Here is a 57,671-nt window from a genome sequence, read left to right on the forward strand (position 1 = left end):
ATTGCAACATTAAGATTGTATAAAGATTTTATGTAAATAAATAATACTCATAATAACTACTCCGTGCTCCGTCGCATACGCTCCAAGTCGCCTTTCGCAGTTATTATGAGTATTATTTTTATAAAACATATTAGGATTATAGGGATACTGAAGGAAAAAATCCAGACGAGCTGGATTTAGGTGTGTTATATAACTTTATTATTTCATTTTAATTGGCTCCAAGTCGCTATTCACATATAATTATGACTATTCTCTATATCTACATATTTGAACTTTGTGGGTACTGAAGGAATAAATCCAAGCGAGTTGGATTTAGATGTGTTATATAACTTTATTATTTCATTTTGATTATCTCCAAGTCGTCTTTCACACGTTATGATTATAGTCATTATGTGTAACATATTTTACTTATGTGGGTACTGAAGGAATAAATCCAGGCGAGCTGGATTTAGGTTTATCATATAACTTTATTATTTCTTATAAATTGGCTCCAAGTGATCTTTCACATGATATTAGTATCATCATTATATATTGCACTTTAAATTGTATTTGTATTTAAATTGGAAATTTAGTAATAAAAAATCCTACAACCAATAAGATTGTAGGATCTTTTTTATATTCTTTTCAATGTAAATAAGTAATTAAAAAAGAATTTTCCAGTTATATTTTACTATTTTTTTAATATTTATAACTATGTGCTTTTTTAATTCTTATATTAAAACTAGGGGGATTCATATATGTTTCTAAATTTATTTTCTGTTGTTATGGAATTTATGACTTCAATTCTTATTCTTTACGTTCTTTTTTTAATAATAAATGCATTAAAATTATATATCAAAAATAATTCAAAATAGAAATAGAAGTTTAAAAGGAACATCCAAAAATCGATGTTCCTTTTAAATTAATTAACATAATATTAAAATTGTTCTATTATCTTTCCTATAAATTGAAATTTGTCATCAGCAATATTTTCATTACTTACTACAATATTCTTTAATAGTCTCTATAATTAGGTATGTACAAAAGAACATACCAGCTAATATAGCTATCCCAACGACGACAATATCTGAAATAGTAAATGAACTAAATATATACACCCCTAATAAAATTGTAATAGAATAAAACAATAATGCCATCAAAAACGATTTTATACCCATCTTAAGAAATTTATCCACTATTTTTCTCCTTTTTTAATCTTCTATTAATACTACTTTACAATTACTAGTCGCTTAATTAATAATATATTAACACTAATTTCAAATATATTCCATAAACCTTTTATTTACAAGATTCTTCATATGAAAAATCATATACCATTTCGCATATATATTCACACTAATAATATATTTATTATTTTTCTAAAACACCTGTGATTCAATATGTGATTTAGTATGTGATTTCCGATATTATTTTTAAGATTTTGTACCTTAATGTTCTTATTTAAGCCATTTAAAAAGAAAATCACATGCATGAATCTTGGTATGATTCCACATGTGATTTTGATTGATTTTTTATCTTTTTAGGTCATTTTGCACCTAGAAGTGGAACCCATTAGTATAAAACCCCTTTTTTTATTTTAATACCAAGATGACCAATAACTACCGTTTTTATCACAGAAAACTGTTCCATTTATAGTTGCTGAATAGAAAGTATGACTAGCCCATTGAGTATTTACTGAAAACTCTAAATCAAATGTTCCTCTTACTTGAGCTGTTGGCACTGCTGAACTACTAAATTTGGTAGTTGTTGATTTTTTACTCCATACATAGGTTATAGCGGAGCTTGCACCATCATAAGCAGTTGATGTTTGTCCATTATAACGGAAATATCCTGCAACAGTTAAATCTGCAACTGTATATCCTGCAACAGCTTTTAATTTTACTGTAGATCTAACTTCTCTGTATGTTGTACTTGCTCTAGATAAACTATTTATATCTTGTACCTTTATCTCTTCTTCTAATATAAGATTTTCTGTATATTTAACTTGTCTTATATCTCCACTTACTCCTCTTGTCTTTTGAGAATCCTTTAAACTATTTAATGCGTTTTTTAGATTACCCTCATCTAATGCAAATTCTAATTCTTCTTTTGAAATATCTAGTTGGTCAGATATAGTTGTTATTAATTTTTCCTTCTGTTGATTTTGATCATTTGTAGATGCATTTGCAGTAATTGTACTACCTAATGTAATTATAGTAGATAACAATAATGCACAAGAAGTTTTAATAAGCTTGTTCATATTATATCCTCCTAACATTTATTTCATTATATGTATACTCTATTTTTCATTGAATAATTCGTAATTCACATTTAAAATTTACGTTATTAATTAAAACTTCTAAATATTTACTTTCTTATTAAGTAATAAGAATTTTTATTTGTATAGGCTGATATATAAAAAGCTGTAGTATTATAAATAAAAAGATATCTACTAATTATTACGTACTTCTACTTAATAAAAGAGATATCTTTCATATTTATGCTTATAAATCTTCTTTAATAGCTATCTTACTTTCATCATTCATGAATAAACCTGCACCACTAACTCTAATATTTTTAGCTATTATATTCCCAATTAAATAGGTTCCTGAACCTTCAATTTTCACTGTTCCATTTGGTGCATAAATAGTCCCAACAATAACAGGATTCCCACGAATAATAATATCTTTATTAGATGCTATCATTACAGGTCTTATATTAGAAATATCTTGTTTATTGTCCTCTTTTCCTATAAAGTTATTCAAATCAATATTTATATTTCCTTCTGCTATTAAATAACTATTTAAATTTTTATTTGTATTTGAGTTTGTCATTGATACCGTTATATTTCCACTAGCAATATAGTCTTTTCCTAAGGCTATTTCTGATGGACTTAGTTTACTAAAATCCAAATCACCAGTAACTTCACTATAATTGTTTTCACTTTTAACCATCTCTTTAATATTATCCATCATTTGAATCATATCTTTTCGAGCTGTTATTATGTGGGCTTTATCTCCTATATTTAGTCCTGAATTTTGCCAAACCGCATTTGAAGAATCTGTATAAGATCCTGCTTCCCTAATATTATTACTACTCCACGTATCTCCTCTAACCACAAATCCAACTCCATAAAACCCTAAGAAATTGTTAGCCCATATGTCTGCTTTTATGTCACCACCAGAACCGCCCATTTCAATATTTTCACTAGCAAATAGTCCATAGTCTAAAGGAGTTTTTTTATCCTGGTTATCTCCTGCTGCAAATGCTATATATGAAACTAAACTTATAATTAATAAGGATGATACTAGTATAATTATACTTTTCTTTTTCTTCACCTAAAACCCTCCTTTACTTTTAATTAGCTAAAACCCCTAAAATAAATCCGGGAGTTTAGGTTCATCTTTGATTGAAGGTGTTGTCATATATACTTTCTTAGAACTTTTACTAATTGTAATATTATTAGTTAGCGAAATCTTAGCATTTATATCACTCTTTACTACACCTTTATAAACTATTAGTATTTCAGTTGTATTAGTAATACCATCTTTATCGCCATTCAATTTAATATTATAGCTATTAGTACCTGATGTAACTTTAGAAACTTCAGTAGAAGTTAATTTCACTAACTTCCCATTTTCCACCTTATAAGCTTCTATATCATCTTTATTTACTATTATATTTTCATCTATATCAAGTACAACATCTATATTTTTTACATTTAGTATAAAGCTTGAACCAAAGTTATATGTTGCACCTGGAGTTACATTAAATTCTTTACCACCATTTTCATCAATGATCGGGTGTCCATTTTCAAAACCATTATATAATCCATGAGTCAACCTTTGAGCTTCTGTACTTAAATTTACTAAAATATACTTATCTAAATCAGCAGTTTTATTTCCACTATTCCACTTGTAATTAATATTAATAGATTTATATAAAGCTTCATTAACTAAAACTTTATCACTATTTATTGTATAAGAAAATGTTACAGGCTTCTCTAGGCTATATATAATCTTTGTAGCAGTCTTCTCTTTAATAATGTACTTTAATCCTGATAGATTAATTTTATGATCTAAAATGCTCAATGTAAAAATACTATCCTCTATACCTGTCATTTCTAACTTACTATCCATAAGATTATATTCTTTTACTAAGTCATCAGCTATTTTTTTAAATACATCATATATAGCATAATTCTTTCCATTTCCACTGCTGTCAATTTTATCATTAGCCTTATAATATCCAAAACTCTCATCATTGTTATTATTATCAGGCATTGGTGTTTGAAGCATTTCACTATGAAGTGATCTTAGATTTTTATTTCCTGAATCATTAAGCCCATAACCAATAGAATAAACCTTATAATTATTTTCTTTTACAATTTTAGCCATTTCTTTTGCGTAGCCTAAATCAAAGCCATAGACATCACTTAAACCACTACCAGAATTCCATATCACTCCAGCTTTTTCAGTTGTAATATCCTTATAGTAATTAGGGACTTTCTTTCCATCCTTGTCAATAAGGTTAGTATCTACTACTGTACAATAAGTTGGAAGTCCATCTGACATCAATACTATTGACTTGTTAGCCTTAGTATTATCTTTATTTAAAAGATATAAAGCTTTTCTTAATCCTTCACCAGTATTTGTCCCATTTTTAACATTTTTGTCTTTACTTACTTCTAACTTATTTATTGCCGTATTTAATTCAGTTGCATTACTTGAATCTATAAATCCATTTGTTAATACTGAGCTTCCATTACTATTATAGGAAACCATAGCTATTTTTAATTTCTTAACACTTTGAATTCCGTCCTTACCATTGTTAAGAGTATTTATAAATTCCTTAGCAGCATCTTTCAATTTGTTTATTTTAGTGTTTTCGTATTTTGCAGGATGATTTGCAGCTCCCTTACTAGGATCATTAGCATCCTTATGGGTTTTACAAAGGCCTTTAGAATCAAGCTTACAGTTATCACTGCTTCCCTTTACACTTTCATTCATACTTTCAGAAACATCTAATACTAAAACAAGCTCCTTTTCTGGATAGTCTAATTGAAAATCGCGCCCTGTTATTTCTCCTGATATTGTAATATCATTATTTACTATTCCACTTACCATCTTAGTATTAGGTGATCCCTCCACATCTTGCCCAACAGTATATCTTAACTCAAAGCTTGGCTCTGTTCTTACAACATCATCAGCTTCAACTTTAGAGGTTTTAATGGATATTAAAGATACTATAAAAAGAAAGCAAATCAGAAAGCTTATTATTTTATTTTTTTTATTTTTAAACATCTCATCACCTCTCTTTATTTATTTCTAAACTTAACTATTAAGCTAGCTGGAGTAGTTACATCTGAATAACCCTTTTTAACATTTAACATAAAAGAAATTTCTAATCCATTAACATTATTGAAATTACCTCCTGGATTAGATCTATAATCTAAAGGTCTTACTTTAAACTCAGTTACCTTATTAGATAACTGAACATCAGATTCCAAATTCTTTTTTAGCGCTAACACTCTAGTTGAACTATTAAATGTAAATTTATATTTATCATTATCCACCTTAAATGATATTTCAGTTACATCTAATTTTCCTGTGGATTCAGTTATTATACTAGAATATTTAATTTCGTCTGGATTAGATGGTATCGTAGGGTCTAACACCTTTACTTCCATTCCATTAATACTTGCTAATCCTCTAGCTTCTGATCCATATTTTGAAAGTTCCTTTTGAATCTTCTCTATTTCCATTTGAAGATCAGAATTAACTTCTGAAGTTATTATAGTTTTATTAGTATTTAAGAAAAAAGTATATATTGTCCCAAGGACTACAACAGTTATACTTAAGGTTATTATTAATTCAAGTAAGGTAAAACCTTTCTTTTTCTTCTTCATATCTATATTACCTTACAATCTTCCATCTAGATTTTTCTAGGAATCTTTCTGTGGAAAGAAGCTCTGAAGATGAATTAATTTTAACCTCGCTACCCTTTTTAGAACTTGCACTTCCTTTGAATATATCCTTAATTTTATCGTAGTTTGATGCAATTACTTCTCTTACTACTTGTGGGGAATAATTAATAACCTTTTGTCCTTGTCCCTTAAATGTGATATTTCCTGAAGTTATTATAGTTCCAGTAAAATTAAAATCCCCTTCTATATTAATATCTCCATTTGAAATAATTAAACCTTTATTTATTTCCTCGCCATCAAGTCTTCCATTTGTTATATTTATCGCTTCATTATTTCCCTTTAATACTAATAAACCCTTGTCTTTATTAAATCTATCATTTTGAATTTCTTTTACCTTATTAAAATCAATTTGATTTTCAACAGTTTTTCTAACTGTTTGTCCATTATATATATTTCCTAAGCTATCGCTTATCCCTGTAGTATCCCCCATAGAAAATACATTCCTAGCATATTCTTCTCTTTCAGCAGTTACTACTTTATTTGTCTCAACAGTTATTCCACCTTTTAATATTTCTCCAGCACTATTTTTAAGACTAGTACCTACCGAATGTATATTACCATTTAGCGTAACTCCACCATCATTAAACTTATATTTACTGTTTTCATTTTTAAAGTAATTAACAAAGTAATCAGATTTCATATTTGCATCACTTACCCCATTTATACTTTCAAGAAGTTGAAGTGGACTATAATATTTTAATGTAGCATTACTATTTGGTTCTAAAATTCCATGCACATCTGTATAAGCTAAATAGTTTCCCTTAACTGCAACAGATTCACCAGTTTGATATTTATTTCCATCTTTATCTGTAGCATTTAAGTAAGCGACCCCCATAATATAAGCATCCTTATCTATAGTCAAATTTGAAGGATTACTAACTTCATTAATTATAATACTACTTGAATTTAAAGCCTTGTTAGCACTAGTTACTTCTGTTGTCTTATCATTTATTCCATAGAAATTATTCTTTAAGTTAATTACGCTATTAGTTGAATTTATAGCTAAATCGTTATTAACTGTTACATCTTTATTAAAATCAATTTTATTATTAGCGGACACTGAAGAATAATCTCCCTTTCCTATATATACATTTTTCGCAAAGACCTCACCATTTACTAATGCAGTAGGTCCTGAAGTCCCCTTTATATTATTTCCTAAATTTAAAGTATTAGCTGTATAAATATTACCTGTAATATCAAAACCTGTATCTTCTAGATATATACCACCTTTATACTTATCAAAAGCAATACTACCATTATTTATTTCTTCCTCTATCCCTTTAACCCAAATATCTCCTGTTATTTCTAAATTACTATTTGTTGTACCTACAACGCTCATATTCCCATCAACAGTAATAGATTTTCCATCAAATACTGGATAAATATCTACTATATTAATTTCTGAATTATATTCAGGTGCCTTCACTTTAAAGTTAACTGAAACAGTTCTTCTTTGTTTAAGTTCTGAGCCTTGAGTTTCAAAGTTAGAATTAACATCTATATTAATCCACTTATCTCCAGCTGCATTACTTTCCATCTTATATCCCTCTTCTGGTATTTCAATAATGTAATCTTTACCTAGTGATGCATCTATGGCACTTTTTGTAACAATTCTATTTTCTTCAACTGAATCTATTGTCTGTAGCTCAGAAACTAAGTATAGTAATAAATCTATATCACTTCCATCTACCTGAACTTTATTATCAGTTAAAAAGCTGTAGAAACTACTTTTAAATAACTCATTAGCAACTTCTTTTTCTGTTTTGTCTCCATTAGCAGTAATAGTATTTTGGGCGAATCCTTCTTTAACTTTTGTATCTGCGTACTTTATGGCTTCCTGAGAGGCTTTAATAATAATATTTTCTACAACATCTAAACCTGAATCTGCTTCATAAAGATTTTGCATTCTTTTGCTTTCATTTACCTTCATCTTATATGTGCTAGATGTAAATGATAAAATAGTTGTTCCAACCAAAAATATTATAGCCATACTAATAACTACAATTACTAAGGTAGAACCTCTCTTTTTCTTTTTCAAATGAATTCACCACCTTACTTTATTATTATATTGCTACTTGAAGCACCTTCAAATAGAATGTTATCCTTCTTATCTCTAACTACAACATCATAATTATACATATCTGCAATAGTAGCTTCCTTAGCCTGATCTATTTCTGTAAACATAATGCTTCCTTTTGTTGAGAATACATTCACCATCCTTTTATTTCCAGTAATATTATCTACATTTGTAGTGCTATTAGTTACTAAATTAAAATCAACCGAAGTTGATAAGTGATTTATTACCTCAATGTTTTCAGTATCTCTATCAAAAGTTTCATCATGATTGATAAATAGAATATTTTTCGCTCCTGATATTATTGGAATCACTAACTTATTACTACTATCATTGACATTATATATTTCTAAATTTTTATCAACTTTTACTTCTATAACTAGATCATCTTTCACTATTATTTCTTTTAATGGATTATTCTCATCAATCAGCTTATTAACCCCGTCTTTCTTTACGAGCTTAAGCTTATATCCTGCCTTTGAATAATCTATAGAATTCACATTATCATAATCAAACTTAGTATTCTTGCTTATTGTTAGCTCTACATTAAAAACAGGTTCATTAGCTCTTGGCGCCTCTGATGGAAGTCCATATATACTTCTTTGAAATGAAGATTTATATGAATCAGCAGTTACCTGCTTAACTTCATCTCCATTTAAAAGTTCAAAATATTTATAGCTAGGAGAGGCTATAGTATTCTCTTTAAGATTTATCTTGTCATAAGCCTTTAATTCTTCTAACACCTTTTGACCTACATAAACAGCCTTTTGCTTATTCTCTCCCTCCTTACTATTTCTAAAGCCAGAAAGAACTAATGTAGATAAAGGTATAATTAATATTGATAAAAGGGTGACACTAATTATCACCTCAACTAATGTCATCCCTTTTTTGACCTTCTTCTTATTTATTTTCATAATACACACCTACTTATTAGAGACATTTACTGTATTTCCCTTACCAGTTACTGAAACTCTAGGGTTTGAAGTGTCATCATTTCTAATAATTACTTCAACATTTTTAGATGTATTATTTACTATAGTTAATTTAACTCCAGAATTGTCGAAGTTTACATCTCTCTTCTCACTTAGTATCTCTACAACTATATCTTTAGAGTTTGCAGCAAATACTTTTCCTTCATTAGAGTTTTCCTTTGGATAATATGATTCTGATGTCTTATATTTATAATATAATTTTCCATCTACTTCATCAAAGGTCATTTCAACTTCTTCTATCTTTTCATTATCTGAATAAATATAAGTTTCTCTAGCATCATCCTTAGCCTTACCCATAGTTAATGTTGGAAGTTCTGATGATGGCGACTTTAATAGCATAGCAAAGTCAGTTGTATCTGAATTTGAGTCTTCATCTTTAAGATCCGCATAAGCTCCTGTTGCATTTCCACTACTAAACAATATTTCTTTTCCGTATACATTATTTAGTGTCCACTTTAAATATTCTTCATCTTCACCAGAAAGTTTAGGAATTGCGTGGAATTCTAAATTCATTACTCCAGATAATTCATCTTGTGATTTAGCTGTTATAGAAATATTAGTAATTACTATTTTTCTTTCATATTTTTCTATTGAAGCTATAAACTTCTTCACTTCTTCATAGCTACCAGTAAAGTTAACTGAAACCTTAAGTTGCTCTGTAGTAGGTCCTCCTTCTTCAGGAGTAGTAACCTCAGTTGAATTTCCTTCTGTCCCAGTATTTGATGAACCTTGAGTATCTGTAGTATTTTCATTCTCTGGTAATTTATCACCATTATATTCATCAATTAAATCTTTAAATGAACTTTCTGCCTTTACAATCTCATCAGATTTTAATTCCTCAACTTTTTCTACTGTAATTGGATTAAAGCCTAAATTAGCATCTAGTCCACTTTCAGTTAATAGCTTGTCTATTTCAAGTATAATTTTTTCTTGTAATATAATAGGATATAGTTTCTTAGATTTTTCATAAACATCTACCTTTAGAACCTTAAGCTTTTCTTCAAGCTCATCTAAATTTTCTATATCATTCATAACCTTATCGTATTTTTCTTTAGTTACTTGCTCTTCCTGCTTTTTAGCATCTAATTTTTTCACTTGGTTAACATAAACAAACTGATAATAAACAAAACAAATTAATAAAGCTCCAAGAATACCTAATAAATACTTTTCTCTCTTACTCATCTTCATATCAATTAACATCCTTTAAAACGCATTTTATATCAAATGTATAACTTTCAGTTCCTGAAATACCACCTATATAAACATCTTGTATATTATCTAGCTTTCTTAAATTGTTTTCTAGTTCTCCTATAGCAGGTCTGCTACTGGAAACAGCTTGTATTGAAATTTGTTTACTATCTATACTTATACTATTAAAAGTTACTTGTGAAGGTAGACATGCACTTAGCTTATTTAGGAGCTCAGTACTTACCACCTCTCTAGTACCTAACGCATTATTTATTTCTACTAATCCGTCATTATACCTTGATAAAATATCTGTCTTTCTACTTATGTCTTCCCAAGTTACAAGCTTTTCCTTAACTATTGGATCTTCTAGCTTTGCGTTATAATCTTTTATTTTACTATTTAGTAAAATAATACGACTTGTATTCCAAGCAAAACTTCCTACAATAGCTACAGATAAAAAGGCTGCAATGGAGTAGACATAAATATTTTTGTTATGTTGTTCCTTCTTTTGCCCCTGATAAGGTGCAAAGAAATTCAAATCCATCATCCTATTGCCTCCCCTTATAATCTAATAATTGCACCTATAGCATTTAAATATAGGCTTAAGTCCCTATTCATTAAAACGTTATTACCTAGGTTAACATTTTTTATATCTTCAATTCTTTGAATTCTTGTATTCAATTTTTCTTCTAAAAATAAATTTATGTTTCTTAAATTAGAAATTCCACCATAAATATATATCTTATCTATTTTTGAACTAGCTCTATTGTTATAGAACTGAATAATTCTTTCTAATTCTTCTAATAATTCGTTCACTACACCTTGGACTACTTTATTTTTAGTATTTTCTTCATCTTCAGATAATAGGTCTATATCTTTAAATTTAATAAATTCTGTTGATTTTATTGACATATTTAATCTTTCGCTTAGGGCATATAATATATTGTCTCCACCCATTTTTATCATTCTAGTAAAATCTAATTTGTTATTTTTAAATATTGAAACATTTATAGAGGCGGCTCCCATATCAACAAAAGCAACAGGACCTCCTATTAATCCTCCATCCTTTTGAGTATATTCACCAAGGTTTGCAAGTTTATTTATTGCATTATAACTAACATCTAGGGCATAAGGATCTAGATCTAAAGCATTAATTAAATTATAATAACTAAGTGCAACTCTCTCTGGGAATGCTGTAACATTCACTTTAAGCTTCACACCTTCATCATCTACAATTTCATCTAAAACAACAAATTGAACTATATAATCATCAAGATTAATAGGTAAATATTGTTGTATTTCATACCTAACCACTGTATCCATTTCTTCTTCTTGTACTGCAGGAATTAATATATCTCTGTTAATAATAGAAGAAGAATTTGTAGTTATAATTACATCCCTTGCTTTAATAGAATTTTCTTTAATTAATCTTTCTAAAGCATTTACTACTAATTCAAAATTTAATATTTTCCCATCAGCAATAGCCCCTTCAGGTAATAATACTTCAGCAAGTTTAGTAACATTAATTACTCCTTTTTGAAGCTTACCTTCTACTGCCTTTATTGAGTTGCTTCCCATATCTATTGATAAGACAAGCCTCGCTTTTTCAAGCTTCTTAGGCTTCTTTGAAGATGAATTCCCACCATAAGATACAGTAGTATTTTCATTATTAGTATCTTTATTTTTCTTAAATAATTTTCCTATGTCTTTTATATCCATACTACCTAAGTCTTTAAGCTTACTTCCAAGCTTAATCTTTTCATTAGCCAAAAAATCACCCCCGTTTTACAATTAGCAATTAACAGTTAACAATTGTTGTTGAAATTCAGTGGATTGAATTTCTTTTTTATTGCTTCTCAATTAATAACTTATAACTGACAATTATTTTAGAATTCAATTTAGTTGAACTTCTCTTTAAGTTTTTTATAATCTATAGTTTCCCTTTAACTACAAATTACCTTTGTAGATACTTATTTAAATTTAATTTTTTCATTTAAAGTCATATTAATTAATTAGAAACTCAAGCTATGCATGAGTTTCTGTAGTAATTTTCTTAATAATTGTTATGCAAAATGCAGATGATATCTGCATTTTGCTTCAGTTAACTAATTTGTAGGAGAAGCTGGTTCTGGATATAATTCTTCACCAGTCGCTGAACCTGCATGTACTTCAATATCCCCACCATCAATTACTATATAAAAGTTACTTCCTTTAGTTGCATTAGTATAAACTGCTTCTGTTTTAGGATCAGTTTGTAAATAATCTGAAATAGTTTTACCAATTCCTGTTGAAGATGAACTTACTTTATCTCCATCTGCATCATTACTAATATCTCCATTTGCATATAGAGTAGCTGCAGCATTTGCTATAGTTTTAGCATTCGCTATATCTGTTTGTCTAGCTGCCTTATCCCTAACATCAACAAACTTAGGAATTGCAATTACTGCTAATATAGCTATAATTGCTATAACTATAATTAACTCAATTAAAGTAAATCCTCTCTTTTTCTTTTTGTTCTTTAAATTTTTTAACATAAAAATTCCCCTTTCTTTTTCTGTTTTTATATTAATTTTAAAATATAAACTTTTTAAGTTATAGTTGAAAATTTAGAATTAAATTTTAACTCTCAACCAATTATATTTGAGTATATAAATCGAACATTGGTAGCATAATAGAAATTACTATAATCCCTATAGTTACTCCCATAAATACTATCAGTATAGGCTCTATTAATGCAGTAGAAGTTTGAATTGCTTGTTCCACTTCATCATCATAGAAATCAGCAGTTTTATTTAATAAATCATCCAAGGCTCCTGATTCTTCACCTATTTTTACCATTGAAGCTAGCATAGTAGGAAATATCTTTTCTTCAAATATAGTTGAACTTAAAGAATCTCCTCTTACTACCTTTTCTCTAGTTCTCATAATAGTTTCTTCTGCCACCTTATTACCAACTACTCCAGCTACCGTTGGTAGTGCATGTACTAAAGATACACCTGCTGATAATAAAGTAGATAATGTTCTAGTATATCTTGAAACTATTATCTTTTGATTTAGCTTTCCTAACACAGGAAGACTGAGCTTTAATCTACTAAGGCTTGCATAACCTGCTGGAGTTTTTCTATATATATTAAATCCTATAATTATTGCAATTAAAATTATAAATAATAGAATCCAATTACTACTCATAAACTTACTTACACTTATTAATACTTTTGTTATTAAAGGAAGCTCTATTCCCTCTCCTTCAAACATTTGAATAAATGTAGGCATTACAAATGTCATAATAAATATTACAGCTGCTACTGCAACTACACTTAATACAGCTGGATATATCATTGAAGATTTAATCTTATTATTAAGCTTATATTCCTTTTCAAAGTGAATAGAAAGCCTCTTCATCATTTCATCTATATTACCTGCTACTTCACCTGACTCAACCATCTTTACTAATATCTGAGGGAAAACCTTAGGATACTTTGCCATAGAACCAGATAAGGTATCACCTTTTTTAACATCTTCTGTTACTTCTATTATAACTTCCCTTAATTTTTTATTAGATATTTCTGCTGATAAGATATCTAGACAGCTAACAATAGAAACACCAGCTTCTAGCATGGTATAAAACTGTCTACAAAATATAGCTAAATCCTTAGTTGTAATCTTACCAAATAGATTAAATTCTATCTTTTGACTCTCAATTATCTCCTCGATTTTTAAAGGATAGTATCCATTTGAAGTTATCATATTAATAACTTCTTCTCTACTTTCTCCCTCAAACCTACCTTCAACCTTAGTTCCATCACCTTTCATAGCCCTATATTTAAAACTTTTCACTGCATTAAATCTCCCCTTATACCTCTTTTAATAAAGTTATAGTTGCAAGTTCTTCTATAGTTGTAGTTCCATTTAAAACTAGCTCCTTACATCCTTCTGCTAAGGTCTTCATTCCATGCTTTATAGAAATATCTTGCAATATATTAGAGTCCTTAGTTTCATTAATTGCATTTCTATGCTCTCTTGTTATTTCCATAATCTCATAAATACCAATTCTTCCGGTATATCCACTATGGTTACAATGTCCACATCCCTTTCCCCTATAAAGCTTTAATTCTTCATTCTTATCAATATTAAATATTGATTTTTCATACTCTGAAGCTATATATTCTTCTTTGCAATTATTGCAAATTCTTCTTACTAACCTCTGAGCTATAATTCCTGAAATTGAAGTTGCTACTAAATAAGGTTCTATACCCATATCTAAAAGTCTAGTTATAGTTGAAGGAGCATCATTAGTATGAAGCGTACTTAAAACTAAGTGACCAGTAATAGCTGATTTAATAGCTATTGATGCTGTTTCTTCATCTCTAATTTCCCCTATCATAACAATATCAGGGTCTTGTCTTAAAATACTTCTAAGACCACCTGCAAAAGTTAATCCTGCCTTAGAATTTACATTAACTTGATTTACTCCATTTAAAGTGTATTCAACTGGATCTTCTACAGTAACTATATTTACATCGCTTGTATTTAATTCACTTAAAATAGTATATAAAGTAGTAGATTTACCACTACCTGTAGGCCCTGTAACTAGTACTATTCCATTTGGACTTGAGATAATATTATTTAACTTTTTAAGGTTGTCCTCACTTATTCCCAGCCCTTCCTTACCAAGTTTATAACTCTCTCTTTTTAATATTCTTATAACTACCTTTTCACCCGTTACTATTGGAAGTATAGAAACTCTCAGATCTACGTCTTCTTTCCCTATTTTAGTTATTATTCTTCCATCTTGAGGTAATCTTCTTTCAGCTATATTTAAATTAGCTAAAATCTTAATTCTAGTTACTAAGGGTGCTAAACTTTCTATACCTAAGGTATTTACAGTAGTAAGCCTTCCATCTATTCTATATCTAATCCTTATTTCGTTTTCATAAGGTTCAATATGTATATCTGAAGCCCTCATTTCAATAGAATTCTTAAAAAGATATTCTATCATCTTAACTACTGGTGCATTCTTGACATCATCAATTTCTTCTACATCTACTTCAATATTTTTAGATTCTAAGCTTTCTTTTAATAATTCTTCAGCTGCCTTATTTACTTCTTCAGTGCTATAATTGATTTGAACAAACTTATAGATATCACTTTTTGGTGCAATATAGGTCTTTACTTTAAGTCCTGTTGATATATATACATCATCTATTGCAAAAATATTAAGTGGATCTTCTAGAGCTACTTTTATCTTATCTTCTTCAAAGCCAAAAGCTATTAAGTTATACTTATTGCAAAGGCTTTGGGGAACTATTTTTATAGCTCTTTTATCAAAATTTAAATTATTTAAATCTACTCTTTCTATTCCCGTTTGTTCTTCAACAGCTTCTATTATGTCCTCTTCAGTAACTATTCCACTTTCTATCAAAACTGTTCCCAGTTTTTTACCTATTACCTTCTGAGTCCTTAATGCATTTTGAAGCTGATATGGGGTTATTTTACCAGCTGTAACTAGTATGTCCCCTAGTTTTTTCTTGTGTCCCCTTACCATTTACTCACCCCTAAGCTTACTAAAATAATTTCCTTTTTTAACCAATTCAAAACTCTATTATATCTTAATCTATATAATTTGATATTTCAACCATAATTTCAATTTTAATTCAATTAATTTTTTATAAAAAAATCTCCAAATAAAATGTCAATAATTCTTTTCCTATTAATATCCACATAATAGTTCCTACAGCTATATATGGTGTAAAAGCCATTTCGGCTTTTCTTTGCTTTTTTATAAAAAGCTTATAAGAAGCTACTATTCCTCCAACAACTATAGCAATAAATAAGGATACTAAAATCCCTTTCATTCCGACAAAAAGTCCACATATCCCTGCTATATCTGGATCACCATCTCCCATGCCTCCAAAATAAGCTATTATAAATATAAGTCCATATCCAACAATTCCACCTAATAAGTTATTAATTAGACTAATATCTCCAAAATATTTCCCAGACAATAAATATAATATAGCTATAACTAATACGAAAATACTTATTGAAGAATATACTTCTTTTGTTTCTAGATCAATTACTGAAATTACTATTAAAGAAGAAGCTAATATTGCATAGAATAAAAATTCTATCGATATATTAAACTTTAAATATAATAATAAATACATAACACCATTTAACAATTCTATTAGTGGATATTGTATTGATATTTTTTCTCTACAGTTTCTGCAACGTCCCTTTAGAAATAGGTAACTCAATATAGGTATTAAATCTAAGGTTCTTAACTTATACCCACAATTAGTACAATGTGATGGTGGATATGCTATTGATTCTTCTCTTGGTACTCTATAAATAACTACATTCAAAAAACTTCCTATACATAATCCAATTATTACTACTAATAAAAACATATTACCCCCATTTATTATCAATAATTAACAGCTAATCATTGGCAATTATTAAGTCACTATTGTCACTGTGACTTTGGTCCTATTTATATATTTCTACACTCAATAGAAATTTCCTTCTAATAATGTTATTATATTGAAATTTCTTAAAAAGATTTTTTAAGAAAAAAATAAACTCTCCATTATTTAATTTTTTTAAATAATGGAGAGTTTTAATAATTTCTTATTCTAATATTTTTACAAATTTTCCTTCGTTATTTATTTCAAAATTAACTTTTTCATCAATTATTTTTCTTGCATCTTCAATCTTTAAGGCTTCAATCTTATTTAATATACTTGAATCTTCAATATATTCTTCTATAATATTGCCCTTATTTCCTTGAAGTTTAAAATCTACTATAGTTTCATCCTCACTAAATTCAACATCATAATTTATCTCAGCTTTTTCTACAGCTAATACTAATTCTCTAGCTGCATCTCTAACTAAAGATTTTTTATAATCTTTTAAATATCCTCTAAATGATATTACCATAATAGTTAAAATAATTATTGAGCCTAATGTAATTATAATCTTCTCAAGCCTAGTGACTTTTCTTTTTTTCTTTGAAACCATCCTTTTCCTCCCAGGCTAAACCTTGTAGTTAATATTTCTTAATAAAAGAATAAATCTTTCACTAACTTATTATAATTTAGAAAAGGATTTATATCAATTACAAAATAATGAGGCTTCTGCTTTATCTAATAAAATTAACTATAAAGAATTATTGATGTAATTTTTAAAGAATTACTAAAACTAATTTCTTTTTAAAACTCCATAAGGAGTTTTGTCATTAATTCTTCATTCTTAATTCTTCATTGCGCGACAGCGCCTAGTACATTCCATCCATTCCCATTCCTGGTGCTCCTGGCATAGCAGCTTCCTTTTGAGGAATATCTACTACTGCAGCTTCAGTAGTTAAGAATGTTGAGGCAACTGATGCAGCGTTTTGAAGTGCTGATCTAGTAACCTTAGTTGGATCAACTATACCAGCTTTAATCATATTAGTATATTCACCCTTTAAGGCATCATATCCAAATCCAGCATCTTCTCCCTTAACATGTTCAATTATTACTGAACCTTCAAGTCCTGCATTAGTAGCTATTTGTCTCATTGGCTCTTCTAGTGATCTTACAATAATATTAATACCTACTTGAGTATCAGGAATATCAGAAGTTACCTTAGATACTTCGTTAATTATATTTACATATGCAGATCCGCCACCTGGAACTATTCCTTCTTCAACAGCTGCCTTAGTAGCTGCTAAAGCATCTTCTATTCTTAATTTCTTTTCTTTTAATTCAGTTTCTGTTGCAGCTCCAACCTTAATTACAGCTACACCACCAGCAAGTTTAGCTAATCTTTCTGTTAACTTTTCTTTATCGAATTCAGAAGAAGTTTCTTCTATTTGAGCTCTAATTTGTTGAACTCTTTCCTTTATAGCTTCGCTATTTCCTTTTCCATTAACTATAGTAGTATTTTCCTTAGTAACTTTTATGCTTTCACATTGTCCAAGCATATCTAAAGTTACTTCCTTTATGTCTATGCCAAGCTCTTCTGATATAACAGTACCACCTGTTAAGATAGCTATATCTTGTAGCATTTCTTTTCTTCTATCACCAAAGCCTGGTGCCTTTACAGCTACACATGTGAAAGTTCCTCTAAGCTTATTAACTACTAATGTAGTCATAGCATCTCCTTCAACATCTTCAGCTATAATAAGTAGCTTCTTACCTTGTTGAACTATTTGTTCTAATATTGGAAGTAATTCTTGTATATTTGAAATCTTCTTATCAGCAATTAATATTAATGGATTGTCTAAAACAGCTTCCATTTTTTCTGTATCTGTTACCATATAAGCTGATACATATCCTCTATCAAATTGCATACCTTCAACTACATCTAATTCAGTACCCATTGACTTAGATTCTTCTACAGTAATAACACCTTCATTACCTACCTTTTCCATAGCATCAGATATTAACTTACCTACTTCTTCATCAGCTGCTGAAATAGCTGCAACTCTTGCTATATCTTCCTTACCATTTACAGGCTTAGAAATATTCTTAATTTCTTCAACAGCCTTATCTACAGCCATCTTAATACCATTTCTAATTAAGATTGGGTTCGCTCCAGCTGTAACATTCTTTAGTCCTTCTCTAATTATTGCTTGAGCTAAAAGAGTTGCTGTAGTAGTTCCATCACCTGCAACATCATTAGTCTTAGTTGCAACTTCTTTAACTAATTGAGCTCCCATATTCTCATATGGATCTTCAAGTTCTATTTCTCTTGCTATAGAAACACCATCATTAGTTATAAGTGGTGCTCCAAACTTCTTATCTAAAACTACATTTCTTCCCTTAGGTCCTAATGTCACCTTAACTGTATCTGCTAATGTATCAACACCAACTTGCATTGCTCTTCTTGCATCTTCGCTAAATTTAATCATTTTTGCCATAATAAATTCCTCCCTTACTCAACTATTGCTAAAATATCATCTTGTTTTAAAATAGTGTATTCTTGACCATCAACTTTAACTTCAGTTCCTGCATATTTTGAATAAAGTACTTTGTCTCCAATTTTAACTTCCATAGCTATTCTATTTCCATCAACTATAGCTCCTGGTCCTACTGCAATTACTTCTGCTTCTTGTGGTCTTTCTTTTGCTGATCCAGTTAAAAGTATTCCACTCTTAGTTGTTTCTTCTGCTTCTAATTTTTTTATTACTACTCTGTCTGCTAACGGTTTAATGTTCATAAAAAAATCCCTCCTATATATAATATAATTAATTACTATCTATTTTAGCACTCATTACCATCAAGTGCTAATAATTTTATAATAATATTTCAATATGCATTTTTCAAATGGTGACTCTTTTATTTTTACCCTATATATAATAAATATTGCCATTTTGCATTAAATATTTTCTATTTGCTTAGGGTTTTATTTATTTCCTTAATAAATCATATTGGTTTAATATTAATTTCATTCTTCCTAATATTACAATAGCCAAGAAAAATCCAAAATATAGGTGCTACCATTATAACTCTAATATTAAAGAAACTCTGTACTTAATATCATATTCCTCCAAGCTAACAATTATTTCTATATTCTATAATTCAACATAAGTAAATTAATCCCTTTATTTCAATATATCCATTTCATATCTGCCATTTATTAAATATCAATCTATATTTTAATAATAAAAAAAACTCCTTATAAACTTGATAAGTTCAAGTTTACTAAGGAGTTTTTTAACTAATATATTTTCAATAATTTAAAAGAAATTACACCTACAATTATTAACTGTTAAATCTATATTATTAATTGTATTATTGTCTTTCAAGATTTACTGAATCATATTCACTAATATTTTCATTATCTATTACAGATTTTCTAGTAGCTTGAGAATTCACCTTATTAAAAGTATTCTTAGATTTAAATGGAGTCAATAATGTACCTGCACCATTAATACATCCACCTTCACACATCATACCTTCTATAAAGTTTCCTTGAAGCTTACCTATCTTAGCCATAGTCATAGCCTTCTTAATTTCAATTCCTCCAGAAACCTTTACTGGATTGAAGTTTACTTCTAACCCTTGGCTTCTTACATAATTCTCAATAGCAGCTGTTAAACCACCATGTGCTCCAAATCCTCTACCATAAATTGAAGCATCATCTACTACTTCATCTTCACATTCTTCAACTTCTATATCAAAAGCACTGAATAACGCTAACAACTCTTCAAAAGTTAAAACGTAATCTACTGCATCCTTAATTGGTTCTCTTACTGATTCACTCTTCTTAGCTGTACAAGGTCCAACAAATACTACCTTTGCTTCTGGATCCATATGCTTAATATATCTTGCAGTAGCTACCATTGGTGAAACTGTTCCTGAAATCTTAGATACTTCTGATGGCATCATTTTTTCAATATAGCTTAAGAAGCCTGGACAACAAGAGTTTGTCATATATGAATCTCCATTTTCCATTCTTTCTATAAACTCTTTACTTTCATGAACTGTTACTGCATCAGCTCCACAAGCTGCTTCAATCATATCTTCAAATCCAAGTTTCTTGATTGCATTTTTTATTTTTCCATAGCTAATCTTTGGTCCAAATTGTCCTGTTATTGCAGGTGCAACTACAGCATACATCTTTCTTCCTCTAGCAAGTCTCTTAGCAACTGGTACTATTAAACTCTTATCTGAAATAGCTCCGAACGGACAAGCACTCATACAACTACCACAATTAACACAAGTTTCTTCTTTTATCATAGCTCTTCTATCATCTGGACTTATATCTAAAGCTCCTGTAGGACACACTCTCTTACAAGGTCTCATAACTTCAGCAATAGCATCGTATGGGCAAGCCTTCTTACACATACCACATTCTTTACATAACTCTTGATTTATATAAGCTCTTCCAGCTACATAAGTTATAGCTCCAAAGTTACATGCTTCATGACATTTATGTGCTAAACAGTTTCTACAAGAATCTGTAACACTATATTTATTTATAGGACATCTATCACATGCTGCCTCTATTACATATATAATTTGATCATCTTCTCTAATATCTACAAATTCATCTTCAATATTATCCCCATTAGCTAAATATCCTGCTGCAAGCTTTGCTCTCTCTAAAACAATAGCTCTTTCTTTATATACACAGCATCTATACATAGCTGTGTCCCCTTTAATTATTTCATATGGAATCTTTTCTATAGCTTCAGTAGTTAAGTTCCCATCCTTAGCCAGCTTTGCTACCTCTGTTAATACATCATGTTTTAATTTTTTTAACTGAGTCTCAAATTGAAACATACCAAAATCCTCCTGTATAAATAAAATTAGACATATCTCCCATATATAATTATAAGGTTTCTAATTTATAATTGCTATACTTTTAACAATATTATTTAGAATTTTTATTATAAGAATAGCTTACTAAAGAGTCTTATTCTAAATATTAAGTTTATATATTTTATTCTTTTGATAGTATTATGTTATTTTTTAAACAAACTTTCATAGTACTAACGCTTAACATTTCAGAAAATATCAACAATTTCTTTTTCTCATTAGCATTTTATTAACATTATTCAAACTTCCTTTATAATTTTTCAATTCATTTAATTTATATAATACTAAAGAATTGCAGGTAATAATTATCAATTGATAATTAACAGCTTAAAAAATAAATTAGCCCATATTTTTAAATTTAAAAAAATAGAGCCATCCTAAGATAGCTCTCTAAATTTATTACTGTAATTTAAATCAAATCACTTTACTCATTATTTATTTTTACTTAATCTTCCATTATTCTAATACTTACTTCACCTGAAGATAATTCTTTTATATTTCCGTCTTCTAATTTAACTCTTAATCTACATAAGTCATCTATATCTAACACAATAGCCTTTTCATCACCCTTACTAGATAGTATATTTACTTCTTTATTTATCAATAAAGATCTTTTCTTATATTCCTTTATAAACTTCTTATCATCTATTGAATGATAGTATTTAAAGAAATTATCTATTATTTTCGCTATAAAAAGGCTTCTTATATCCTTAGGTAAATTTTCTTCTTCTTTAAATATAGAAGTTGCTATACCCTTAATATCTTCATGGAATCCTTCTTTAGGAGATATTAAATTAACTCCTATGCCTAGCACAACATATTGAATTAATCCACTTTCAAAATCCAAAGCCGCTTCTGTAAGTATTCCTGATACTTTTTTATTATCTATATAAATATCATTTACCCATTTAATCTTCGCCTCTTCATTAGAAACGCTTTCTATAGCCTCAGCTACAGCAACTGCTGCTGATGTAGTAATAAGATACGAATCTTGAGCCATTAAATTAGGTCTTAAAAGGATACTCATATATATTCCTGAATTTTTAGGAGAATGAAATTTCCTACCAAATCTACCTTTCCCCTTAGTTTGTTCTTCTGAAATTATTATACATCCTTCTTCTTTACCTTCTAAGGCTAACTCTTTCACAACATCATTAGTTGATCCTATAGTCTTATAAACTTCTATTTTAAAGTCCTTTTTATTTTCTAAATATTTAGTTATACTTTGAGCCGATAAAATATCTGTATCCTCTGATAAACTATATCCCTTATTAGTGATTGCAGTAATATTATATCCTTCACTCTGTAAGGATTTTATAGCTTTCCAAATAGCATTCCTACTAACATCTAATTCTTTCGCTAATTCAGCTCCAGATATATATTCACCTCTATTTTTTTCTAAAACATCTAATGTTTTATCTTTTACACTCATAAAGCCACCTTATTTTTTTATAAATTAATATTTTTTTATTATACCATAGTTTAACAAAAATAATATTATATAAACTAAGAATAACATTCCAATATAAATAAATCTATAAAAAAGAAGCCGACCTAAGACAAATGTCATTTAGTTTAGAAAATTATACTAAAAACTTGTCTACTACTACACTTAATCGTTGTGCTAATTCAGCTTGATTTTGGGCTGTAACTGAAATTTGATCTATAGCTTGGGTAGCATCATTTATATTATCCTTAACTAAGGCTACACTTGTTGTGGAAGTTGTCATAACATCTACTAAGTTCTTAATAGCATTATTAATATTCTTCACTATATCGGCTATTTCATTACTCATCTTTGATATTTCATTACTCATGTTATTAATAAATTCACCATCTTTTTCATATTGAGTGCCTATATTCACAAAGTTCTTAAACTCCTTCATAATTTCGCCATTAATAAATTCTAGTAGTTTACTACTAGTTTCATCAATGCTTAAAAATGCTTTTTGAATATCACCTATTGTTTCCTTTACAGAGTGAACTGAATTCTTAGATTCCTCAGCCAAGTTACGCACTTCTTCTGCTACAACTGTAAAGCCTCTTCCATGCTCCCCTGCCCTAGCAGCTTCTATAGCTGCATTAAGAGCTAAAAGATTAGTTTCTTCTGATATTTCCTCAATGGTATTTGCCATCATAACTATATCATTAATTACCTTTGCCTTTTCAATAGCTGCAAGAATTTCTCCCTCTACCTTTTCATATACACTTGCAGTGCTCTCTATTATCCCTTCAGTACCAACTTTTATCTCTCCTGCTCTAGTTTTTACAGCCTTAGAGTTTTCATTCCCCTCTTCAGCTTTATCTGCTAGAACTACTACATTTGACTTAACTGTTGATATAGATAAGTATAACTCTTCAGCAGTGTTGCTTGACTCATTTATCACAGCTGTTATCTCATTAGCAGAATTATTTATTTCTTCAAACTGTGCAGTCATTTCTTCTATACTTGCTGATAACTCTTCGCTTGAAGCAGTTATATCCTCAGCTCCATTTATAACAATTTTAATAAGTTCCTTTACATTATCCTGTGCATCGTTCAAGGCATCCCCAATAGATTTAAATTCATTTTTAGATTTAATATCAATTCTTTCTGAAAGATTGTATTCTGATAGTCTCTTTGCAAGAGCCAGAATCTTATTAAGGGATCCTGTTATTCCTCTTGTCATACGAACTGAAATCAGGATTGCAATTATGGATGCTAGTGCTAATATTGCACTTGTTAATTTTACCGAATATGAATATGTATCTTCATTTTTAATTAAGGCTTCTTCTGCCCATTCATTATTAAGATCTATAAGATTATTTATCTTCCATTTACACTTATCAATCAACTTATAGTAAGTTGGCATTAGAACTGTTGCTTCAGTATGCTTATTCTGATTTATCAATCCGATAACTTGTCCCCTTATAACCTCATACTCCTCAAGGCTTTTCTCCAACTCAGTAAATAACCTTCTATCCTCTTCCCTAGTTATACCCTCTTCGTAAGACTTAACTGCTTCAGAACTACTCTTTTGTATAGTTTCTAATTCAGCTAATATTTCTGATTTCTCATCTTCACTTTCTGCATTTAATAAATCTTCAATCTTTATATACATTTCAAGCTGGGTATTACTTAATTTAGAAATACTTGATATCCCTAAAGTATTATCAGAGTATAATACTTCTGTGCCTTCGTTAATGGATTTAATACTTACTATTCCAACCACCCAAATTGTAACAATAAATAAGATTAATAATATAAAAGATAACGCTAGTTGATGTGAAATTTTTCTTATTCTTCTCATTATTCTCCCCCTTATAAAACTATAAGCCCCTTTATCCCCTGATAGTTATACCAATAATTAGCACTTCAATAATATCATCATTATTACCTTATAACAATGTATAAGAGGTTGAGAAATTCTCCCCTTAAAAATAGCACTAAACATCCTTATAAAAATAATTTCATATATTATTAATTAAAACTATAAGATGATACTATTCATTAATTCTTATTTCTTCTAACTCATAGTTATCAATGTTCTTTAATTACTGATTTCACAACTTTTCTGACATTGATCAATGAAGCTAGTACTAGCTTATATAGCTACATGTCTCAAAGCAAAATTAAAATTTCTCTATAGCTCTGAGGTTTTATCACGTATCTGCAATTTGAAAGATTCTATACTTATTATAGAAACAAGATAAATAGGAGAATTAGTAATGTTTCCATTTTTATAAATAGTAAACCAATAATAATAGATGATTCTGTTAATTATAGTAAAACAATAATCATAGCTGATCCTAGTTATGAAAGCTATAACATATTTCACATATAAAAAAATCCACTTAGTGGACTATGAGTTTTATCGTCATAATAAAGTTATCCACAGATTTGAAAAAATATAATTTCCTAAAGAATAAAAAAGAAGCTGTCCTAAAACAGCTCCAAAAAAGTGGGGAATTATTATTTAAATTAATCTGTTATTGCATAGATATAATCATCTATATATTCACCAATTCTATCCTTTAGTAAGTCTAAAGCTAGTGGTTTTAATTTATCTTCTCTTATCTTCTTATATTGATTATGCATATATTGACTTATTACTGAAATAGGTATTTCTTTTTCACTTAAATTTGAAATTAATTTCTCCAAGGCAAAATTAACATCATCTTTAGGCATATAGTACCTTGCTCTATCAGATAAGCTATATTTTCTTTCAATCTTCACATCAATACTATTTCCTGAGTAATGATGTATCCAATCCTTAGGTTCCTTTATCATTGAAAAATCTAGTATTTCCATGAAGTTTGATAATTCGATATTTGAATCATATTTAAATACTTCATTTTCAATATGATTTAATGCAAATGCACCTTCTCTAAATCCAAAGGTAAGAGCTGGTCCAACCTTTAAAATTATAAATCCATCCTCAACCATTTCTTTTAAAGATTCAGGCCTTTGATAATCAGTTGAATGTGCTTCAAAAACTATACTAGGATAATCCTTTAATACTTCCTTTAATTCACTAGCTTTTTCCCTATTATACTCCCAAATATAATCACTGCTAAATTCCACTCCCGGTTGTACTACTACACCTAAAACATAATCATTAAAAACTTCTTCTAACCCATAGTTTTTAAAAGTTTTCTTAAATGTCTCTACTGTTGTTTTAAAGTTTTTAACACTAGTAAGTACTGGTCCATTTTCCTCTTCTTCTACTTGAGCTCCACCTGGAATAGGAACCTCACTTCCTATAATGTAAACTGGATGAATTGCATCTTTATTTTTCTCTTTTAATTTCTTATATGCATTTTCACAAGCCAGACAAAGCTTTCCTGCTCTTTCTGCAATTATGTCATCACCAAAAATATTATTTTCTATATCGCCTAATAAAGGCATACTTGTATCTATATGAATTTTAGTAAATCCAGCTAAAACATATTCTTCTATTAGTACTTTTGCATTTTCCATAGCTTTATCAGCATCAATATTTGTCCAAGTCAACGGTCCTAAGTGGTCTCCCCCTAGGATAATTCTTTCTCTTGGAAATCCTATTTTATCAGCTATATTATAAATATAATTTACATAGTCAACAGGCTTCATTCCTGTATAACCACCAAATTGATCTACTTGATTCGCAGTAGCTTCAACAAGTAATGGAATATCCTTATCTATTAGTCTTTCCATAGCCGCTTCTATAACATATTGATTAGAGCAACACACAGAGAATATTCCAGACTTTTCACCCTTTTTATACCTAGCTACTATTTCTTTTATTGGATGCATATAACCTCTCCTCTATATATTATTTAAGCTTTCCCATTACTTCCACATACCATAATTTTATGAGTAACTATTTTCTTCATGGCATCTTTTCCTGGTTGCATATACTTTCTAGGGTCATTTGCTGTTGGATTATCTTTAAAATATTTCTTTACAGCATCTGAAAATGGTATTTTCAAATCTGTTGCAACATTAACCTTGCATATTCCAAGTGAAATAGACTTTTTTACAAGTTCATCTGGAATATTTGAAGCTCCATGTAAAACTAGAGGTATATCTACCATATCTCTTATTTCTTTTAATCTATCAAAATCTAACTTAGCTTCACCCTTATAAAGTCCATGTGCTGTACCTATTGCAACTGCTAAAGAATCAATACCTGTTTTTTCAACAAATTCCTTTGCTTGTTTGGGATTAGTGTATTTTGAGTCCTTTTCATCTACTATTAGATCATCTTCTTGTCCACCTAATCTTCCAAGCTCTGCTTCCACTGTAGTATCATACTTATGAGCAAAATCAACTACTTCTTTAACTGTAGCTATATTATCTTCATATGTCTTATGCGAGGCATCAATCATCGCTGATTTAAAACCTAACTTTATATATTCTTTTATTTCATCTATTTCTTCATAATGATCTAAATGAATTGCAATTGGAATATCATATTTCTCTGCTGCAGCTTCTGCCATTGATACAATAAATTCTCCACCAGCATAGTTAACTGTTGATGGTGTTCCTGCTAAAATAACTGGTGATTTTAATTCTGCTGCTGTTTCCACTACTACTTGTAATGTTTCTAGATTGTGTATATTAAATGCCGGTACAGCATAACCTTCTCTTTGGGCCTTTATTAACATGTCTCTTGTTGATACTATTTTCATAACCTTCTTCAACTCCCATCTAATTTTTAAATTCCGTCTTCCTCATCAAAGTCATTTTCAGTTTTTTCTTTTATTTCAAAACTTTTTATTGCGCATATTCCAGAATTAATAGCAAATTCAACTAGTTCTTTTACATTCATATCTCCTCTACATAAAGATACTTCAATTAACATACCTAAATTTGTACCTGCTATAACTGCTATTTTTTTATTTTCTAACTTTTGACTTAAGATTGCAGAAACTTTAAAAGGTGAACCACCTGCCAAATCTGCCAGAACTAAAATTTCTTCTTCAAGTTTATCCATAGCTTCTATTATCTTTTTCTCTAAAGATTTTTCACTATCATCAGCAGTAAAATCTACCCCTATAAGCTTTTCTTGATTTCCTGCAATTAACTCTAAAGAACTCAATATCCCTGTTGCAAAGTTACCATGTCCTGTAACTAAAATACCTACCATAATTTACTCCCTCACCCTTATAACTATTTTTCGTACTTATGTATAACTACACCTTTTACTACCCTATTAACTGTTCCATCTGGTCTCGGATTATCCGGAGAAATCCCTAAATTTAATGAATTAAAGAATCCAAACATTTGACCAAATAATATATAGTTAAATACAGTAAATACTTCAGGTACTTCTTCACCATCTATAGTTATATATTTATTACAATAGTTACTTAATTCCTTAGCATTTGAATAGCTTATAACAGCTAATTTATGATTACCATTGTCCCCATGTATTTCTTTAATTAGATCTACATCATAAAGATTTGTATATTCATTAGTAGAATTCATACATATAACTAAAGTATCATCATTTATAATTGACTTAGGACCATGTCTAAATCCAAGTATAGATTCACAAACAGTTACCATCTTACCACTTGTTAATTCTAAATTTTTAAGAGCCATTTCTTGTGCTAATCCCTTTAATAATCCTGAGCCTAAATAAACTACTCTCTCTGGATTTAAATCTACCAATTCTTTAACATCTCTCCAGTTATTATCTAAGATGAAATCCCCTTGCTTTACTACTATATCTAAGTACTTTTTATTACCTTCTAAATTCTTAATATCAAAGATTAATAATGATGCTAAAAGCATACAACTAAAGGAGCTTGTCATAGCAAAACTCTTATCATTAGACAATTCAGGCATTGTCAAACAAAGACTATTTTCATTTTCTTTGCTCTTTTTAGCTAACCCGCCATTTCCATTACATGTAACAATGATTTGAGCTATATCCTTCACATTTTCCTGAAAAATGTTATATGCTCCTAAGCTTTCTGGACTATTTCCTGATCTTGCATAGGATACTAAAATAGTTGGTACATCTTCTTCAATAAATTCTGCAGGATTTGATACTAAATCAGTTGTCGCTATAGCTTCAACTCTTAAATTAAGCTTTTTTGCTAAATGAAGATAAATAGTATCTCCAATATAATCTGAGGTACCAGCACCAGTTAAAATTATTCTTGTATTACTTTTCAAGTTTTTACTTAAAAAACTCTCTATTATAGCTTTACTATCTTCTATTATTTTATAAGTTTCTATCCAAAGTTTAGGTTGTTGCCTAATTTCAGTTGCTGTAAAAATTCCACCTAGACTTTTTATCTTTTCTATATCCATTCCAAATATCATATGTTACCTCCCCAACTTGTAATGTTGTCATTACCAGTAATTATAAAATTTTATTTTTTTAGTTATTATTCAATTTAACCCTATATTTAAACTTATCTCCTCTAGCTACACTTACTGTATATTCAATGACACTGTTCTTTTCATAAGTAAATCTTTCTATTTTTAAACTTGGAGATCCTTCTTTAATATCCAAGTAAACACTTTCTATTTTATTAGTTAAAATAGGTCTGAAATATTCTTCTGCAGAAGATATCCTTACATTATATTCTTTCATTAAAACATCATAAAGAGGCTTCTCTTCTAGTTCTTCTCTAGTTATTCCTTTAAATCTTCCATAAGGAATATAGGTAGTCTCATACATCATATGAATTCCATCAGCTTTTCTTATTCTGGATATCTTATAAAGCAAGTCTTCATTTTCTATTTTAAATATATTACTTATACTATCTCCAGCTTGAACTATTTCAAAACCAGTTACTTCAGAACTTGGCTCTTTTCCTAACTTCTTCATTTCTTCTGTAAAAGAATAAAAAGCAATTAAATCTTGATTCATTCTTCTTGGAGATACGAAAGTTCCTTTACCATGAACTTTATATATATACCCTTCCTTTTCAAGTTCATCCATAGCTTGCCTAACAGTAGTTCTACTTACATCATAAACCTCACATATTTCTCTTTCAGATGGTATTTGAGAGTCCTCTTCTAATTTATTTTCAATCATATCAATTAGGATATTCATTAACTGTAAGTATAATGGCGTTCTCGAATTTTTATCTATAGCATTCATATCTTTTCACCTCATTATTCTATAACACTATTATACCATAAATATCTTTTTCAAAAAAAGTACCCTTAATCTTTATACCCTTTATTTTCATAAATTTTATTTTTATCAGGGCTTGAACCTAAAGTATTTATTTAGGTCCAAGCCTGATTATTTTATAATATTCCTAAGTATCTTCCAACAACACCAACAACTACTGTTATAAGTATTAAAACTACTGGGGATTTCCCCTTCTTAAGTAGTTTATATACAAAGAATACATAAAGTGCTGGTAATAATTTTGGCATTATCATATCTAAAACACCTGTTTGTAATTCAACAGATGCTTTACCAGCAGTTATAACTAATGGTGTAGATAAGCTAACCATTGAAGCTATAAGTCCACCAACAACAGTGATTCCAATAATTGAAGCAGCATGAGAAATCTTCTTAGTTTGCTCTTTTAGTGTAGCTATTGCTCCAACACCAGTATTATAACCATAACTCATTAAGAACCATCTTAGTCCAAAATGTAATGCATTAAATGCTAGTAAGAATACAAATGGACCAGCAATATTTCCATTGATAGCAAGTTCAGCACCTACACCAACTATTATTGGCAGTGCAGTTAACCAGAATAAAGCATCTCCAATACCACCTAAAGGTCCCATTGTTGCAACCTTAATAGCTCTTATTGTATTTCTATCTTGCTTACTTTCTTCCATTGAAATTATTAATCCCATTATAAAGTTAACTAAGAACGGGTGAGTATTAAAGAATTCTAAATGATCTTTCATAGCTGCTGAAAGGTCTTCTTTATTAGTATGGATTTTCTTTAATCCTGGTAATAAAGAGTATAACCATCCACAAGCTTGCATTCTTTCATAGTTAAATGATGCTTGAAGGAAGAATGATCTCCAAATCATCTTATTTAAATCTTTTTTAGTAATTACTTTCTCTGTACTTGGGTTCTTATATCCTGAATTAGATTCCATCTTCATATTCCTCCTTTACTACTTGTACTGGTTGACTTGATTTTAAATAGTAATCATACATTGCAATTGCTAACCCTATTAAAGCTAATGCAAGTATAGGAATTTGTAAGTATGCAACTAATACGAATCCTCCAATTAAGAAAGCCATATATTCCTTTTTAAACATAACTCTAAGTAACATTGCAAAACCTATAGCTGGCATCATTCCACCTGCAACACCTAATCCACCTATAAACTTTTCAGGTATCATAGCAACTATAGCAGCTGCTTTGTCTGCCCCAAAGTATATTGGTAAGAAAGCACATATAAAGTAAGAAACAAATAATATAGCCATTCCTAAATAGTTAATTTTATCAATTCCCTTAGTATTTGCTTCTTCAGCATATTTATCTGCTGTATGCATTATTGGTGAGAATGCTGTAAATAGTAATGTTATACCAGCTTGAGCAGCTACTGCAAATGGAACTGCAATACCTATTGCTGCTTGAGGCTCAAGCTTTCCTAAAATAGCTATGCTTGTCCCAATTATTCCCCCAATAACAACGTTTGGTGGTTGAGCACCTGCTAGCGGTACCATACCCATCCATACTAGTTCTAAAGTTCCTCCTACTATAAGTCCTGTTTTCATGTCACCTAAAATAAGTCCAACTACTAAACCTGTTACTATTGGTCTGTGTATGTGAGTTAACCCATCGAACATATCAACCCCAGCAATACCAGCCCAGATAGCAATTAATAACGCTTGCATAAAAACGTTTTCCATGATTTTTAAACCTCCCTATAAATTATATTAAAATAAAATAATGATATATAAATTGTAATAAAGCTTCTACATTTTTTTGGTTGTATTTTATTTGTAAAATGTGTTAGTTAGTAATTACACAATCAACTTATATAAAAGTTAAACTATATATGCTTTTAATTATGTGTCCTACTTTTAAAATCATTTTTTTACTTAAAATACTATGATTCTTAAAATGCAGATTATTTATTGAAATATATATAGCTACTCAATCTGTACCCTAAACATATTTACTAATATCAATCTCTACCTTTTCCTCAGGCACCCTTCTAACTTCTACCTTTACACCACGATCTAATATCTTTCTAATAGTTTTCTTATCATTCTCATCAACTGAAACAGTAGATGATATTTGTTCCTTTCCTTCGCTAAAGTGCATATTCCCTATATTTAGCTCTTTAACCGGAACTCCACCCTCCATAAGTTTTAATACATCTTGTGGGGTTTTACATACTAGAAATATCTTTTGTCTATCGGCAGCCTTATGTATTACATTTATAGTTTTTTCTAAAGTGAAAAATCTAGTTTGAATAGCATCTGGAACTACCATTTCCATTAAGTTTTGTTGTACTGGATCATTAGCTACTTCATCATTAGCTACTAATATTAAATTTGCACCTAAATGATTTACCCAAGTAACTCCAACTTGTCCATGAATCAATCTGTTGTCAACTCTTGTTAATAGTATATTTGGCATTGTAACACCTCCATAAATTATAAATAATACCAAGTGGTAACTACCACTATGGTTTTATTGTAAATGTTTCCCTCTTATGTGTCAATTGTTTTTTTAAATATTTTTAGAATTTTCACTCTTTTATTTTCGACAATGAAATTTGATAAATTTTCCTATTTATGTATATGAAAAAACTAATAATCAACTTAAACTTTCTTTAAATTAACTATTAGTTTATCTCTAAATTTATTATTATTTATTCTGCTACAACTGAAGTTTTCCTTCTAAAAAACAGGATATATCCTAGAGTATTTATAAGAGAAATAATCCCTATAAACATAGCATTTATCTCATTTATACTTAGTTTCATTATAACTGTATAAATTAATAAACTTATTAAAAACATTAGTATATATGACCACATTTTTATAGTTTTTTCATGACTTTCAAAGATGCTAAACATCTCTTTTTCCGTTAATTTTTCCGCATTATACTTCCTAGATAAAATCCCAGAACTTACATTAGAAATTATAATTTTACTAAAAAAATCGCCAACAAATAGTATTAATACTCCATATAAACCTATTATAAAGACATCTAAGAAATAAATATCAACTCCTAATAACATCACTACCAGTTGGAATAGTAAAAAAAATATACCTCCAATTAAAGATATAATAGGTAACATTAAAATTATTCCTGCCCATGATCTCTTAACTTTTTCTTTTAATGTACTATTTGCAATATTAAAAGTAGATATAAATATTAAGGTAAATGTTATTGCAGCTAGCACTAGTAATTCAATTAAATATTTCATTACACCAACTCCCCCTATAAAATTAACTTTATTATATCACACTTGTAAATGTTTAAATAGGTAAATTTGAAATAATAACCTTAGTACTCTAAAATTTCCTTAATAATAAAAATAGAGCTTAATATATAATAAGAATTATATATTAAGCTCATACAATTTTATTAATTAATCTATTTTAAAATATCCTTTGCATTATCTGGTACAGTATTTCCTGCTAAAGAGTAAGCTAATAATACTGATCCATTCCATGGATCTAATGCAGGTTCTTGTAGATGACACTTTAATCCTGATTCATCTATCATTTCTTGTAGTGGTTCTAACACATGGTTACCAGCTTTAAACACTCCACCAGTATATGAAACTACAAATTCATCAGTAAAGTTTAATATCTTAGATATAGCTTGAATATGGCTAAATAATTCAGCTGCTGATTCTCTAAATATGTTTTTACATACAGGACATCCAGCATCAGCTGCTAAGCAACATATAGTTGCAAACTTAGCTATTTCAGTTCTGTTAAATTGTAATCTATTGAATACTACATCAACTATTTCATATTGATAAGTAATATTATATTCTTTTTCTAATATATCAAATAAAGCAGTCTTTTCTTTTCTTCCATCTTTTTGCTTAGTGTATTCATTGATAGTCTTTAAAGCTATCCAATATGCTCCACCATCATCACCTATTCCAGGTCCAAATCCACCACATCTAGCAAGCTTGCCTTCTGCATTTCTTCCATAAGCTATACTTCCAGTACCTGCTACTATGTTAACTCCTGGCTTACAAGCAGTTCCTCCTGCCCAACCATTAACTGAATCATTATCGATTGAGTAAGGTATTACCATAACTTCTTTTATAGCCGCATCAATCTTCTTCATATCTTCAAGGCTTTCACCATATCCTGGTACTCCTGCGAAAGCATATGCTATATCATTTACTGATATCTTAGCTTCTTCACAAACCTTTGAAATATTTTCAGTTAATTCTTTTTGAATCCCTTCAACTCCTACTTGATGAATGTGAATAGTAGAACCTTCAACATCAGCTACTTTATTAAGCTTTTCATCTACTAATAGATATCTTGTTTTAGTTCCGCCACCGTCAATTCCTAAATAATACATACTTCTTCCCCCTACATACTCTTAAAAATTTTATTATTTATTATTGGATATTTACTATTATTCTATTTATTACTACAAATAAATTATGTATATTATAGCTATAGTATATAAAAACCCACTAATCTAATTATATAATTATTAAGAAAATTTTCCAATATAATATGTTACTAAAATCGGATTTTTCTGAAATTTCTCTAATATTTTAATTATTTTTATACTAAACTTCTATCTTGTTTTCCCTAGCATAATAGAAAAGATATTGCTGAGCCATACCTGAGAAAGCTCCAAACTTATCTCTTGCAAATACTCTCATCTTATTTAAAGATACATCCGGTGCTACATAAAAATAGATCATTGCTCTCTTAACCCATACATCTACTGGGAAAGCTGAATGTTTTGCCATTGAGAATAACATTATACAATCAGCAACCTTAGCTCCTACTCCCATAAATTTTTGTAATGCTACATGACATTCATCATCATTTAAAGATTTAATATATTCTAAATCAAAATCTAAAATTTCAGGTCTTTCACTATACTTATTAGGATTTTTCTCCATATCTTCCTTAACCTCTATAGCTTCATTAACCTTTTTTATAGTATCTACTATGTATTTACTTCTAAAAGAAGCTCCTGTTCCTTGAATATCCTCTAGAGTTGCATTTTTAATTGCCAAAGGTGTTGGGAATGTATAATATTCCTCTCCCTTATATACTATTCTTTCTCCCCATGCTTCACATATCTTCTTAACAGTCTTCTTAATTGATGGAATACTATTTCTAGCTGATATTATAAAGCTTACTAACATTTCAAAAGGATCTTGATTTAAAATTCTAATTCCATATCCGAACTCTACACTTTTTCTTAAAATTTCATCCTGAGCTAATACAGACTTAATTTCATCATAATCTCTTTCTAAATCAAAATAATTAATCCATATATTATTAAAATCTTCTTCATTAGAGTTATATATAGTAGCCTTATCCCCCTCTTGTAATACTTCTACTACTCTTCCATAAGCTACAATTATATAATTTGTATCACTAATTTTATCCCATCTAAAGCATTGGCCACACTCTAATATTTGCTTAATATCAAAGTTCTTTAGACCTTCTAAAACTACTTTATTTTCTTCAAAACTTACTTTTTCAAAATTCATTATTTCACCTCATATACAATTTATTTATCCCCTTAAAACAAACAAACTATTCCTTAATTATACCATAAGGATTATGACAATTATCAATTAATAGTTAACAATTAATTGAACATTGTTAACTGTTAATTGAAAAAAGGCCTTGCTCATAAGGAAGCAAGGCCTTTTTTCGGTAATATATATCTTAATTTTTAGTAAGTGTAAAAACCTCTTCCAGTCTTTCTACCTAGATATCCAGCTCTAACGTATTTTCTTAAAAGACTGCTTGCTCTGTACTTGCTATCTCCAGTTTCATTATATAAAACATCCATAATAGCTAAGCATACATCTAATCCAATAAGATCTCCTAATGCTAATGGTCCCATTGGATGGTTTGCACCATATTTCATTGAAGTATCTATATCCTCTACTGAAGCAATTCCTTCTTGAAGAATGAAAGTAGCTTCATTTATCATAGGGATAAGTATTCTGTTAACTACAAATCCTGGAGCTTCAGCAACTTCTACTGGCTCTTTTCCAATTGCTACTGATAATTCTTTTACAGCATCAAAAGTTTCTTGAGATGTAGCTATTCCTCTTATAACTTCAACTAGCTTCATTACTGGAGCTGGGTTAAAGAAGTGCATTCCTATAACCTTATCTGGTCTCTTAGTAGCTGAAGCAACTTCAGTAATAGATAAAGATGAAGTATTAGAAGCTAAAATAGTAGATTCTTTACAGATTCCATCTAATTCAGCAAAAATGCTTTTCTTAATTTCCATATTTTCTACAGCAGCTTCAATAACTAAGTCACAATCTTCAGCAAGTGCTAAATCTGTAGTTCCTGATATTCTTCCAAGAACTGCTTCTTTATCTTCTTCAGTCATTTTTCCTTTAGTTACTAATCTAGATAATCCTTTAGAGATTCCATTAATTCCTCTTTCAACGAATTCATCCTTTATGTCTCTAACTATAACTTCATAACCTTTTTGAGCAAAAGCTTGAACTATTCCAGCACCCATAGTTCCAGCGCCTATAACAAAAATCTTTTCCATTTAAAACACCCTCCTATTTTTAATATATAATTGATAATTAAGGTAATTTAGCCAAGGGCTAAATTACCTTAAGTTCATAACTCAGCTTGCCTGAGTTATTTCCTTCATTCTACATTATACATTATAAATTACTCATTTTCCAATTTTAACTATTCATTGTCTTTTAATGCTTTTAATTGTGCAGTCATTTCTGGTACTACTTTTAATAAGTCTCCAACTACAGCATAATCAGCTGTTTGCATAATTGGAGCACTAGCATCCTTATTGATTGCTATTATAAGATCTGAATCTTGCATACCAGCAACGTGTTGGATAGCTCCTGAAATACCACAAGCTATATAAATGTTAGGTCTTACTGTCTTACCTGTTTGACCTACTTGATATTCCTTATCAATCCAGCCATTTTCAACAGCTGCTCTTGATCCAGCTACAGTTCCGCCTAAAGCTTCTGCTAATTCTTCTAAAAGCTTAACATTTTCTTTAGAACCAACTCCTCTACCACCAGCAACGATAAAGTTAGCTTCACTTATATCTACTACTTCTTTAGTTTCTTTTACTATTTCAACTATTTTAGTTCTTATATCTGAATCTTTTAATTCAACTGCTACTTCTTCAACAGTGAACTTTCTGTCTTCATCAGCAAGCTTAGAGAATACTCCTGGTCTTACTGTTGCCATTTGTGGTCTATGATCTGGACAAGCAATTGTTGCCATTAAGTTACCACCAAAAGCAGGTCTTGTTGCAAGTAAATCTGCTTTTTCAACATCAACATCTAAAACTGTACAGTCAGCTGTTAATCCTGTAGATAATCTAGCTGCAACTCTTGGACCTAAGTCTCTACCTATGAATGTTGCACCTATAAATAATATTCCTGGCTTTCTCTCATTTGCTAAGTCACAAATAACCTTTGTATAACCATCAGTTGTATAATGTTTTAACCCTTCATTTTCAGCTACTAATACTTCATCAGCACCATGTCTTCCTAATGTATCAGCTAATCCTTTTACATTATCTCCTATTAAAAGTGCTGTTAATTTAACCCCTAATTTATCTGCAATCTTTCTACCTTCACCAAGTAATTCTAGAGAAACCTTTTGAAGTTCTCCTTCTCTTTGCTCAGCAAATACCCAAACGCCTTTGTAATCTGCTATACTCATCTTCATTTACCTCCCAAATCTTAGATGTAGTGTTTTTCTTTTAATTTTGCTAATACATATTTTGCAGCTTCTTGTGGAACTTCATTTATTATTTCTCCTGCTCCCTTAGTTTCCTTAGTCATAGTCTTCTTAACCTTAGTTGGAGAACCTTTAAGTCCAAGCTCTTCTTTATTTACATCTATATCATCTGCTGACCAGATTTGAATTTCTTTGTTAGCTGTGTCAAATATATATTGAACATTCATATATCTTGGTTCATTTAATTCTTTAATTGCTGTTAAAAGAACTGGAGCTTGAACTTTAATTAATTCATATCCATCTTCTAAAGCTCTGTTTACTAATAAACCATCTTCTTCTACCTTTACATCTTGAACATAAGTTACTTGAGGTATATTTAAGTGTTCTGCTATTTCTGGTCCAACTTGAGCTGTATCTCCATCAATAGCTTGTCTTCCAGCGAATACTATATCATATTCTAATTTCTTTAATGCTCCAGCTAATGCCTTAGATGTTGCTAAAGTATCAGCTCCTGCAAAAGCTCTATCTGTAATAAGGATAGCTTCATCAGCTCCCATACATAAAGCTTCTCTTAAAGCATTTTTTGCTTGTGGAGGTCCCATACTGATTACAGTAACCTTTCCTCCATTATTATCCTTTATTGTTAAAGCAGCTTCTAACGCATGCTTGTCTTCTGGATTTATTATTGATGGAACTCCATCTCTTATAAGTGTTCCTGTTTTTGGATCAATTTTAACAGCTGCTGTATCTGGAACTTGTTTTAAACAAACTACTATATTCATTTATAAATCCTCCCCTTATCTTAAAGCGCTTCCTGAAATAACCATCTTTTGAACTTCAGATGTTCCTTCATATATTTCAGTTATCTTAGCATCTCTCATCATTCTTTCAACTGGATATTCTTTAGTGTATCCATATCCACCAAAGATTTGAACAGCTTTTGTAGTTACATCCATAGCTACTTCTGCTGCATAAAGCTTAGCTCTTGCTGCTTCTACACTGTATGGAAGCTTGTTGTCTTTAAGCCATGCTGCTTTATAAACTAAGTGCTTAGCTGCTTCAATTTTTACATCCATATCTGCTATCATCCATTGTAATCCTTGGAATGCAGATAATGGTCTTCCGAATTGTTTTCTTTCCTTCATATAATTAACTGCTTCTTCAAAAGCACCTTCAGCAATACCTAAAGCTTGAGCTGCAATACCTATTCTTCCTCCATCAAGAGTTTTCATAGCTATTCCAAATCCCTTACCTTCTTGTCCAATTAAGTTTTCCTTAGGAACTACGCAGTTACTCATTACTAGTTCAGTAGTTGATGATGCTCTAATTCCAAGCTTCTCTTCTTTCTTACCAATTGAGAAACCTTCAAAGTCTTTTTCAACTATAAATGCTGAAATACCCTTAGTTCCTTTAGATTTATCTGTCATTGCAAATATAATAAATGTTTCAGCCACTCCCCCATTAGTGATGAATATCTTTGATCCATTTAATATATAATTGTCTCCATCTTTAACTGCTACAGTTTGTTGTCCTGCTGCATCTGTACCAGCACCTGGTTCAGTTAATCCAAAAGCACCAAGCTTTTTACCAGTAGCTAAGTCTGTTAAATACTTTTCCTTTTGGTCCTTAGTACCGAATTGATCTATTAAAGATGCACATAGTGATGTATGAGCTGAAACTATAACTCCTGTAGTTCCGCATACCTTAGATAACTCTTCAACTGCCATTATATAAGAAAGAGTATCTCCACCAGCTCCACCAAATTCTTTAGAAAATGGAATTCCTAACATTCCTAGTTTAGCCATCTTTTCAACATTTTCCATAGGGAATCTTTCTGTTTCATCAATTTCAGCAGCTATTGGCTTAACTTCATTCACAGCGAATTCTCTAACCATTTGCTTTACTAATTCTTGTTCTCTAGTTAATTGGAAATTCATTAATTATACCTCCTCGATATTGCAACTTAAAATGAAATAATTAAATTTCAAATATTATAATTATTTTATATATTTTATTTTTTCCGACTATTTGTTAGAAAAATTTTTAGCTCTTCTTTCCATAAAAGCAGTCATACCTTCTTTTTGGTCTTCTGTTGCAAAACATTTACCAAAGTCCTCTGCTTCTATTTCAACAGCCTTATCTATGTCAACTTGCATTCCCCTATTTATTGCATCTTTACATAGTTTAACTGCTATTGGAGCATTAGCTATAATTAAATTGGCCATAGCCTTTGCTTCATCCATTAATGATTCTAAAGGAACTACCTTATTTACTAATCCAATACTTAACGCTTCATCAGCCTTAATAGTAGCACAAGTATAAATAAGTTCTTTTGCTTTTCCTTCACCTACTAATCTAGGTAATCTTTGAGTTCCACCAAAACCTGGTGTAATTCCAAGTCCTGCTTCAGGTTGAGCAAACTTAGCTTTTTCAGAAGCTATTCTAATATCACAAGCCATTGCAAGCTCACAACCGCCACCTAGAGCAAATCCAGATACAGCAGCTATTACAGGCTTATCTAGTTTTTCTAATCTTCTGAAAACTCTATTTCCTAAAAGCCCAAAGTTTCTTCCTTCTTCTTCTGATAAGTCTTTCATTTCAGATATATCAGCTCCAGCTACAAAAGCTTTTTCTCCAGAACCAGTTAATATAACACAGTAGATATTGTTATCCTTTTCTAAGTCTTCTAGAACTATATCTAGGTCTTTTAATGTTTCTGAATTTAATGCATTTAATGCCTTAGGTCTATTGATAGTAACAACAGCTAAGTGTTCATTTTTTTCAAGGATTATGTTTTTTAATTCCATGTTAAAGTTCCCTCCCTTTTAACCATGATTATATAATTTTTTTTAATAACATAATATGAATATTAATTAATTTTAATTGTTAATCTTATAACAATTGAAATTAAAAAATAATTGAAGCGATGCTTCAATTATTATTATAAACTCTTAAATTTTCTTTTGCAATAACTATTTCTAAATAAACCCATGTCTTAATTTACTAATTATTTTCATCTTTATCGTGTAATAAGTATATAAGCGTTAGTAAACTTTCTGATAAATGTACATTTTCTACTGTAATATCTTCTGGAACAACTAAATCAACAGGAGCAAAATTCCATATACCTGTTACTCCATTTTCCACTAAAATATCACATACTTTTTGAGCATTTATTCTTGGTACACAAATTATACCAATATCAACTACGTTTTCTCTTAAATAACTTTTTAACACGTCAATATCTTCAATTTCAATATCCCTAATTCTCATTCCTATAAGTTTAGGGTTTGCATCAAATATTGCTCCTATATTAAGTCCTACTTGAGAAAATCTGCTATAATTAGCAATTGCTTGCCCTATATTACCAGCACCGATTATAATACCTTTATACTCTCTATTCAGTCCTAATATTAAGCTAATTTGATTGTAAAGATCCTTAACATTATATCCATATCCTTGTTGCCCGAAATCTCCGAAGCAATTTAAATCTTGTCTAATTTGTGACGCCGTAAATCCTATCTTTTCCCCTAATTCCTTTGAGGAAATTCTATCTACATCATTTTTTAATAATTCTTGTAAATATCTATGGTATTTAGGTAATCTCTTAATTACGGCCATTGAAATATTCTTTTTCTTATCCATAATAATTCTTCTCCTAATTTTCTTATATTTTTAAATTAAATCAAACATTAATCCATTTTACAATAGTTTACCACTTTTTTAGCAATTTTAAAACACTCCAAGTTATGTATTTAACAAACTTTTTTAAAAGCCATAAAAATAAAGTTAATTTTTTACCAAAGTTTCCACCTATATACTGTTAAAATTTAGATTATTTTCAACATAATTATTTAATTTTATATTCATATTTTATTCTGCTTAATACTATTTTAAAATAATCAAAACAAATAAACAATATTGTTTATTAATATTTTTAACAATTTACTAAATAAAAAATTAGACTTATGTATAACTTAGCAGATACGTTATACATAAGTCTCAATTATACAAGCTAACTTGTACTTAAAGTAAAATCTAGCATGCTCCCTTTTGCCTGAATGTTCTCAACCTAAATCATTATAAGAAAAACATCGATTTTTGTCAATAAATAATTTTAGGCATTTACTTAAGACATCTAGTTGAGTTTATTACTGCCAATACAGTTACTCCTACGTCAGCAATTACTGCTTCCCACATATTAGCCATTCCTAAGGCACCTAAGCATAATACTAATACCTTAACTACTAATGCTAATATTATATTTTGCCATAATACTTTATTAGTTTTTCTTGCTACTTTTATAGCATCTACTAAAGCCTTTGGATCATCCTTCATTAAAACTACGTCTGCTGCTTCAATAGCTGCATCTGATCCTATACCACCCATAGCAACACCTATATCTGCTCTTGCTAGAACTGGAGCATCATTTATACCATCTCCAACAAATATTACTTTACCATCTGACTTATTGTTATTAATTATCTCTTCTAATTTTTCTACCTTATCTCCAGGTAATAATTCTGAATATACTTTATCTAAACCTATCATTCCTGAAACCTTATCTGCTACAGATTTATTGTCTCCTGTTAACATTACTGATTGCTTAACACCAATTTCTCTTAATTCACTTATAGCTTCTTTTGATGTTTCTTTTATTTCATCAGATATTACTATATTGCCTTTGTACTCATTATTTATTGCAATATGAACTATAGTACCTATAGAATCCACCTTATTATAAGCTATATTGAATTTTTCCATAAGCTTGTGGTTCCCTATTAATACTTCCAATCCATCTATGCTAGCTTTAATACCATGTCCGCTTATTTCTTCATAATCTTTAATTTCTACAGAAGTAACATCTTTGCCATATTCTTTTATTATTGATTGAGCTATTGGATGGTTTGAATTACTTTCTGAAATAGCTGCAACTTTTAATAATTCTTCTTTTTCTATATTTACATTATTTATTTCTGTAACTTTAAATACACCTTTAGTTAAAGTACCTGTTTTATCAAATACTACTGTATCTATATTTTTTAAAGCTTCTAAATAATTTCCACCCTTAACTAATATTCCTTTTCTTGATGCACCACCTATACCTGCAAACAATCCAAGTGGTATAGATACAACTAATGCACATGGACAAGATACTATTAAGAATATTGATGCCCTATATATCCATTCATTAAATGTTGCATCCTTCATTACCAAAGGAGGTATTATTGCAAGTGCTAAAGCTAGGAATACTACTATTGGAGTATACACTCTTGCAAATCTTGTAATAAACTTTTCAGTTGGAGCTTTTTTATTTGAAGCATTTTCAACTAATTCAAGGATTCTTGAAACTGTTGATTCTTTAAAGTTCTTGCTTACCTTAACTTTTAAAACTCCATTAGTATTAATACATCCAGCTAGAATTTCCTCATTTACAGATATTTCTCTAGGAACTGATTCTCCAGTTAAAGCTGAAGTATCTACAAAGCTTGTTCCATCTATAACAACACCATCTAGAGGTACTCTTTCTCCTGGTCTTACAATAATTTCTTCATCTATATTAACTGTTTCTGGATTAACTTTCTCTTCTATACCATTTCTTATTACATTAGCATAATCAGCTCTTATATTCATAAGTGAAGTTATTGATTTTCTTGATCTATTAACAGCATAAGATTGGAATAACTCACCAACTTCATAGAATAACATAACTGCTACAGCTTCTGGATATTCTCCAACAAAGAATGCTCCTAAAGTAGCTACTGTCATTAAGAAGTTTTCATCGAAGATCTCTCCTCTTATTATATTTTTAAATGCTGTAATTAAAACATTTCCACCTATTAAAAGATAACTTACTACAAATAATATTGTATTTAATGTAGATCCATTTTTAAATGCTATTGCAATTGCGTATATTACTACTCCTATTATTAAAGCTAAGTTCTCCTTTAAAGTTATTGGTTCACTATGAGAATGATCGTGTTCATGAGAATGGCCATGTCCTTCTTCATGGGAGTGACTATGAGAGTCACTATGAGAATGATGATTATGACTATCTTTATCACCTGAATTTTCTACTATGGAACAAGTTCCATTAGTACAAGAAGAAGTATTTATTATTGGTTCCTTAACTTCATTCTTATTATAAACCTTAACTTCTGGCTCAAGCTTATTTATTATTTCTTTGGCCTTAACTACTAATTCTTCAGCTTCTTTACTACCATCTACTTCTATTATTAAAGTGGAAGTTGTAAAATTTAAATTAGCTTCCTTTACTCCATCTAAATCATTAACTCTTGTTTCTATTTTATTAGCACAGTTAGCGCATGTTAATCCTGATAATACTAGTTTAATATCTTTGTTACTCATTTTATCACCACTTCCTTATTCTAATATATGCTTAAAGCCTTCATGGAAGATATGCTTAATATGATCATCTGCTAGGGAATAATATATTACCTTTCCATCTCTTCTAAACTTTACAAGCTTGTTAGCTTTTAAAACTCTTAGCTGATGTGAAATAGCAGATTGGGTCATTTCTAGTAAAGCCGCTAAATCACAAACACATAATTCTTCTTGAAACAGTGCATGTAATATCTTTATTCTTGTAGAATCACTAAAAGCTTTAAAAAGATCTGATAAGTCATATAAAACTTCTTCATCTGGTAAGCTTTCTTTAACTCTTTCAACTACATCCTTATGAATTATAGTACAATTACAGCTTTCAACTTTATTTCCTTCCATCAAAACTTCCTCCATTCATTTTAACATATGAACATCTACTCATATGTTCCTTTGTTTATATTATATGAATATTTCATTTTTTTGTCAACATTATTTGCCTTTTAAATATATATATTTTTTAAATATATTTTCCCCAAAAAATAAAAAAAGAAACCCAGAAATTCTGAGTTTCAATATTATATAACTAAAGCTATATGCTCTTTTAACCTTTGGTTTAAAATTACTTCATCTAATATTAAGTGCATTACTGTATTACATATATGACTTGCATATATTAAGTCCTTCTCATAAGAAACGCTACCTTCATATTCTTTTTGAAGGCTTATTATATATTTTCTTATATCTTCTGATGTTAAACTAGTATTTATATCTCTTCTTATTGTGCAAAGTTTAGCATATTTATTTAGGTCATTCTCGTATAGAACATGGTCCTTTACAGCACTAGGACTTTTAAATTCCCATCTTTGAAAATGTGGGACACAGAAGTAATCACATAAGAAATGACATATTACTCCTAACTCCTGATTAAATTTTCCTACTGAATATCTTATATAAATATCATCTAATGTTAAGGCAGATAAAAATTCAATCTTCTTAACTATCATATCAAAACTTTCATCAAAATAATGCTTTTTAAATTTATATTTAGATGCTGCGTCAGGTTTTAAATTTCCCCATATAAAATGCCCACTACTGATTATAAAACTTTTGTCATCTCCTAGGCCGTTAATAAACTGTTGTGCTAAAGACTTATGAGTATTCATCATCATAAGTTACTCACCCCGTTTGCTATTTATAATTTAATAATAATACTATATATATTAAAAAACAAATTTTTTTATTTCTTCTTTTACCTTATAAAACAACTTAGGCTGAATATTAGGATAAGTAAGATTTTCTGGAATATCATCAAAAAATTTCACTTCTCCAATTTCATAATCAGGTAATTCTCCTAGTTTATCTATTTCAGCAAAAAATAATGCAGCATAACTTTTATCGCCTTCAAATTTTAAGGAATAATCACATATATATGTTATATTATGTTCTTCTGCTCCTGTTTCTTCAAAAAGCTCTCTTTCAGCTGTGTATTTTATATCTTCATTTTCTTCCCTATGACCAGCTGGTATTTCCCAAGTAGTTCTTTCCTTATGCTTTACAAAAACCCACTTACCATTATATCTAGAAACTACTATTGCATATAATAGTTTTTCATTTTCAACACTACCACTTTCATAAAATTCTATTTCCATACCATTCTCCTAATGTTTTTACTTTTACATACTATTTAAAAATATGTATTTTCCCACTATCATTTAAATTTTTTAATATTATTACTATTATAGGTAATAAAAATAATCCTAGGAATCCAAATATCTTAACACCAATAAACATACACATTAGTATAATCAAAGGATGTAATCCTATTTGCCCACCAACTATCTTAGGCTCAATTATATTTCTAATTACAGTAATTACTACATAAATTATAGTTAATCCAACAGCTAAGAATATATTACCTTTAAATAACTCAATAAATATCCAAGGTATTACTATTCCACCTGTTCCTAAAACAGGTAATACATCAACGCAAGCAATTAAGAATGCAATTGCAATAGCATTTTCAACTCTAAGTATAGAAAGCCCAATTGAAAGCTCTATAAAGGTTATACTGATTATTATTGAATATGCCTTTATTATCTTAAATAAAGTTCCTACAATATATTCTTTAATATCTAATACAATTTCTCTTGCTTTAGGTGAAAACTGTCTCATTACAAACCCTGTAATTTTTTCATAATCCATAGCAAAAAAGAATGATGAAATTATAGAGAAAATAACTATTACAAAGAAACTAGGAACTACAGAAACTGTTGATGTTATAAAAGAAACAACTCCTGAAGATACACTTGAAATTATAGATCCTAAAGAATCAGCTATTGATGTTATAGTTTGTTTAATAGCATCAAGTAATGCAGGGTCTAAATTAACTAAAATATCTTCTGCCTTAGCAGCTAGTTCATATATTAAAGGTTCAATAGTATTTACATATAAACTTGGTAGCTTTGTAAATAAATCCTTCATCACTAATCCAAGCTTAAATAGTAATAATGTAAATAAAGCTCCTACTGTTGCATAAAAAACTAAAACTGTTAATCCAGCTACAACCTTCCTCTTAATTTTTAATTTTTTAGTAATTAAATTTATTACTGGCTTAAGAATAAAGGCTATACCAAATCCAACTACAAAAGGTAAAAACCATCCAAGGGCATATTTTAAAGTAATATATAAAATAGCACCTATAATCAGTAGATAAATTACGTTTATTATAAATTCCCTCTTCTTCTCCGTTCCCATCTTTTTCTCCTTTTACATACTACAATTTCCTTAAATATTTATAATTTTCTAATTCATTAAGGTATTTTATTAGATTATACACCTAAATTTTTCAAAAATATATTTTTCATTTCTTAAATATTACTTAAAAATATTAATATCTATAATATATCCATAAAAAAGGCTGATACTCTAATGAATATCAGCCTCTATTTCTACCTAAATATTTTGTATTTTAACAACATCATATCCCATATCTTCGATCTTTTCAGTTATGATATCATCTTGCACATTTGTTTCAACTAATGCATATTTTCCATTTAGATTTACTTCTACGTTCTTTGAATCATCTAACTCATTTAATGCTTCAGTCACATGAGCTACACAATTATTACAACTCATTCCTTCAATTAAAATCTTCTTTTTCATCCTTCATTTCTCCTTAACTAATTATTTATTAGGATTAAATCCTCTTAATCTTAATGCATTTGTTAATACTGATACTGAGCTTAAACTCATTGCAGCTGCAGCAATCATTGGGTTTAATAAAGGTCCACCAAATACATGTAATAATCCCATAGCTACTGGTATTCCTAAAACATTATATCCAAATGCCCAGAATAAGTTTTGTTTTATATTTCTAATAGTTGCTTTACTTAATTTAATAGCTGTAGATACATCTCTTAAATCGCCCTTCATAAGAACTATATTAGCTGATTCTATAGCTACATCTGTTCCTGTTCCTATGGCAATTCCAATATCAGCTTGTGCTAATGCTGGAGCATCGTTAATTCCGTCTCCAACCATTGCTACCTTACTACCCTTTTCTTGAAGCTTCTTAACTTCACTAGCCTTATCTTCCGGTAATACTTCAGATAATACTATATCTATTCCAACTTGCTTAGCAATTGCATCAGCTGTCTTCTTATTATCTCCAGTAATCATTGCAACCTTTATTCCCATTTTGTGAAGATTTTCAATTGCTTCATTACTGCTTGACTTAACTGTATCTGCAACAGCAATTATTCCTTCTAATGTATTATCTATTGCAATATACATAGGTGTCTTACCTTCATTAGCTAATCTATCAGATTCATTTCCTAAATCTCCAATTTCTATAGAGTTCCCAACCATTAATTTCTTATTACCAAGTAATATAGTCTTTCCTTCTATTTCAACTTGAATTCCATGTCCAGGAATTGCTTTAAAGTTAGATATCTCTTTTAATGAAAGATTCTTTTCTTCTGCACCCTTTACTATAGCTTCTCCTAGTGGATGTTCTGAACCTTTTTCACTACTTGCAGCTAATACTAATAAATCATCCTTAGATATATTCTTTGTAACAATATCAGTAACAACTGGCTTGCCTTCTGTGATTGTACCTGTCTTATCAAATACAATAGTATCAACTTTATGAGTAACTTCTAAGGCTTCTCCACCTTTAATTAATACTCCATACTCAGCACCTTTCCCTGTTCCAACCATAATAGCTGTTGGTGTTGCAAGACCTAATGCACATGGACACGCTATAACTAAAACTGCTATAAAAATAGTTAATGAGAATGTTCCAGTTTCTCCAGCTATTAACCAAGCTACGCTTGCAAATATAGCAAGACCAATTACTATTGGTACAAAGTATGATGATATTATATCAGCCATTTTTGCAATTGGAGCCTTTGATCCTTGAGCATCTTCAACTAGCTTAATAATTTGAGCTAATGCAGTATCTTTACCAACCTTAGTTGCTTTATATTTAATAAATCCTGTTTTATTAATACTTGCACCTATTACCTTACTTCCAACAGTCTTTTCTACAGGAATACTTTCCCCTGTAAGCATAGCTTCATCAACTGATGTATTTCCTTCAACAACTTCACCATCAACTGGCAATTTTTCACCTGGTTTAACAATAACTATATCACCAACAATAACTTCGTCAATTGGAAGAACTATTTCCTTACCATTTCTAACTATAGTTGCTGTTTTTGGAGCTAATCCCATAAGCTTTTTAATTGCTTGAGATGTCTTTCCTTTTGAAACAGCTTCCAAATACTTACCTAGTGTAATTAATGCTAATATTGTTGCTGACGCTTCATAATATAACATCATTGCAAAATGTGCATCACCCATATAAATCTGATAAGTTCCATAAAGGCTATAAATAAATGCTGCACTAGTTCCTATTGCAATTAAAGAATCCATATTAGGACTTAACTTAAATAAATTTCTATATCCTATAGAATAGAACTTATATCCTGTTAAAACTACAGGAAGAGTTAATACTAATTGAATAATAGCAAAGTTCAATGGATTCATCATTGGATCTATAATTTCTGGCAGTGGCATACCCACCATATGTCCCATTGTTATTATTAATAGTGGAACTGTAAATATTAATGATAATATTAATCTTTTTAATAACTTACTTTGTTCAGTAACTTTTTTTCCTTCATTATTAACATTATCTTCTTCTCTTATTAACTTATATCCTGCTTTTTCAACAGTAGCCTTAACTTCTCCAAAAGTTACTTTATCTGCATCAAAGCTTATTGATAACTTTTCTGTTGCAAAATTAACTACAGCATTCTCAACACCTGGCATTTTATTTGTAACTTTTTCAACTCTACTTGCACAGGCAGTACATGTCATCCCTTCTATCTTATAGTTATGAGATTCAATATTTTTTTCTACCTTATAGCCTAGCTTCTCAACCTTATTTTCAATATCTAATGGCTTAAGTGCAGAATCATCATACTCTACATTTAAAGTTTCAGTTGCAAAGTTTACATTTGCTTCTTTAACACCCTCCATCTTGCTTACACCTTTTTCGATTCTATTTGCACATGCAGAACAGGTCATTCCGCTTATCTTATATTTATCTTTCAAAGCATTCATCTCCTTTAGATCATAATTATATTTTATATAAAAAGATAATTCCTATTCTTTTTACCCCCACCCCCAGGGGGTGGTATAGTTTTATTATATTCCAACTTTTTGATTTTGCAATACCTTTTTGAAATATTTTTTATTATTTAAGCATATTAGATGCAAAATAAAAAGGTTGTAACCTAAGCCTAAACTTAAATTACAACCTTTTTTATGCAAGTTAAATAAAATCCCTATTAATAATTTATAAGTCGTAGAAAGATATCTTTCTACTAAAGTATACTACTTTTTATTTTTAATATCTAAATACTACTACCCTCTGTTTGGATTTTATACCTTAACCTTTTTATATTTAAGTATTTCTTTTATAGCATTCATCCCATCTGTATTAAAAAATGGAACTGGCATTAATGAGCTTACTCCAACTAATAATGTAATAAATTTGTATACCACTTGCTCCTTTGGTAGTAATATGAATATAATAAAATTCATCAAAGGTCCTGAAATAATTATAATTAGCTTAGCAAATAGATTCAATTTTTCATATCCTTTTGATGAAAAATCAATATAACATGTTAAAACAATTGGAGATAATCTTATCTTTTTAATCTTTTTATAAATCACGTTACCTATTACAATTCTATCAACTTTTACTTTAAAAAATTTAAGCGCTATAAAATGACCTAATTCATGTAATATTGATATAATTATAAAAAAAATGTAATACTTAAACATTTCTTTTATCTATAACTCTCAATATTGAAATAGCGCACATAAATGTCATTGAACATATTAATAAAAATGGTAGCATCATTAGTAACCCTAATGAACTCCCTAGAATTACATAAGCAATTATTATAACAATTGGTAATAAAATCAAGAAATCAGCATATAGTACCTTATACAAATTTGATATATTTTTTATTGGTTTAAAATTTATATTATCCATATCTTTTATATATTCATCAATTATAATAAATGACCTTCTACTAGTAATTATTAATAATACACAAGAAGATATTGATAATAATAAGGATACTATAATCATTTTAGGTAAAATACTTTTATATTTATAATAAGTAACAATATCATTTGCGTAATTAGAATAATATTGATAACTTGGACCGTGCTTAACAAGATAGTTCATCAACTCTTCTTCACTACCCTCATTATATTCAACAAAAATATTTCTATAAAACAAATCTGACTTATCATATCCTTGGTTACTCATTTTACTTAATATATTGTTTAAACTATCTTCTGAATTTTTATGAACTTCAATAACACCATAAGCATTCTTAGAATTATTTTCAAAAGAAATTGTTACAACTGGCAAATTAGTTAATCCAACTATCCTATAGTTTTTATTATTTAACTTGATTTCTGTTCCAATTATTTTATTTATATCTCCAGTATAATTCCATTGTTTTTGCATTTGTTCATATGATACAACTGCTTCTAATTCATTATCTGTTGGCAATCTTCCTGCTATTAAGAACCCTTCGCATCCTGGATATGCACGTTGATAGTTTGGCGAATCAGTTATACTATTAGGTATAGAGAAAATTTTAAGTTCATCTGACTCATTATTAATTTCATTAAGATATCCCTGATCAATAACATATAACTTATCAACAAAGTCTCTATTCCCTAAGTCTATTAACTCCTTCGAATCGAAATAATCACTTGCATTTATATATTTTGATTCTATTTCTGCTTTAGGCACTGTAGCCTCTATATAAGACGCATACGGTTCAGCTATAAACAAAATTTCAATATAATTATTATTATCTAATTTACTTTCTAATGGTACATTAAATCTAATGAAACTCGCAGCAATCAATGAAATAATAATTAATAATATTGAAATTAAACTTATCATTAGTTTATTAAATTTAGATTGGAAAATATACGAAAATATATTTTGATTTTGTTTTACTTTTGATTCTTCATATTCTACATTCCCATATTTATTATCCTCTTTTGAATTTTTAATAATTTCTCCGCCTTCAAATATATACTCTGTATGATAATCTAAATTTAATCTTTCATCATGTGTTGATACTATAATAGTTTTGTTTTTACTAAGTTCATTTAATACTACTTGAACCTTTTCTGTAGTCCCATTATCTAGGTTATTAGTAGGTTCATCAAGAATTAATATAGGGGTATCTTTAACTAAACATCTTATTAGCGAAAGTTTAACAAATTCTCCTCCACTAATTTCTAGTATATCTCTATCTAAATAATCTACATCAAATAGTTTACAGTACTTTTCCAATAACCTAGTATTTTTAGTTCCAATATATTTTCTTGCACTAATAGAGTATTTATATAACTGTTGAGAAAAATATGAAATATTAGACTCTTTATTTATTACATCAGTATATTTATTCTTTTTTAAAATTGTTTCAATAAATGAAGTTTTTCCTGTTCCATTTTCACCTTTTAATACATATATTCCTTTTTTTGAAAAATCCACATTATTAATATTTACTTTTAATTTTCCCCTTTTTAGCAAGAAATCTTTAACCCTCATTTAATTAATCTCCTTAATTTTACTTTCAAAAATTTTCGTATAATTATAATAATAATATTTAAACAACAAATATATAATAAAAAGGTAACTATCATTATATAACTTTTATATAAAACAAATATACAACCTGCAGTAATTAAAGTAATGCTACATGCAAATACCGAAAAATATCTAATTAAATAATAATCTTTCTGATATCTATTTATTTCACTTATCGGAAAGCCATAATAATAATAATTTCTATATTTTTTTGAGTTTGATACTTCGTAAATATTTATAACAACATATAGTAATGCAATAATTAAAATAAAATAGATAATTAAAGTTTTAATTATTATCTTCCATATATTAAAATTATTTATTTCTATGTTTAACAAATATAGTTCATATCCCTGAATTAAAAAAGACTGCTTATCAAATCCACTTTCAATAATGAAATCCAAAAACTCAACATTATCCTTAATCTTTACAATAGCTTCTGTTGTTATATTCTTTTCATTATTTTCAGAGTATTTTAGTAAAGTTTCATTATAAAGCATTTCATTAAAATCAATAAAAATTGTATCATTAATATCATTTTCAAAAATTACATCATATTCATATTTCTGAAAATAATCTAAAATATTTTGATTTTTCAATGAAAGGGGCAATATTACTTGAGGTTGTGGAATTTCATCACTATTTAAAAAATCTTTTAAAAATGTTGTATATGATATATTGATATTTTGATTGTTAATATTTTTCAGTATTTCCTCTTCCATCTTCTCTTCAATATCGTAATATGATTTACTATCTAAATTATAAAATTGTTGAGGATATACTTTTTCAATTGTATCTCCATGAAATTCTAATCCTATTTCTAATCGTTTTGATTCATTGTCTAATTCATTAAAATATTGTAATTTATTTTTCTTTAAAGCCGATTTAATTAATGTGGTATTTAATGAATCTAAATCATTAAATTCACTTATATTAGTTCCCATTAAACTACTTATATGATATAATCCTTTTTTATATTTTGAATATGATTCTTCATTTTTTAATAAGTGAAAATTATTGAGTATGCTATATATGAAGAAAATTAAACTTATGATAAAGCAGAAATAAAAAATAAAGTTATGATTTTTATTATTATTTTTTATTTTTTTTATGTTAGTATATTCCAATTCATCTATAGATTCAATGTTCTTATTTACTTCTTCTAATAAACATAATTCTCCATCTTTAATTTCGTATTTTTTTACATACTCATCAAATCTATCATCATGACTAATAATTACAATTGCTTTTTTTCTAGAAAATTCCTTAATTAGTTCATATATTCTTGCAAACACTTTATAATCAATATCATTAGATGGCTCATCTAATATAATTATTTTTCTATCTGAAAATAAAATTCTTAAGAGAGAAATTACTCTTTTTTCCCCTCCACTTAAATACTTGGAGTTTTTTTCAATTAAATATGTTAAATTATATTTTTTGAGCACATTTAAAATTTTATCTTTTTTATCCTGATACATATCAATATTATCTAATATTGATATGTCCTTAAATATCAAATCATTTTCCTGTAGCATAAGTGAAATAAGCTTAGGATAGCTATTAAACAAAGTTTTAGCAATAGTTGTTTTTCCACTACCATTCTTTCCTTTAATTAAATATATTCCAACCTTATTTATATCTATAATAGCTTTGGAAAGTATTTTTTTAGATTTATTATTAATATATATATCCTCTAATCTAAAATACATTAATCTCTCTCCTTCAAAATAGCATTAGTATTTGACTTTATCTTACAATATAAAGTCAAATACTAAACAAGGGGAATATTCTTATAGCAACATTAAATCCACAACCAATTTTGATGCTTTATTTTTATTAGTTTCTTTAACTAATTTATATGCATATTTATCTATTCCAGTTGTATAATGCATATACCATTCACCATAATAAGCATTATTGGATTTACAATAGCCATTACTCCATTCTAATATATAGTTTCCACTATTCTTCTTCCAATATATTGAGTATTTAGTTCCTACTGTTCCTGCTGTTTGATTAACTCCATAATATAAAGATCCTGCTCTCCAATGTGTACGAGTCTCTGTAATTGCTATTGACTGATTTACAGCATATGAGGTATCAAATCTTGTACTTTCCTTTGCATTAACCCCATATATTGTTGCTATTATCCCTGCTATTCCTGCTATCGCTCCTATAATTCCAGCGATTATTACCCATGAAACATTCAATCTTTTAGTTCTTAATTTTGATTCCATATATTCTCCCCTTTTCAAATAATGATAATCTTTATACCCCTTGCTTTTTTCCATTTTATACTATTTTTTCAATAAAACAACACTTTTGCATTTTTTTCATTCAAGATATTTTTAATATGTAAATTGAAAAAGTAACTTCCGTTTTTTTAGTGAAACGGAAGTTACTCTTGCAAAGAGTTTGATATAATTAAGCTAACCTTTATTTTTAGAAATTGTTCATTAATGATAGCTTTTATTATTGATAGTTGTACGGAATTAGCTGTACAAGAAGCTATATATAAATTATATGAAGTAGTAGGATATGAAGAATTCAAAAGACATTTTCCTGTAATTTTAACATATAACGGATCTGAATTTAAATATCCTGAAGCGTTATAATTAGATAATGAAGGAAATCAAAGAACTAAGATATTTTATTGTAATCCTATGGCTTCTTACCAGAAGCCTCGCGTAGAAAAGAATCACGAATACATAAGGTATGTAATACCTAAAGGGAAATCCTTTAATAATAGGACTCAAGAAGATATTACTTTAATGCTGAACCATATTAATAGTACAGCAAGAACTAGTTTAAATGAAAACACACCATTCAAACTAACCAAAATGTTGTTAGATTCTTCATTATTATACAATCTATCCTTAAAACATATCCATGCAGATGAGGTACATCTAAAACCTGCACTTTTTAATAAAAAATATATCAAAAATTTAAGGCAAGTATCAGTGGAACTTAATCAGGCAAAGTTGAAGCAAAGTTCAGTTAGTTTTTCATTCAACAATTTGTAAATTTCAAAAGTAGTTTGTAATTTCACTCAACTTTCACCCTTCTAATCACAACATAAGGAAGCCTATATTTCTATAGCCTTCCTTATTTATGCAAGTTAAATAAAATCCCTATACCCATTCTTATCATTTAAATCATTTAGTAAATGCTTTATTTCCTGTTCCCTATTTCTATCCATCACTAGTATCACATCTCCAGCGTCTACTATGATTAAATCCTTAATGCCAAAGCCTATTACTAAGTTTTTTTCCCCAAAAACCGCACAATTTTCGCTATCTTGAAGGTATACATTTTCACTAACCTTATTACTTCTATTTTCTATTAAATATCTACTTAAGGCTGAAAAGCTTCCTATATCATCCCAAATAAAATCACTTTTAATTACAAAAGCCTTTCTTGTTTTTTGCATAACTCCAAAATCAATTGAGATTCCATCTATTATAGAATACTGTTCTTTAATGACTTCCTCTTCATCTTCTTCTCCCAAATGCTTATAAATTTCCATTAAAGATTTATAAAGCTTAGGAAGATATTTTTCTATTTCTCTTAGTATTACATCTGCTCTAAAAATAAACATACCTGAGTTCCATAAATAACTACCCTTTAATAAAAAGTCCCTTGCTACCTCAATATTAGGCTTTTCAGTAAATCTAGCTACTCTAAAACTAGGTATTTCCCCTTGGATTCTTTGTCCCATTTCAATATATCCATATCCTGTTTCTGCTCTACTTGGGGTTATCCCTAAGGTTACTATTCCCCTCTTTTTATTTGCAATATCTACAGCTTGCCCTAAAGTTTCTATATATAGCTTTTCATTTTCAATATGATGATCTGATGGCAGTACAACCACAATAGCATCATTATCTTTTTTCAACAGCTTAACTGCTGACAAACCTATACATGTAGCAGTTTCCTTATTCCTAGGCTCTGTAAATATATTATTAGAATTAATATTTTCAAGCTCAAGCTTAACTTTATCCTGATATTCCTTATTAGTAACTATATAGATATTATCCTTATCTATTAGTGGCGTTACTCTCTCTACTGTATTTTGTAGAAAGCTTTTGTTATTAATAACTTTAAGAAATTGCTTAGGCCTTTCTGATCTTGATAAAGGATAAAGTCTAGTGCCCTTTCCTCCTGCTAATATTAGCCCGTATATCAATAATTTTCAACTCCATGTAAATACTATGTTATATATTATGCTGTTATATTTGTTTTGTGAAATACTCCAAAATACTTTTGTTTTCTTCTTTTAATTTCAAATTTTATGGTGATTTATTTTAATTACAGACTTCAAAATCCGATTTTTTAACTTAGAATTCAAATTTTTCTAATAAAGCTCTTTCAATAAAATTTATATTAACTCCAAAAACTCTATAATCAGTATGTCTATGAGCATTCTCTTGCACCCCTAATATAATTTGATTATCTTCAGTAATCATCTAGTCTCTCTGAATAATAATTATTCATATAAATTCAACTATTAGATGCACATTATATAATACCTGTATTTAACTAACTCTCAAGTATTTTTTCCGTCATAATCTCTCCTCTATTTATTTCTTTACTATATAGATATAACTATGATAAATTAGGCTTTATTTTAAAAGAAAATTTTCAATTTGAACTTATGTAAAAAGACTACCTATAAAAATATAGATAGTCTTCATCATTTATTAAGTCTGTAAAATATATTTTTTTGCTAAATTCCCTTATTTTAAATTCTCCAGCATCTTCTTATATTCTTCATATTTATTATTAAATTCAATTGCAGCTTCTTTCGCTCTTTCACTTCCATCATGATTTGCTACTAACTTAAGTCTATCGTTTAATGCATCTAATTTCTCTTGATGAGTTAAAAAATATTCAATCATATCATCACATTCTTTTAATATTTCTTTTTCTTTTTTATTAATATCTTTGATTTCAGATATCTTCTTTCTATCCTCAATTACATTTTCAACATCATCAATAATTCCATTTATACTATCAACACTCCATATTGGATAAGTTGAATAATAAAAAACATCACCATCACCATAATCTACAAGTTGCATTTCATTAAGGAAATGATCAATAGTCCACATTTCTGCTGAATCTCTTGCCATTAAGTTTCCTGTATCCGCCAAGTCATATAGCTCTTGAACATCTATTTTATACCAATCAATTTCAAGTCTTACCTCTTCGTTGCTAGTATCTTCCTCTACTTCACCAATATCTGTACTGCCTTCTTCTTG

Annotated in this window: 51 protein-coding genes (1 of these 51 cut by a window edge); 1 reads left to right on the top strand and 50 read right to left on the bottom strand. The window is 28.9% G+C overall.

Annotated features, from left to right (window positions below):
• Positions 1-974: 974 nt before the first annotated feature.
• From GPX08_RS16590 to GPX08_RS16825, 48 genes are all read right to left on the bottom strand, one after another.
• The gene (locus tag GPX08_RS16590) at positions 975-1,175 is read right to left on the bottom strand and encodes a hypothetical protein (protein WP_156627924.1); all 201 of its coding nucleotides are present in this window, start codon (positions 1,173-1,175) and stop codon (positions 975-977) included.
• Between the two features lie 401 nt (positions 1,176-1,576).
• A complete protein-coding gene (locus GPX08_RS16595) occupies positions 1,577-2,239 on the bottom strand; it encodes a hypothetical protein (RefSeq protein WP_156627925.1) in 663 nt (220 codons plus the stop codon).
• A 244-nt stretch (positions 2,240-2,483) separates the two neighbouring features.
• Complete coding sequence (locus tag GPX08_RS16600) at positions 2,484-3,317, bottom strand: hypothetical protein (RefSeq protein WP_156627926.1); 834 nt, start codon at positions 3,315-3,317, stop codon at positions 2,484-2,486.
• A gap of 36 nt (positions 3,318-3,353) precedes the next feature.
• Complete coding sequence (locus GPX08_RS16605) at positions 3,354-5,282, bottom strand: VWA domain-containing protein (RefSeq protein WP_156627927.1); 1,929 nt, start codon at positions 5,280-5,282, stop codon at positions 3,354-3,356.
• A gap of 14 nt (positions 5,283-5,296) precedes the next feature.
• Positions 5,297-5,887: a prepilin-type N-terminal cleavage/methylation domain-containing protein gene (locus GPX08_RS16610; RefSeq protein ID WP_156627928.1), complete on the bottom strand. Its 591-nt coding sequence runs from the start codon at positions 5,885-5,887 to the stop codon at positions 5,297-5,299.
• Positions 5,888-5,894: 7 nt separating this feature from the next.
• Positions 5,895-8,009 (bottom strand): hypothetical protein, encoded by a 2,115-nt coding sequence (locus tag GPX08_RS16615; protein ID WP_156627929.1) that lies wholly within the window; start codon positions 8,007-8,009, stop codon positions 5,895-5,897.
• An 8-nt stretch (positions 8,010-8,017) separates the two neighbouring features.
• The gene (locus GPX08_RS16620) at positions 8,018-8,953 is read right to left on the bottom strand and encodes a prepilin-type N-terminal cleavage/methylation domain-containing protein (protein ID WP_156627930.1); all 936 of its coding nucleotides are present in this window, start codon (positions 8,951-8,953) and stop codon (positions 8,018-8,020) included.
• Positions 8,954-8,962: 9 nt separating this feature from the next.
• Positions 8,963-10,219 (bottom strand): hypothetical protein, encoded by a 1,257-nt coding sequence (locus GPX08_RS16625; RefSeq protein ID WP_156627931.1) that lies wholly within the window; start codon positions 10,217-10,219, stop codon positions 8,963-8,965.
• A 1-nt stretch (position 10,220) separates the two neighbouring features.
• Positions 10,221-10,766, bottom strand: a complete 546-nt coding sequence (locus tag GPX08_RS16630; RefSeq protein ID WP_156627932.1) for a pilus assembly protein PilN — start codon at positions 10,764-10,766, stop codon at positions 10,221-10,223.
• Between the two features lie 14 nt (positions 10,767-10,780).
• Entirely contained in the window at positions 10,781-11,938 is a 1,158-nt protein-coding gene (gene pilM / locus GPX08_RS16635; protein WP_156627993.1) for a type IV pilus assembly protein PilM, read from the bottom strand.
• 386 nt (positions 11,939-12,324) lie between these two features.
• Positions 12,325-12,753 (bottom strand): prepilin-type N-terminal cleavage/methylation domain-containing protein, encoded by a 429-nt coding sequence (locus GPX08_RS16640; RefSeq protein WP_156627933.1) that lies wholly within the window; start codon positions 12,751-12,753, stop codon positions 12,325-12,327.
• A 100-nt stretch (positions 12,754-12,853) separates the two neighbouring features.
• The gene (locus tag GPX08_RS16645) at positions 12,854-14,056 is read right to left on the bottom strand and encodes a type II secretion system F family protein (protein ID WP_156627934.1); all 1,203 of its coding nucleotides are present in this window, start codon (positions 14,054-14,056) and stop codon (positions 12,854-12,856) included.
• 16 nt (positions 14,057-14,072) lie between these two features.
• Entirely contained in the window at positions 14,073-15,764 is a 1,692-nt protein-coding gene (locus GPX08_RS16650; RefSeq protein WP_156627935.1) for a type II secretion system protein GspE, read from the bottom strand.
• Positions 15,765-15,885: 121 nt separating this feature from the next.
• Complete coding sequence (locus GPX08_RS16655) at positions 15,886-16,629, bottom strand: prepilin peptidase (RefSeq protein ID WP_156627936.1); 744 nt, start codon at positions 16,627-16,629, stop codon at positions 15,886-15,888.
• Positions 16,630-16,849: 220 nt separating this feature from the next.
• Positions 16,850-17,239 carry a hypothetical protein gene (locus GPX08_RS16660; RefSeq protein WP_156627937.1) on the bottom strand — a complete coding sequence of 130 codons (390 nt, stop codon included), beginning with the start codon at positions 17,237-17,239 and terminating at the stop codon, positions 16,850-16,852.
• A gap of 256 nt (positions 17,240-17,495) precedes the next feature.
• Entirely contained in the window at positions 17,496-19,121 is a 1,626-nt protein-coding gene (groL, locus tag GPX08_RS16665; protein ID WP_156627938.1) for a chaperonin GroEL, read from the bottom strand.
• A gap of 14 nt (positions 19,122-19,135) precedes the next feature.
• Positions 19,136-19,420 carry a co-chaperone GroES gene (locus GPX08_RS16670; RefSeq protein WP_156627939.1) on the bottom strand — a complete coding sequence of 95 codons (285 nt, stop codon included), beginning with the start codon at positions 19,418-19,420 and terminating at the stop codon, positions 19,136-19,138.
• 575 nt (positions 19,421-19,995) lie between these two features.
• Positions 19,996-21,489 (bottom strand): 4Fe-4S dicluster domain-containing protein, encoded by a 1,494-nt coding sequence (locus GPX08_RS16675; RefSeq protein WP_156627940.1) that lies wholly within the window; start codon positions 21,487-21,489, stop codon positions 19,996-19,998.
• Positions 21,490-21,970: 481 nt separating this feature from the next.
• Entirely contained in the window at positions 21,971-22,957 is a 987-nt protein-coding gene (locus GPX08_RS16680) for a biotin--[acetyl-CoA-carboxylase] ligase (protein WP_156627941.1), read from the bottom strand.
• A gap of 151 nt (positions 22,958-23,108) precedes the next feature.
• Entirely contained in the window at positions 23,109-24,815 is a 1,707-nt protein-coding gene (locus GPX08_RS16685) for a HAMP domain-containing protein (RefSeq protein WP_156627942.1), read from the bottom strand.
• A gap of 671 nt (positions 24,816-25,486) precedes the next feature.
• Positions 25,487-26,800, bottom strand: coding sequence for a tagatose-bisphosphate aldolase (locus tag GPX08_RS16690; RefSeq protein WP_156627943.1), 1,314 nt, complete (start codon positions 26,798-26,800; stop codon positions 25,487-25,489).
• Between the two features lie 23 nt (positions 26,801-26,823).
• Positions 26,824-27,678, bottom strand: coding sequence for a tagatose bisphosphate family class II aldolase (locus GPX08_RS16695; RefSeq protein ID WP_156627944.1), 855 nt, complete (start codon positions 27,676-27,678; stop codon positions 26,824-26,826).
• 26 nt (positions 27,679-27,704) lie between these two features.
• On the bottom strand, positions 27,705-28,136 hold the full coding sequence (locus tag GPX08_RS16700) for a PTS fructose transporter subunit IIA (RefSeq protein WP_156627945.1): 432 nt from the start codon (positions 28,134-28,136) through the stop codon (positions 27,705-27,707).
• 23 nt (positions 28,137-28,159) lie between these two features.
• Entirely contained in the window at positions 28,160-29,323 is a 1,164-nt protein-coding gene (locus GPX08_RS16705; protein ID WP_156627946.1) for an SIS domain-containing protein, read from the bottom strand.
• A gap of 58 nt (positions 29,324-29,381) precedes the next feature.
• Positions 29,382-30,110, bottom strand: a complete 729-nt coding sequence (locus tag GPX08_RS16710; RefSeq protein WP_156627947.1) for a UTRA domain-containing protein — start codon at positions 30,108-30,110, stop codon at positions 29,382-29,384.
• A gap of 152 nt (positions 30,111-30,262) precedes the next feature.
• Positions 30,263-31,081, bottom strand: coding sequence for a PTS N-acetylgalactosamine transporter subunit IID (locus GPX08_RS16715; RefSeq protein ID WP_156627948.1), 819 nt, complete (start codon positions 31,079-31,081; stop codon positions 30,263-30,265).
• Positions 31,071-31,844: a PTS N-acetylgalactosamine transporter subunit IIC gene (locus tag GPX08_RS16720; RefSeq protein ID WP_156627949.1), complete on the bottom strand. Its 774-nt coding sequence runs from the start codon at positions 31,842-31,844 to the stop codon at positions 31,071-31,073. Before GPX08_RS16720 ends, GPX08_RS16715 begins: the two co-directional genes overlap by 11 nt.
• Positions 31,845-32,103: 259 nt before the next feature.
• Positions 32,104-32,580, bottom strand: coding sequence for a PTS N-acetylgalactosamine transporter subunit IIB (agaB, locus tag GPX08_RS16725; protein ID WP_156627950.1), 477 nt, complete (start codon positions 32,578-32,580; stop codon positions 32,104-32,106).
• A 235-nt stretch (positions 32,581-32,815) separates the two neighbouring features.
• Positions 32,816-33,376, bottom strand: coding sequence for a hypothetical protein (locus GPX08_RS16730; RefSeq protein ID WP_156627951.1), 561 nt, complete (start codon positions 33,374-33,376; stop codon positions 32,816-32,818).
• A gap of 170 nt (positions 33,377-33,546) precedes the next feature.
• Positions 33,547-34,500, bottom strand: a complete 954-nt coding sequence (locus GPX08_RS16735; protein ID WP_156627952.1) for an ATPase — start codon at positions 34,498-34,500, stop codon at positions 33,547-33,549.
• Between the two features lie 217 nt (positions 34,501-34,717).
• Positions 34,718-35,659, bottom strand: coding sequence for an 8-oxoguanine DNA glycosylase (locus GPX08_RS16740; protein WP_156627953.1), 942 nt, complete (start codon positions 35,657-35,659; stop codon positions 34,718-34,720).
• A gap of 188 nt (positions 35,660-35,847) precedes the next feature.
• Positions 35,848-36,690, bottom strand: a complete 843-nt coding sequence (locus GPX08_RS16745) for a 3-hydroxybutyryl-CoA dehydrogenase (RefSeq protein WP_156627954.1) — start codon at positions 36,688-36,690, stop codon at positions 35,848-35,850.
• Between the two features lie 149 nt (positions 36,691-36,839).
• On the bottom strand, positions 36,840-37,847 hold the full coding sequence (locus GPX08_RS16750; RefSeq protein ID WP_156627955.1) for an electron transfer flavoprotein subunit alpha: 1,008 nt from the start codon (positions 37,845-37,847) through the stop codon (positions 36,840-36,842).
• Between the two features lie 20 nt (positions 37,848-37,867).
• On the bottom strand, positions 37,868-38,647 hold the full coding sequence (locus GPX08_RS16755; protein WP_156627956.1) for an electron transfer flavoprotein subunit beta: 780 nt from the start codon (positions 38,645-38,647) through the stop codon (positions 37,868-37,870).
• Between the two features lie 15 nt (positions 38,648-38,662).
• Entirely contained in the window at positions 38,663-39,802 is a 1,140-nt protein-coding gene (locus tag GPX08_RS16760) for an acyl-CoA dehydrogenase (protein WP_156627957.1), read from the bottom strand.
• Between the two features lie 87 nt (positions 39,803-39,889).
• Positions 39,890-40,672 carry a short-chain-enoyl-CoA hydratase gene (locus GPX08_RS16765; protein ID WP_156627958.1) on the bottom strand — a complete coding sequence of 261 codons (783 nt, stop codon included), beginning with the start codon at positions 40,670-40,672 and terminating at the stop codon, positions 39,890-39,892.
• A 196-nt stretch (positions 40,673-40,868) separates the two neighbouring features.
• Complete coding sequence (locus tag GPX08_RS16770) at positions 40,869-41,510, bottom strand: redox-sensing transcriptional repressor Rex (protein ID WP_156627959.1); 642 nt, start codon at positions 41,508-41,510, stop codon at positions 40,869-40,871.
• A 480-nt stretch (positions 41,511-41,990) separates the two neighbouring features.
• Positions 41,991-44,234, bottom strand: a complete 2,244-nt coding sequence (gene cadA, locus GPX08_RS16775) for a cadmium-translocating P-type ATPase (protein ID WP_156627960.1) — start codon at positions 44,232-44,234, stop codon at positions 41,991-41,993.
• 15 nt (positions 44,235-44,249) lie between these two features.
• Complete coding sequence (locus GPX08_RS16780; RefSeq protein ID WP_156627961.1) at positions 44,250-44,609, bottom strand: metalloregulator ArsR/SmtB family transcription factor; 360 nt, start codon at positions 44,607-44,609, stop codon at positions 44,250-44,252.
• A 176-nt stretch (positions 44,610-44,785) separates the two neighbouring features.
• On the bottom strand, positions 44,786-45,376 hold the full coding sequence (locus GPX08_RS16785) for a hypothetical protein (protein WP_156627994.1): 591 nt from the start codon (positions 45,374-45,376) through the stop codon (positions 44,786-44,788).
• A gap of 54 nt (positions 45,377-45,430) precedes the next feature.
• Entirely contained in the window at positions 45,431-45,859 is a 429-nt protein-coding gene (locus tag GPX08_RS16790; protein WP_156627962.1) for an NUDIX domain-containing protein, read from the bottom strand.
• A 31-nt stretch (positions 45,860-45,890) separates the two neighbouring features.
• Positions 45,891-46,964, bottom strand: a complete 1,074-nt coding sequence (ytvI, locus tag GPX08_RS16795) for a sporulation integral membrane protein YtvI (protein ID WP_156627963.1) — start codon at positions 46,962-46,964, stop codon at positions 45,891-45,893.
• A 198-nt stretch (positions 46,965-47,162) separates the two neighbouring features.
• Positions 47,163-47,372 (bottom strand): heavy metal transport/detoxification protein, encoded by a 210-nt coding sequence (locus tag GPX08_RS16800; protein ID WP_156627964.1) that lies wholly within the window; start codon positions 47,370-47,372, stop codon positions 47,163-47,165.
• 21 nt (positions 47,373-47,393) lie between these two features.
• A complete protein-coding gene (locus GPX08_RS16805) occupies positions 47,394-49,829 on the bottom strand; it encodes a heavy metal translocating P-type ATPase (protein WP_156627965.1) in 2,436 nt (811 codons plus the stop codon).
• A gap of 330 nt (positions 49,830-50,159) precedes the next feature.
• Positions 50,160-50,564 carry a hypothetical protein gene (locus GPX08_RS16810; RefSeq protein ID WP_156627966.1) on the bottom strand — a complete coding sequence of 135 codons (405 nt, stop codon included), beginning with the start codon at positions 50,562-50,564 and terminating at the stop codon, positions 50,160-50,162.
• The gene (locus GPX08_RS16815; RefSeq protein ID WP_156627967.1) at positions 50,557-52,368 is read right to left on the bottom strand and encodes an ATP-binding cassette domain-containing protein; all 1,812 of its coding nucleotides are present in this window, start codon (positions 52,366-52,368) and stop codon (positions 50,557-50,559) included. The genes GPX08_RS16810 and GPX08_RS16815 overlap by 8 nt, the downstream gene beginning before the upstream one ends.
• Positions 52,365-54,119, bottom strand: a complete 1,755-nt coding sequence (locus tag GPX08_RS16820) for an ATP-binding cassette domain-containing protein (protein ID WP_156627968.1) — start codon at positions 54,117-54,119, stop codon at positions 52,365-52,367. The genes GPX08_RS16815 and GPX08_RS16820 overlap by 4 nt, the downstream gene beginning before the upstream one ends.
• Before the next feature lie 81 nt (positions 54,120-54,200).
• Positions 54,201-54,647, bottom strand: coding sequence for a hypothetical protein (locus tag GPX08_RS16825; protein ID WP_156627969.1), 447 nt, complete (start codon positions 54,645-54,647; stop codon positions 54,201-54,203).
• Between the two features lie 222 nt (positions 54,648-54,869).
• On the opposite strand from GPX08_RS16825, the gene GPX08_RS16830 reads away from it, so the two are divergent.
• Positions 54,870-55,025 carry a hypothetical protein gene (locus GPX08_RS16830; RefSeq protein WP_156627970.1) on the top strand — a complete coding sequence of 52 codons (156 nt, stop codon included), beginning with the start codon at positions 54,870-54,872 and terminating at the stop codon, positions 55,023-55,025.
• Positions 55,026-55,528: 503 nt separating this feature from the next.
• Here GPX08_RS16830 and GPX08_RS16835 read toward each other — a convergent pair.
• The gene (locus GPX08_RS16835) at positions 55,529-56,596 is read right to left on the bottom strand and encodes an NTP transferase domain-containing protein (protein WP_156627971.1); all 1,068 of its coding nucleotides are present in this window, start codon (positions 56,594-56,596) and stop codon (positions 55,529-55,531) included.
• 550 nt (positions 56,597-57,146) lie between these two features.
• Positions 57,147-57,671 carry the final stretch of a sigma-70 family RNA polymerase sigma factor gene (locus GPX08_RS16840; RefSeq protein ID WP_156627972.1) on the bottom strand. 948 nt of this gene lie beyond the right edge of the window, so only the last 525 of its 1,473 coding nucleotides appear in the window; its start codon lies beyond the right edge, outside the window; it ends in the stop codon at positions 57,147-57,149.

Source organism: Clostridium tertium (assembly GCF_902652255.1).
In the GTDB taxonomy this organism is placed as follows: Bacteria; Bacillota; Clostridia; order Clostridiales; family Clostridiaceae; genus Clostridium; species Clostridium tertium_A.

Excerpts from the sequence above, each read along its gene's own strand:
- GPX08_RS16595 (WP_156627925.1), bottom strand. The coding sequence starts at position 2,239 with ATGAACAAGCTTATTAAAACTTCTTGTGCATTATTGTTATCTACTATA.
- GPX08_RS16605 (WP_156627927.1), bottom strand. The coding sequence starts at position 5,282 with ATGTTTAAAAATAAAAAAAATAAAATAATAAGCTTTCTGATTTGCTTT.
- GPX08_RS16610 (WP_156627928.1), bottom strand. The coding sequence starts at position 5,887 with ATGAAGAAGAAAAAGAAAGGTTTTACCTTACTTGAATTAATAATAACC.
- GPX08_RS16620 (WP_156627930.1), bottom strand. The coding sequence starts at position 8,953 with ATGAAAATAAATAAGAAGAAGGTCAAAAAAGGGATGACATTAGTTGAG.
- GPX08_RS16625 (WP_156627931.1), bottom strand. The coding sequence starts at position 10,219 with ATGAAGATGAGTAAGAGAGAAAAGTATTTATTAGGTATTCTTGGAGCT.
- GPX08_RS16630 (WP_156627932.1), bottom strand. The coding sequence starts at position 10,766 with ATGATGGATTTGAATTTCTTTGCACCTTATCAGGGGCAAAAGAAGGAA.
- pilM (WP_156627993.1), bottom strand. The coding sequence starts at position 11,938 with ATGGATATAAAAGACATAGGAAAATTATTTAAGAAAAATAAAGATACT.
- GPX08_RS16640 (WP_156627933.1), bottom strand. The coding sequence starts at position 12,753 with ATGTTAAAAAATTTAAAGAACAAAAAGAAAAAGAGAGGATTTACTTTA.
- GPX08_RS16650 (WP_156627935.1), bottom strand. The coding sequence starts at position 15,764 with ATGGTAAGGGGACACAAGAAAAAACTAGGGGACATACTAGTTACAGCT.
- GPX08_RS16655 (WP_156627936.1), bottom strand. The coding sequence starts at position 16,629 with ATGTTTTTATTAGTAGTAATAATTGGATTATGTATAGGAAGTTTTTTG.
- GPX08_RS16660 (WP_156627937.1), bottom strand. The coding sequence starts at position 17,239 with ATGGTTTCAAAGAAAAAAAGAAAAGTCACTAGGCTTGAGAAGATTATA.
- groL (WP_156627938.1), bottom strand. The coding sequence starts at position 19,121 with ATGGCAAAAATGATTAAATTTAGCGAAGATGCAAGAAGAGCAATGCAA.
- GPX08_RS16670 (WP_156627939.1), bottom strand. The coding sequence starts at position 19,420 with ATGAACATTAAACCGTTAGCAGACAGAGTAGTAATAAAAAAATTAGAA.
- GPX08_RS16675 (WP_156627940.1), bottom strand. The coding sequence starts at position 21,489 with ATGTTTCAATTTGAGACTCAGTTAAAAAAATTAAAACATGATGTATTA.
- GPX08_RS16680 (WP_156627941.1), bottom strand. The coding sequence starts at position 22,957 with ATGAGTGTAAAAGATAAAACATTAGATGTTTTAGAAAAAAATAGAGGT.
- GPX08_RS16685 (WP_156627942.1), bottom strand. The coding sequence starts at position 24,815 with ATGAGAAGAATAAGAAAAATTTCACATCAACTAGCGTTATCTTTTATA.
- GPX08_RS16690 (WP_156627943.1), bottom strand. The coding sequence starts at position 26,800 with ATGCATCCAATAAAAGAAATAGTAGCTAGGTATAAAAAGGGTGAAAAG.
- GPX08_RS16695 (WP_156627944.1), bottom strand. The coding sequence starts at position 27,678 with ATGAAAATAGTATCAACAAGAGACATGTTAATAAAGGCCCAAAGAGAA.
- GPX08_RS16700 (WP_156627945.1), bottom strand. The coding sequence starts at position 28,136 with ATGGTAGGTATTTTAGTTACAGGACATGGTAACTTTGCAACAGGGATA.
- GPX08_RS16705 (WP_156627946.1), bottom strand. The coding sequence starts at position 29,323 with ATGATATTTGGAATGGATATAGAAAAGATAAAAAGTCTAGGTGGAATT.
- GPX08_RS16710 (WP_156627947.1), bottom strand. The coding sequence starts at position 30,110 with ATGAATGCTATAGATAAAAATTCGAGAACGCCATTATACTTACAGTTA.
- GPX08_RS16715 (WP_156627948.1), bottom strand. The coding sequence starts at position 31,081 with ATGGAATCTAATTCAGGATATAAGAACCCAAGTACAGAGAAAGTAATT.
- GPX08_RS16720 (WP_156627949.1), bottom strand. The coding sequence starts at position 31,844 with ATGGAAAACGTTTTTATGCAAGCGTTATTAATTGCTATCTGGGCTGGT.
- agaB (WP_156627950.1), bottom strand. The coding sequence starts at position 32,580 with ATGCCAAATATACTATTAACAAGAGTTGACAACAGATTGATTCATGGA.
- GPX08_RS16730 (WP_156627951.1), bottom strand. The coding sequence starts at position 33,376 with ATGAAATATTTAATTGAATTACTAGTGCTAGCTGCAATAACATTTACC.
- GPX08_RS16735 (WP_156627952.1), bottom strand. The coding sequence starts at position 34,500 with ATGTATTATTTAGGAATTGACGGTGGCGGAACTAAAACAAGATATCTA.
- GPX08_RS16740 (WP_156627953.1), bottom strand. The coding sequence starts at position 35,659 with ATGAATTTTGAAAAAGTAAGTTTTGAAGAAAATAAAGTAGTTTTAGAA.
- GPX08_RS16745 (WP_156627954.1), bottom strand. The coding sequence starts at position 36,690 with ATGGAAAAGATTTTTGTTATAGGCGCTGGAACTATGGGTGCTGGAATA.
- GPX08_RS16750 (WP_156627955.1), bottom strand. The coding sequence starts at position 37,847 with ATGAGTATAGCAGATTACAAAGGCGTTTGGGTATTTGCTGAGCAAAGA.
- GPX08_RS16755 (WP_156627956.1), bottom strand. The coding sequence starts at position 38,647 with ATGAATATAGTAGTTTGTTTAAAACAAGTTCCAGATACAGCAGCTGTT.
- GPX08_RS16760 (WP_156627957.1), bottom strand. The coding sequence starts at position 39,802 with ATGAATTTCCAATTAACTAGAGAACAAGAATTAGTAAAGCAAATGGTT.
- GPX08_RS16765 (WP_156627958.1), bottom strand. The coding sequence starts at position 40,672 with ATGGAATTAAAAAACATAATCCTTGAAAAAAATGAACACTTAGCTGTT.
- GPX08_RS16770 (WP_156627959.1), bottom strand. The coding sequence starts at position 41,510 with ATGGATAAGAAAAAGAATATTTCAATGGCCGTAATTAAGAGATTACCT.
- cadA (WP_156627960.1), bottom strand. The coding sequence starts at position 44,234 with ATGAGTAACAAAGATATTAAACTAGTATTATCAGGATTAACATGCGCT.
- GPX08_RS16780 (WP_156627961.1), bottom strand. The coding sequence starts at position 44,609 with ATGGAAGGAAATAAAGTTGAAAGCTGTAATTGTACTATAATTCATAAG.
- GPX08_RS16785 (WP_156627994.1), bottom strand. The coding sequence starts at position 45,376 with ATGATGAATACTCATAAGTCTTTAGCACAACAGTTTATTAACGGCCTA.
- GPX08_RS16790 (WP_156627962.1), bottom strand. The coding sequence starts at position 45,859 with ATGGAAATAGAATTTTATGAAAGTGGTAGTGTTGAAAATGAAAAACTA.
- ytvI (WP_156627963.1), bottom strand. The coding sequence starts at position 46,964 with ATGGGAACGGAGAAGAAGAGGGAATTTATAATAAACGTAATTTATCTA.
- GPX08_RS16800 (WP_156627964.1), bottom strand. The coding sequence starts at position 47,372 with ATGAAAAAGAAGATTTTAATTGAAGGAATGAGTTGTAATAATTGTGTA.
- GPX08_RS16810 (WP_156627966.1), bottom strand. The coding sequence starts at position 50,564 with ATGTTTAAGTATTACATTTTTTTTATAATTATATCAATATTACATGAA.
- GPX08_RS16815 (WP_156627967.1), bottom strand. The coding sequence starts at position 52,368 with ATGAGGGTTAAAGATTTCTTGCTAAAAAGGGGAAAATTAAAAGTAAAT.
- GPX08_RS16820 (WP_156627968.1), bottom strand. The coding sequence starts at position 54,119 with ATGTATTTTAGATTAGAGGATATATATATTAATAATAAATCTAAAAAA.
- GPX08_RS16825 (WP_156627969.1), bottom strand. The coding sequence starts at position 54,647 with ATGGAATCAAAATTAAGAACTAAAAGATTGAATGTTTCATGGGTAATA.
- GPX08_RS16830 (WP_156627970.1), top strand. The coding sequence starts at position 54,870 with ATGATAGCTTTTATTATTGATAGTTGTACGGAATTAGCTGTACAAGAA.